51 protein-coding genes and 2 pseudogenes are annotated in these 55837 nt (G+C 72.6%); 28 read left to right on the forward strand and 25 right to left on the reverse strand.

The window, feature by feature from the left end; genetic code table 11:
• Positions 1-108: 108 nt before the first annotated feature.
• Positions 109-2289, reverse strand: coding sequence for a catalase (locus ACIOGZ_RS11580; protein WP_400985703.1), 2181 nt, complete (start codon positions 2287-2289; stop codon positions 109-111).
• Positions 2290-2544: 255 nt separating this feature from the next.
• Between ACIOGZ_RS11580 and ACIOGZ_RS11585 the strand changes: the two genes are divergently transcribed.
• The 8 genes from ACIOGZ_RS11585 (at position 2545) to ACIOGZ_RS11620 (ending at position 7427) form a co-directional block, all read left to right on the forward strand.
• On the forward strand, positions 2545-3063 hold the full coding sequence (locus ACIOGZ_RS11585; RefSeq protein WP_363586942.1) for a hemerythrin domain-containing protein: 519 nt from the start codon (positions 2545-2547) through the stop codon (positions 3061-3063).
• A gap of 55 nt (positions 3064-3118) precedes the next feature.
• The gene (locus ACIOGZ_RS11590; protein ID WP_363586941.1) at positions 3119-3448 is read left to right on the forward strand and encodes a helix-turn-helix domain-containing protein; all 330 of its coding nucleotides are present in this window, start codon (positions 3119-3121) and stop codon (positions 3446-3448) included.
• 335 nt (positions 3449-3783) lie between these two features.
• Complete coding sequence (locus ACIOGZ_RS11595; RefSeq protein ID WP_363586940.1) at positions 3784-4164, forward strand: STAS domain-containing protein; 381 nt, start codon at positions 3784-3786, stop codon at positions 4162-4164.
• Positions 4165-4204: 40 nt separating this feature from the next.
• The gene (locus ACIOGZ_RS11600; protein WP_363586939.1) at positions 4205-4441 is read left to right on the forward strand and encodes a DUF6296 family protein; all 237 of its coding nucleotides are present in this window, start codon (positions 4205-4207) and stop codon (positions 4439-4441) included.
• A 190-nt stretch (positions 4442-4631) separates the two neighbouring features.
• On the forward strand, positions 4632-5468 hold the full coding sequence (locus tag ACIOGZ_RS11605; RefSeq protein WP_363586938.1) for a helix-turn-helix transcriptional regulator: 837 nt from the start codon (positions 4632-4634) through the stop codon (positions 5466-5468).
• Between the two features lie 100 nt (positions 5469-5568).
• A complete protein-coding gene (locus ACIOGZ_RS11610; RefSeq protein ID WP_363586937.1) occupies positions 5569-6261 on the forward strand; it encodes an SDR family NAD(P)-dependent oxidoreductase in 693 nt (230 codons plus the stop codon).
• A 99-nt stretch (positions 6262-6360) separates the two neighbouring features.
• On the forward strand, positions 6361-6558 hold the full coding sequence (locus ACIOGZ_RS11615) for a hypothetical protein (RefSeq protein WP_363586936.1): 198 nt from the start codon (positions 6361-6363) through the stop codon (positions 6556-6558).
• Positions 6559-6647: 89 nt separating this feature from the next.
• The gene (locus tag ACIOGZ_RS11620) at positions 6648-7427 is read left to right on the forward strand and encodes an SDR family NAD(P)-dependent oxidoreductase (protein WP_363586935.1); all 780 of its coding nucleotides are present in this window, start codon (positions 6648-6650) and stop codon (positions 7425-7427) included.
• A 69-nt stretch (positions 7428-7496) separates the two neighbouring features.
• Here ACIOGZ_RS11620 and ACIOGZ_RS11625 read toward each other — a convergent pair whose 3' ends face one another.
• The 3 genes from ACIOGZ_RS11625 to ACIOGZ_RS11635 form a co-directional block, all read right to left on the reverse strand.
• Complete coding sequence (locus ACIOGZ_RS11625) at positions 7497-8873, reverse strand: hypothetical protein (protein ID WP_363586934.1); 1377 nt, start codon at positions 8871-8873, stop codon at positions 7497-7499.
• A 167-nt stretch (positions 8874-9040) separates the two neighbouring features.
• Positions 9041-9619, reverse strand: coding sequence for a TetR family transcriptional regulator (locus ACIOGZ_RS11630; RefSeq protein ID WP_363627673.1), 579 nt, complete (start codon positions 9617-9619; stop codon positions 9041-9043).
• Between the two features lie 173 nt (positions 9620-9792).
• On the reverse strand, positions 9793-11316 hold the full coding sequence (locus tag ACIOGZ_RS11635) for an FAD-dependent monooxygenase (RefSeq protein WP_400985707.1): 1524 nt from the start codon (positions 11314-11316) through the stop codon (positions 9793-9795).
• 68 nt (positions 11317-11384) lie between these two features.
• Between ACIOGZ_RS11635 and ACIOGZ_RS11640 the strand changes: the two genes are divergently transcribed.
• Entirely contained in the window at positions 11385-12014 is a 630-nt protein-coding gene (locus tag ACIOGZ_RS11640) for a TetR family transcriptional regulator (RefSeq protein WP_400985709.1), read from the forward strand.
• A gap of 136 nt (positions 12015-12150) precedes the next feature.
• Positions 12151-12936: an SMI1/KNR4 family protein gene (locus ACIOGZ_RS11645; protein WP_400985830.1), complete on the forward strand. Its 786-nt coding sequence runs from the start codon at positions 12151-12153 to the stop codon at positions 12934-12936.
• 58 nt (positions 12937-12994) lie between these two features.
• Here the strand turns inward: ACIOGZ_RS11645 and ACIOGZ_RS11650 are convergent, their stop codons facing one another.
• Positions 12995-13900, reverse strand: a complete 906-nt coding sequence (locus tag ACIOGZ_RS11650; protein WP_363586930.1) for a LysR family transcriptional regulator — start codon at positions 13898-13900, stop codon at positions 12995-12997.
• A gap of 138 nt (positions 13901-14038) precedes the next feature.
• Between ACIOGZ_RS11650 and ACIOGZ_RS11655 the strand changes: the two genes are divergently transcribed.
• Together ACIOGZ_RS11655 and ACIOGZ_RS11660 are read left to right on the forward strand one after the other, a co-directional pair.
• A complete protein-coding gene (locus tag ACIOGZ_RS11655; protein WP_363586946.1) occupies positions 14039-14851 on the forward strand; it encodes an EamA family transporter in 813 nt (270 codons plus the stop codon).
• 121 nt (positions 14852-14972) lie between these two features.
• Positions 14973-15623, forward strand: coding sequence for a dihydrofolate reductase family protein (locus ACIOGZ_RS11660; RefSeq protein WP_363627668.1), 651 nt, complete (start codon positions 14973-14975; stop codon positions 15621-15623).
• 57 nt (positions 15624-15680) lie between these two features.
• On the opposite strand, the gene ACIOGZ_RS11665 is transcribed toward ACIOGZ_RS11660, so the two are convergent.
• The 3 genes from ACIOGZ_RS11665 to ACIOGZ_RS11675 are packed head-to-tail and all read right to left on the reverse strand — an operon-like array spanning position 15681 to position 18860.
• Complete coding sequence (locus tag ACIOGZ_RS11665; protein ID WP_400806643.1) at positions 15681-17000, reverse strand: cytochrome P450; 1320 nt, start codon at positions 16998-17000, stop codon at positions 15681-15683.
• Entirely contained in the window at positions 16984-17997 is a 1014-nt protein-coding gene (locus ACIOGZ_RS11670; protein WP_400806641.1) for a terpene synthase family protein, read from the reverse strand. Before ACIOGZ_RS11670 ends, ACIOGZ_RS11665 begins: the two co-directional genes overlap by 17 nt.
• Positions 17994-18860 (reverse strand): methyltransferase domain-containing protein, encoded by an 867-nt coding sequence (locus tag ACIOGZ_RS11675; protein WP_363586926.1) that lies wholly within the window; start codon positions 18858-18860, stop codon positions 17994-17996. Before ACIOGZ_RS11675 ends, ACIOGZ_RS11670 begins: the two co-directional genes overlap by 4 nt.
• Positions 18861-19248: 388 nt before the next feature.
• On the opposite strand from ACIOGZ_RS11675, the gene ACIOGZ_RS11680 reads away from it, so the two are divergent.
• On the forward strand, positions 19249-20637 hold the full coding sequence (locus ACIOGZ_RS11680) for an NAD(P)/FAD-dependent oxidoreductase (RefSeq protein WP_363627665.1): 1389 nt from the start codon (positions 19249-19251) through the stop codon (positions 20635-20637).
• 428 nt (positions 20638-21065) lie between these two features.
• Here ACIOGZ_RS11680 and ACIOGZ_RS11685 read toward each other — a convergent pair whose 3' ends face one another.
• From ACIOGZ_RS11685 to ACIOGZ_RS11725, 9 genes are all read right to left on the reverse strand, one after another.
• The gene (locus ACIOGZ_RS11685; protein ID WP_400806636.1) at positions 21066-21728 is read right to left on the reverse strand and encodes a hypothetical protein; all 663 of its coding nucleotides are present in this window, start codon (positions 21726-21728) and stop codon (positions 21066-21068) included.
• Between the two features lie 767 nt (positions 21729-22495).
• Entirely contained in the window at positions 22496-23059 is a 564-nt protein-coding gene (locus ACIOGZ_RS11690) for a hypothetical protein (protein ID WP_363586923.1), read from the reverse strand.
• 230 nt (positions 23060-23289) lie between these two features.
• On the reverse strand, positions 23290-24030 hold the full coding sequence (locus tag ACIOGZ_RS11695) for an SDR family oxidoreductase (protein WP_363586922.1): 741 nt from the start codon (positions 24028-24030) through the stop codon (positions 23290-23292).
• Between the two features lie 114 nt (positions 24031-24144).
• On the reverse strand, positions 24145-25920 hold the full coding sequence (locus ACIOGZ_RS11700) for an amidohydrolase (protein ID WP_400985711.1): 1776 nt from the start codon (positions 25918-25920) through the stop codon (positions 24145-24147).
• Between the two features lie 125 nt (positions 25921-26045).
• Positions 26046-27491: an NADP-dependent phosphogluconate dehydrogenase gene (gene gndA / locus ACIOGZ_RS11705; protein ID WP_400806629.1), complete on the reverse strand. Its 1446-nt coding sequence runs from the start codon at positions 27489-27491 to the stop codon at positions 26046-26048.
• 70 nt (positions 27492-27561) lie between these two features.
• Positions 27562-27825 carry a hypothetical protein gene (locus tag ACIOGZ_RS11710; protein WP_363586919.1) on the reverse strand — a complete coding sequence of 88 codons (264 nt, stop codon included), beginning with the start codon at positions 27823-27825 and terminating at the stop codon, positions 27562-27564.
• A gap of 230 nt (positions 27826-28055) precedes the next feature.
• Positions 28056-29117, reverse strand: a complete 1062-nt coding sequence (locus ACIOGZ_RS11715) for a hypothetical protein (protein WP_400806626.1) — start codon at positions 29115-29117, stop codon at positions 28056-28058.
• A 52-nt stretch (positions 29118-29169) separates the two neighbouring features.
• A complete protein-coding gene (locus ACIOGZ_RS11720) occupies positions 29170-31047 on the reverse strand; it encodes a DNA/RNA non-specific endonuclease (RefSeq protein ID WP_400806623.1) in 1878 nt (625 codons plus the stop codon).
• Between the two features lie 59 nt (positions 31048-31106).
• Entirely contained in the window at positions 31107-32075 is a 969-nt protein-coding gene (locus ACIOGZ_RS11725) for a sensor domain-containing protein (RefSeq protein ID WP_400843928.1), read from the reverse strand.
• Between the two features lie 455 nt (positions 32076-32530).
• Between ACIOGZ_RS11725 and ACIOGZ_RS11730 the strand changes: the two genes are divergently transcribed.
• The 6 genes from ACIOGZ_RS11730 to ACIOGZ_RS11755 all read left to right on the forward strand — a co-directional run bounded on the left by ACIOGZ_RS11730 (position 32531) and on the right by ACIOGZ_RS11755 (position 40860).
• The gene (locus ACIOGZ_RS11730) at positions 32531-33277 is read left to right on the forward strand and encodes a tRNA-dependent cyclodipeptide synthase (RefSeq protein WP_400806621.1); all 747 of its coding nucleotides are present in this window, start codon (positions 32531-32533) and stop codon (positions 33275-33277) included.
• A 215-nt stretch (positions 33278-33492) separates the two neighbouring features.
• The gene (locus ACIOGZ_RS11735) at positions 33493-35550 is read left to right on the forward strand and encodes a glycoside hydrolase (RefSeq protein ID WP_363586915.1); all 2058 of its coding nucleotides are present in this window, start codon (positions 33493-33495) and stop codon (positions 35548-35550) included.
• A 267-nt stretch (positions 35551-35817) separates the two neighbouring features.
• Positions 35818-37119 (forward strand): nucleotide disphospho-sugar-binding domain-containing protein, encoded by a 1302-nt coding sequence (locus ACIOGZ_RS11740; RefSeq protein WP_363627657.1) that lies wholly within the window; start codon positions 35818-35820, stop codon positions 37117-37119.
• A gap of 337 nt (positions 37120-37456) precedes the next feature.
• The gene (locus ACIOGZ_RS11745) at positions 37457-39391 is read left to right on the forward strand and encodes a PIG-L family deacetylase (protein ID WP_363627656.1); all 1935 of its coding nucleotides are present in this window, start codon (positions 37457-37459) and stop codon (positions 39389-39391) included.
• Positions 39392-39617: 226 nt separating this feature from the next.
• Positions 39618-40256, forward strand: coding sequence for an ATP-dependent Clp protease proteolytic subunit (locus tag ACIOGZ_RS11750; protein ID WP_363623848.1), 639 nt, complete (start codon positions 39618-39620; stop codon positions 40254-40256).
• A gap of 1 nt (position 40257) precedes the next feature.
• Positions 40258-40860: an ATP-dependent Clp protease proteolytic subunit gene (locus tag ACIOGZ_RS11755; RefSeq protein WP_331745151.1), complete on the forward strand. Its 603-nt coding sequence runs from the start codon at positions 40258-40260 to the stop codon at positions 40858-40860.
• A 71-nt stretch (positions 40861-40931) separates the two neighbouring features.
• On the opposite strand, the gene ACIOGZ_RS11760 is transcribed toward ACIOGZ_RS11755, so the two are convergent.
• Both ACIOGZ_RS11760 and ACIOGZ_RS11765 read right to left on the reverse strand, forming a co-directional pair.
• The gene (locus ACIOGZ_RS11760; RefSeq protein ID WP_363586911.1) at positions 40932-41399 is read right to left on the reverse strand and encodes a helix-turn-helix transcriptional regulator; all 468 of its coding nucleotides are present in this window, start codon (positions 41397-41399) and stop codon (positions 40932-40934) included.
• A gap of 124 nt (positions 41400-41523) precedes the next feature.
• Positions 41524-44334, reverse strand: coding sequence for an SdrD B-like domain-containing protein (locus ACIOGZ_RS11765; RefSeq protein WP_363627655.1), 2811 nt, complete (start codon positions 44332-44334; stop codon positions 41524-41526).
• A gap of 409 nt (positions 44335-44743) precedes the next feature.
• On the opposite strand from ACIOGZ_RS11765, the gene ACIOGZ_RS11770 reads away from it, so the two are divergent.
• Complete coding sequence (locus ACIOGZ_RS11770) at positions 44744-45109, forward strand: hypothetical protein (RefSeq protein WP_363586909.1); 366 nt, start codon at positions 44744-44746, stop codon at positions 45107-45109.
• Between the two features lie 192 nt (positions 45110-45301).
• Here the strand turns inward: ACIOGZ_RS11770 and ACIOGZ_RS11775 are convergent, their stop codons facing one another.
• The gene (locus tag ACIOGZ_RS11775; protein ID WP_363586908.1) at positions 45302-46165 is read right to left on the reverse strand and encodes an NAD(P)H-binding protein; all 864 of its coding nucleotides are present in this window, start codon (positions 46163-46165) and stop codon (positions 45302-45304) included.
• A gap of 98 nt (positions 46166-46263) precedes the next feature.
• Here ACIOGZ_RS11775 and ACIOGZ_RS11780 point away from each other — a divergent pair, with 98 nt between their 5' ends.
• The gene (locus ACIOGZ_RS11780; RefSeq protein ID WP_363586907.1) at positions 46264-47022 is read left to right on the forward strand and encodes a TetR/AcrR family transcriptional regulator; all 759 of its coding nucleotides are present in this window, start codon (positions 46264-46266) and stop codon (positions 47020-47022) included.
• Positions 47023-47160: 138 nt separating this feature from the next.
• Here the strand turns inward: ACIOGZ_RS11780 and ACIOGZ_RS11785 are convergent, their stop codons facing one another.
• The 3 genes from ACIOGZ_RS11785 to ACIOGZ_RS11795 form a co-directional block, all read right to left on the reverse strand.
• Positions 47161-47478 carry a DUF4291 family protein gene (locus ACIOGZ_RS11785; protein WP_400985832.1) on the reverse strand — a complete coding sequence of 106 codons (318 nt, stop codon included), beginning with the start codon at positions 47476-47478 and terminating at the stop codon, positions 47161-47163.
• Positions 47479-47647: 169 nt separating this feature from the next.
• Positions 47648-48133 (reverse strand): hypothetical protein, encoded by a 486-nt coding sequence (locus ACIOGZ_RS11790; protein ID WP_363586906.1) that lies wholly within the window; start codon positions 48131-48133, stop codon positions 47648-47650.
• A 215-nt stretch (positions 48134-48348) separates the two neighbouring features.
• On the reverse strand, positions 48349-48723 hold the full coding sequence (locus ACIOGZ_RS11795) for a hypothetical protein (protein ID WP_363623839.1): 375 nt from the start codon (positions 48721-48723) through the stop codon (positions 48349-48351).
• A 21-nt stretch (positions 48724-48744) separates the two neighbouring features.
• Here ACIOGZ_RS11795 and ACIOGZ_RS11800 point away from each other — a divergent pair.
• The 3 genes and pseudogenes from ACIOGZ_RS11800 to ACIOGZ_RS11810 all read left to right on the forward strand — a co-directional run.
• A pseudogene (locus tag ACIOGZ_RS11800) lies at positions 48745-48915 on the forward strand (XRE family transcriptional regulator); the annotation flags it as partial.
• Positions 48916-49468: 553 nt separating this feature from the next.
• Positions 49469-50035 (forward strand): annotated as a pseudogene (locus ACIOGZ_RS11805) (GNAT family N-acetyltransferase).
• Positions 50036-50209: 174 nt separating this feature from the next.
• Complete coding sequence (locus ACIOGZ_RS11810) at positions 50210-51256, forward strand: glycosyltransferase (RefSeq protein ID WP_400985714.1); 1047 nt, start codon at positions 50210-50212, stop codon at positions 51254-51256.
• 174 nt (positions 51257-51430) lie between these two features.
• Here the strand turns inward: ACIOGZ_RS11810 and ACIOGZ_RS11815 are convergent, their stop codons facing one another.
• Complete coding sequence (locus tag ACIOGZ_RS11815; RefSeq protein WP_400985716.1) at positions 51431-52036, reverse strand: NIPSNAP family protein; 606 nt, start codon at positions 52034-52036, stop codon at positions 51431-51433.
• Positions 52033-52206 carry a hypothetical protein gene (locus ACIOGZ_RS11820; protein ID WP_363586896.1) on the reverse strand — a complete coding sequence of 58 codons (174 nt, stop codon included), beginning with the start codon at positions 52204-52206 and terminating at the stop codon, positions 52033-52035. The genes ACIOGZ_RS11815 and ACIOGZ_RS11820 overlap by 4 nt, the downstream gene beginning before the upstream one ends.
• Positions 52207-52261: 55 nt before the next feature.
• On the opposite strand from ACIOGZ_RS11820, the gene ACIOGZ_RS11825 reads away from it, so the two are divergent.
• From ACIOGZ_RS11825 to ACIOGZ_RS11840, 4 genes are all read left to right on the forward strand, one after another.
• The gene (locus tag ACIOGZ_RS11825; protein ID WP_400985717.1) at positions 52262-53236 is read left to right on the forward strand and encodes a helix-turn-helix transcriptional regulator; all 975 of its coding nucleotides are present in this window, start codon (positions 52262-52264) and stop codon (positions 53234-53236) included.
• Between the two features lie 231 nt (positions 53237-53467).
• Complete coding sequence (locus ACIOGZ_RS11830) at positions 53468-53935, forward strand: acyltransferase (RefSeq protein ID WP_363586894.1); 468 nt, start codon at positions 53468-53470, stop codon at positions 53933-53935.
• Complete coding sequence (locus ACIOGZ_RS11835) at positions 53908-54486, forward strand: hypothetical protein (protein ID WP_363586893.1); 579 nt, start codon at positions 53908-53910, stop codon at positions 54484-54486. Before ACIOGZ_RS11830 ends, ACIOGZ_RS11835 begins: the two co-directional genes overlap by 28 nt.
• A complete protein-coding gene (locus ACIOGZ_RS11840) occupies positions 54467-55693 on the forward strand; it encodes a cytochrome P450 (RefSeq protein ID WP_400985719.1) in 1227 nt (408 codons plus the stop codon). The genes ACIOGZ_RS11835 and ACIOGZ_RS11840 overlap by 20 nt, the downstream gene beginning before the upstream one ends.
• The last annotated feature ends 144 nt before the right edge of the window (positions 55694-55837 follow it).

The following is a 55837-nucleotide window of genomic DNA, read 5'->3' on the forward strand; positions in this document are numbered from 1 at the left end:
GCCGGGAAGGGCTCGGCCACCGCACCTGCGAGGAGGCCCCAGATGCGCATGGTGAAGAAGACGGTCGACGGCGCCGGGCCGCCGCACGTCCGTGGCGCCGCTGCGGCGTCAGCGCTCCGGGAAGCGGTGCTGCTCGACCAGCCGGGCGAAGCCGTCCCACAGGGCCGGATCCGCCGGCTCCCGCGGGTCGTGGAGCGTGACGCCGGCCAGGCCCCCGGGCGCGTCGCAACCGCCCGCCCGGGCCAGTTCGACGCCGGAGCCGAGCAGCGCCGCCGGCTTGCCGTGGCGCAGCGCCTCGGCGAGGAAGCGGACGGCGTCCGGATCGGCGGCCAGCGCGGGCCCGGCGCCGTCCGGAACCACCACCGCGTCGTACAGCACCGAGGCGGTGGTGGGCAGCGGGCGGTCCACCGGCAGAGGGTCACCGCCACGGGCGGCCACGTGACCGCCGTGCGCGGCCAGCGTCTCCACGACGGCGCCCTGCGCACCCAGCCGCTCGTGCGCGGCCCGTACCTGGCCTCCGTCGACCCCGGGCGCGGTCAGCACGGCGACCTTGCGGGTACGGATGCCGCTGCCGCGCAGATTCTCCAGGCTGAGCGCCGGGGAGACCCGGGAGCCCGCCGCCTCGCCGCCCTTCGCCGCCGCCCGGTCCTCGGGCGCCGGCTGCGGCTCGGGCACGCCGATGCGCCGGGCGACCTCCGCCGCCAGGTCGGGGTCCACGCGCACCAGGTTGCCGACCATCCGGCGCCGTACCTCCTCGTCGCCCACCTTGCCGAGCTCGAACGCGAACGCGGCGGTGATGTGCCGCTGCTCCCAGCCCGCCATGCTGCGCCAGAACAGCGCGGCCTGGCTGTAGTGGTCGGCGAAGCTGGGGCTGCGCCGCCGGATCGCCCTGCCGTTGACCCGTTCCTGGTAGTGCTGGAACACCCCTTCCGGCAGGTGGCCGCCGCCCATGGTGAACGGGCAGCCGCCGCCCACCGAGTTCGGTGCGTAACTCGTCCCCGGGTGGACGACCTGCTGGCCGTAGCCGTCGCGGTGGTTGGTCCGCACGTCGGCCAGCGGGCGGTTGACGGGCAGTTGGCCGAAGTTGGGGCCGCCCAGGCGGATCAGCTGGGTGTCCAGGTAGGAGAAGTTGCGGCCCTGGAGCAGCGGGTCGTTGGTGAAGTCGATCCCGGGCACGACGTTGGCGGTGTGGAAGGCCACCTGCTCGGTCTCGGCGAAGAAGTTCTGCGGGTTGCGGTCGAGGACCATCCGCCCCACCGGGCGCACCGGCACCAGTTCCTCCGGGATCAGCTTCGTGGGATCCAGCAGGTCGAAGGGGAAGGCGAACTCGTCCTTCGCCGTGACCAGTTGGACACCGAGCTCCCATTCGGGGAAGTCCCCCGCCGCGATCGCCTCCCACAGGTCCCGGCGGTGGAAGTCCGGATCCCGCCCGGCGGTGATCTGGGCCTCGTCCCACACCTGGGAGCAGACGCCGAGCCGCGGTCGCCAGTGGAACTTGACGAACGTGCCGCGCCCGTCCCGGTTCACCAGGCGGAAGGTGTGCACACCGAAGCCCTGCATCATCCGGTAGCTGCGCGGGATGGCCCGGTCGGACATCACCCACATCAGCATGTGGGTGGACTCGGGCTGGAGCGAGCAGAAGTCCCAGAAGGTGTCGTGCGCGGAGGCGCCGGTGGGGATCTCGTTCTGCGGTTCGGGCTTCACCGCGTGGACGAAGTCCGGGAACTTGACGGCGTCCTGGATGAAGAACACCGGCATGTTGTTGCCCACCAGGTCGTAATTCCCGTGCCGGGTGTAGAACTTGGTGGCGAAGCCGCGGACGTCCCGTACGGTGTCGGCGGAGCCGCGCGGGCCCTGCACGGTCGAGAAGCGCACGAACACCGGGGTGCGGCGCCCGGCCTCCTGGAGGAAGTCGGCGCAGGTGAACCCGGCGAGCGACTCGTACGGTTCGAAGAAGCCGTAGGCGCCGGCGCCGCGGGCGTGCACCACGCGTTCGGGGATGCGCTCGTGGTCGAAGTGGGTGAGCTTCTCGCGGAGGTGGAAGTCCTCCAGCAGGGTGGGGCCGCGGTCGCCGACGATGAGCGAGTTGTCGGTGTCGTCGACGCGCACACCCTGGTCGGTGGTGAGCGGGCCGTCCGGGTCGGGGGCGCGGAAGGCGTCGAGTGCGGCGTCCTTGGCGTCGGTGGTGTTCTTGGCGTCCGTGGCGTCCGTGGCGTCCGTGGCGTTCTTGGCGTCGGGTCCGGGGTCGGCGGGCGGCTCGGGCTGGGGGGTTTCGGGGTTGATGGGCATGTCGCGATCTCCGTCCTGGGAACGGCGCGGGGCGGCCGGGCCGGCGGCCCCCGGCTCGTGTCGGCGGGGCGGCTGCCCGGTGGGTGGCCCGGCAAACCGCGCGCGAGCGGCCGTCGGTGCCGCAGCAGGAGGTCAGCGGTGCTGGGCAGAGGCGCGCGGTGTTTCAGTGCGGTGTTTCAGTGCGGTGTTTGACGAAGGAGCCTCGGGGGACACGCCTGGGTCGGGAGGGGAAGCCTCTGAGTGAGGAGACGAGCAATGTCGAACGATGCCATCGTCCTGTTGAGGGAGGACCACAAGGAAGTCCGCCGCCTGTTCCGCCAGTACCGGGAACTCGCCGCCGGGGACGGGGACGGAGACGGTGGGGGCGACGCGCGGCACGAGACGGTCGAGCGGATCGTGGAGGCGCTCACCGTCCACACCTACCTGGAGGACGAACTGGTCTACCCCAGGATCCGTCAGGAGGTTCCCGGCCTCGCCGAGGACATGGACCGCGCCCGGCAGGAACACCACGTCGCCGACCTGCTCTGTGAGGAGCTGAGCCGGATGAGCCCCGGCGACGAGGGCTACGACGCCAAGACCGCCGTCCTGATCGACGCGGTCGACCGGCACATCGAGCAGGAGGAAGGCTCCTGGTTCCCGATGGTCCGGGCCGCATTCGGCCGCAAGGAACTCCAGGAGATCGGCGAGCGGATGCAGGCCATGCGCGAGACCGCGCCGCGCCGCCCGTCCAGTGGCGGCGTGCTCCACCGCATCGCCAACGCGATCGAGGGCTGACGACGGTGCGACGCCGCGACCACGAAAAGCGGGAAGGAGCACGCGAATTCCTCTCATGTCTCAGCCAACGCGACCGTCCTATCCTGAGGGCGTGGAAGAACAGCCGGCAATCGGGCGCCAGTGGACGTTCCTGACCAATCACGCGCGCGTCCTGGTGCAGATCGCCCGGGACCCGGGCATCAGGGTGCGCGACATAGCGACCAGCTGCCTGCTGACCGAACGAGCGGTCCAGCGGATCATCGCCGACCTCGAAGCGGCGGGCTATCTCAGCCACCACCGCGTCGGACGCTCCAACGTCTACCGCGTCCTCGACGGCAAGCAGCTGCGCCACCCCGCCGACAGCGGCCCGACGCTGGCGGAACTGCTGGCCGTCCTGCTGCGCTGACCGCTCCGCCCGCCCACCCGCTCCTCGGCCGGCACGGCGTGCTCGGTCTCTCGTAGGAACCCGAGGGCACGCCGAGGGCACGCCGAGGGCACGCCGAGGGCACGCCGAGGGCATGCCGATGACACGCATGGCCGAACCCGATTGCACGCATTGCCATTGACGAATTTCCGTTCACGTATCGGTTGACGTGAGAAGGGATTCGGCAGACGCTGGAGATGTCGTCCCACGGCTCACAGGCAGGAGAAGAGACCATGCGCGGTAAGCCGCCCGTGGCGCGTTCCGCTGCCCCGACCCCGACTCCTCCACCCCCCGCGCCGCCCCCGGTCAATGGGAGCGTGCCCACAGACCTGCACGTCGCCGAGGGCCTGCTGGTCCGGCTCGCCGTCGAAGGGGACCGGGTCCGTGCGACGGTCCGCGGCGAGATCGACCTCGACGTCGCCGGCGGCCTGGACGAGACCCTCGGACGCGCGTTGCAGGCCAGCGGCACCGGGCTCGACGTCGACCTGTCCGGCGTCCCCTTCTGCGACAGCTCCGGCCTCAACCTCCTGCTGGGCCTGCGCAGCACCGCGCACCGTACCGACCGCACCCTCGCGATCACCGCGGCCAGCACCCAGGTCGAGCGCCTGCTCGCGATCACCGAGACGACCGGCCTCTTCACCCCCGCCGCCACCGAACGCCCCGCCGGCCCCCCGCACACCGAGAACGCAGACCCCTGACCGCACGCGGGCCACCCCGCACCACCGCAAGCCGAGAACCATGGACCCCGTCCGCCGCTACGCCATCGCCCTGCCCGGCGCGCCCGGCGCCCACGCCGCAGCGCACACCGTCATCGTGCACCTCACCGACCAACTGGGCCCCGCGCGCGAACCCGTCTACGAGGACGCCACCGGCCTGTTCCGCGTCCAGATCCGGGGCACCATCGCGGAAGTCCTCGCCGCGCCGGCCGAGTACGGAACCATCCACCCCTGCCTGGAAGCCGTTCCCATGCCCTGACCGCACTCCGGGCCGCTGGTGGACCCGCTGGCACCCCGGCAGGCGTGGGGGCGTCCGTCGCGCCTGAAACCGTCCTGCCGCAGGCCGTTCCACCCATGGTCGCTGCCGCGGGCCGGGGCCGGGAGGACACGTTCTTCCAGGGAAAAACATGTCCTCCCAGCTCGCGCGGCGCCCTGGCACAGTGGCCGGTGTGAGCACGGACAACGACAAGCGCCGGGAGTTCGCCACGTTCCTGCGTGCCCGGCGCGCGGAGGTCTCCCCCCGACAGGCCGGACTTCCCGTGTACGAACGGTCGCGCAAGGTGGCCGGGCTGCGCCGGGAGGAGGTGGCCGGGCGGGCCGGGATCAGCGTGGACTACTACACCCGCCTCGAACAGGGCCGGCTGCCCGCACCGTCCGGCAGTGTCCTGGACGCGCTGGCCCGCGCCCTGCTGCTGGACGACGACCAGCGTGACTACCTGCGCCAGCTGGCCGACCTGGCCCCGGCCCGCCGACAGCGGCGTTCACAGCACCAGGTCGTGCCCGCCGCGGTGCTGGCCGTACTGGCCGATCTGCGGACCACGCCCGCCGTGGTCCTGGGCCGGTTCATGGACATCCTGGCCTGGAACGACCTCGCGGCCGAGCTGCTGCTCGACTTCGCCGCGGTCCCCGAGGAACACCGCAACTACCTGTGGCTGACGTTCCTCGACCCGCGGACGCGCGAGCGCGTGCCGGACTGGGACCTGTCGGCGGGCGAGTGCGTCGCCTACCTGCGGATGGACGCCGGCCGCTACCCCAGCGACCCCAGGCTCGCCGAACTGGTCGCCGAGCTGAGCGCCGGGGACTCCGACTTCCAGCACTGGTGGACCACGTACCGGGTCTCCGGCAGGAGCTTCGGGAGCAAGCGCATCCTGCACCCGGTCGTCGGCGAGGTCCGGCTGGACTGGCAGGTCCTCACCGTCGCCCAGGAACGCGACCAGTTCCTCGCGGTCATGCCCGCCGCCGACGAGGAGAGCAGGCAACGGCTCACAGCCCTGAGCACACCGTAGGAACGCGCACGGCGCGACCGTGCGGTCCCACCCACCCGGAAAGGAGGTGAAGGCGCGAGGAGCCCCGGATCACGAGGGCCCGACGCCTTCACAGCACGCCATGACGACCACACTCATCACCGGAGCCACCCGCGGGATCGGCCTGGAGGCCGCCCGCCAACTGGCCGGGGCCGGACACACCGTCTACCTCGGTGCGCGCGACCTGGAACGGGGCCGGGAAACCGCCGAGCGGATCGGCGCCCGCGCGGTGCAGCTCGACGTCACCAGCGAGGAGTCCGTCCAGGCCGCCGCGCGGCTGATCCGCGAGGAGGCGGGCGGGCTCGACGTCCTGGTCAACAACGCCGGAATTCCCGGCAGGTGGAACCCGCCTGCCGAGATCACCGCCGACGACATGGAGACCGTCTACGCCACCAACGTCTTCGGCCTCGTCCGCGTCACCCACGCCTTCCTGCCGCTGCTGGAGGCCGCCGACCACCCCGTCATCGTGAACGTCAGCAGCAGCGGCGGCTCCCTCGCCCGGTGCAGTGACCCCGCCGGCCTTGAGGCGACCTTCCCGATGGTGGCCTACTGCTCGTCCAAGAGCGCGGTCAACATGATCACCGTCCAGTACGCCAACGCCTTCCCGGACATGCGGATCAACGCCGTCCACCCGGGGGCCGCCGCCACCGATTTCAACCCCCGCGGCACCGTGTCGGCCGAGCAGTGCGCCAAGATCATCGTCCGGATGGCCACCATCGCCCCCGACGGCCCCACCGGAGGGTTCTTCGAGGAGGAGGGCCCCGTCCCGTGGTGACCGTGGTGACCGCGGGGTCACACGGTTGACCGGTGGGGTCTCGCCCCGGCCACGGCGTGCCGCACCCCGTGGCCGGGGCACGATCACCACCCTGGAGCGGTGAACGACTCCACCGGGATGCCGGCCCCGGCCGGACACGGGTACCGGGCGAGCTGGTTCGAGCTCTTCTTCGACCTGGTGTCCGCAGTCCTCCCCGCAGGACCGCTGCTCCCCGCCTGGGCCACGATCGCGGTCACGGCGACCGTCCTCATCGCGATCACCGCAGTAGCCACCCGGTACGGGCCCCCGACCCACTGACGATCGATCAGCCACGGACAGCACCCTCGTGACGCCGCGAGACCCGCACTCCGGCCGCCTCGGCCGACTACCGACAGGGAACGACGCCCATGAGCAACCTCGCACTCGTCACCGGCGCCACCTCCGGAATCGGCAGGGCATTCGCCGAGCGGCTGGCCGGCGACGGCTACGACCTGGTGCTGGTCGGCCGGCGCCGGGAGCGGCTGGAGGAGTTCGCCGCCGCCCACACCGGGGTCGAGGTGCGATCCGTGGCCGCCGACCTCTCCACCGGCGAGGGCATCGACACCGTGGCGCGGATCTGCGCGGCCGAACCGCTGACACTGCTGGTCAACAACGCGGGAGTCGCCCACTACATGCCGCTCGCCGACCTGCCTGCGGATCTGGCCCGCGAACTGGTCGACGTCAAGGTTCTCGCCCCCACCCTGCTCACCCGTGCCGCCGTCGCGGGCATGCAGGAACGCGGCCGGGGCGCGATCATCAACGTGGCCGGCATGATCGCCTTCAGCGGACCCGCCCCGCAGTCCCAGCTGCCCCGCCGCGCCGTCTACGCCGGTGCCCTGGCCCACCTGGTCGCGATGAGCCAGACCCTGTCCGCCGAGCTCGAAGGCACCGGCGTCCAGGTCGAGGTCGTCTGTCCGGGGGTGGTGGCCACCGAGTTCCACGAGCGCCAGGGCCTCGATCTCAGCGCCGTACCCAGGATGAGTGCCGAGGACGTCGTCACCGCGGCCCTGCGCGGCCTGCAACTCGGCGAGGTCGTCTGCGCGCCCGGTGTCGAGGACGCGAGCCTGCTCGATGCCGTCTTCCGGGCCGAGCTGGCGGCGTTCGGCGCGCAGAGCCCCGAACTCGCCACCCGCTACCGGGCCGGCTGACCCGTACCCGCCCCTCGGTGGCCGGGCGTCGGCTACCGAGGGGCGGTGCTTCCTTTCGTGGCGCGGGCGTCAGTCGGCCTGCGGCGGATCTATCCGGACCACCAGCCGGCTCGGGCCGTTGCCGGAGGCGGTTGCCCGCTCGGCGGGGTGGGTGACGGGGCGGTCGGCGGGGTGCAGGGTGACGTTCTCCGGGTAGAGCCGGCCGAGCAGGGCCAGGACGACGAGGTCGCCCTGGCCGGTGGCGTCCAGGACGGCGTCACCCGCCTGCGTCCACACCAGCCCCGATGCGCGCAGGGCCGTCCACACGTCCGCGGCGGCGGGCGGGTCGGCGACCGGTGCGTCGGCGGGCACGTCGCCCGTGGCGCCGTCCGGCCGGTGGGCGAAGCGGTGGCCGCGCAGGGCCTGGCCGAGGTCGACGCGGGCGGTGGCGCCGTCGTGGGTGAGCTCGATGGCGGCGGTGCGGGCCCCGCCGGCGACCGGCCCGGCGACGACGCGGCCGGTGATGCGGCCGGTGAGCGGACCCGGTGCGGCGGTGGCGGGCGGCAGGTGCTCGACGAGGGTGCGCGGCGCGGCGTAGTAGTCCCGCAACTCGGCGACGTGCGTGACGGTTTCGTCGGCGGCCGGGTCGGGACGCCAGGTCAGCAGGTACCGGGGGGCGGTCAGGGGCGGCTGGTCGAGGACGGCCGGCAGGACGGTGCCGCCGCTCGCCTCGAAGCCGTAGCCGGCCGGGCCGGAGGGGTTGGGGGCGCCGAGGGTGCCGGACGAGCCGGAGCTGCCGGAGGTGCCGGTGACGGCGTGGCGGGCGAAGGCCACGATGCTGGCGTGCCGGATCCGGCGGACCAGGAGTTCGGTGAGGAACGCGTCCCGGGCCGGTTCGATGTGCCGCAGCCCGGTCGGAGTGATCAGCAGCGGGACGTCCTGCCAGTTGGTGAAGGGCAGCAGGGCGTCGCGCAGCAGGACGACCTGGTGCAGCCACTCGTTGTAGAGCTGCATCGTGACGGGTCCGCCACGGCGGCCGAGGAGCAGGTCGGTCGCGGGAGGGGTGAGCAGGTGGCCGTAGCAGTGGCTGCGGACGACCAGCGGGCCGGCGGGCAGCGCGATCCGGTCGGCGAGCAGGCGCTCCAGGGCCGCGGCGGCCCAGGAGGCGAGCTCATGGCCGATCTCCTCGGCCTGCGCGCCCAGTTCGCGAGCGGCCGGGGCGCTGCCCGGTCCGACGGCCAGCGGCAGGGAGGTCTCCCGGCTCCCGAGGGCGAGGGTCGCGCGGATCTGGGCCTCCAGCACCTCGCCGTCGGCGGCGGTGAGGGCGTTGTCATCGATGACGCCCTGGAGCAGCGGCTCCGTGGCCGTGAAGAACTCACGGGCGGTCAGGGCGGTGCCGGCCGCGGGGAAGGTGTTCCAGCGGCTGCCGCCGAGGGCGGGCGTACTCGGGGTGGGTGCGATGGGCACGGGTCCTCCGAAGTGTCGATGGAGCGTTGCGATCGAGCAGAGGTGGAGCGTTTCGATGGAGCAGGAGTGGAGCGTTTCGATGGAGCAGGGATGGAGCGGCGGATTCCGCGGGTGCGGGGCCCGGCCCTTATCTGGATCGTGCGATACAGATTGCGGACATGAAAAAATCAGTCGAGGGCGGTCAGCGCGACCTCCACGACGGGTGCGAGGGCTTCGGGGTCCGGTGTGATCTTCGAGGAGACCAGCAGCCCGTTGAGGAAGGTGACGAAGAAGGCGGCGAGGCTCTGCGGGTCGTGCCGCGCCGCGATCTCACCCCGTTCCGCCGCGACCCGCAGCACCTCGGCGAGCGCGTCCCGGCTGACATCCTGCATGTCCCGTACGGTGCGCCGGATCGACGCGTCCCCCGGTAGGCGCTCGCAGGCGGCATTGACCGCCAGGCAGCCCCGGCCGCCGTGCTCGGCGGCGATGTGGACCCGCTCCATCAGCATCGTGCGGATCGCCGAGCGGGCGTCCGCCCCTTCCTCCAGGCTGCGCAGGGCATCCGCCGCGAGGGTGGCGCGGTAGTGGTCCAGCGCGGCCCGGTACAGGCCGGCCTTGTCGCCGAACGCCGCGTACAGGGACCCCTGCCCGATCCCCAGGTGCTGGGTCAGGTCGCGCACCGAGGTCGCCTCGTAGCCGCGCGTCCAGAACAGCTCCATGGCGCGGCTCACCGCCGCCTCGGTGTCGAACTCCCGGGTCCTTGCCATGGTTTCACCGTAGCCTATCTGGATCGGATGCTCCAGATAGAGCGAGCCGCGCTCCTCCCGGGGCGAGGGCTCCGCAGAACCGGCGGACGCCCCGTGCGGCAGGTGACGACAGCGCGACGGGCGGTCCGTCGGCGCGCCGTGGATCGTGGCGCACCGACGAACCGCCCGGGGCCTCAGCCGAACCAGCGGGCGAGGGCCGTGTCGAGCGGGGTGCCGTCGGTGTCGGTCCAGGCGAGGTAGCCGTCGGGGCGGACCAGGAGGGCGCCGGCGCCGTCCACGTCCTCGTCGGTCTTCGCCATGACGTGCTCGACCCGGTCGGACCGGTCGCCGACCGACCGCCGCCTGCCGTCGAGGGAGAGCAGCAGGCCCCGGCCGGAGCGCATCAGCCGGCTCGCCCGGGTCGGGCCGTCCTCGGTGGTCAGGTCCAGGTCGATCAGCCGGGGGCCGACGCCGGGGTACCGGAGGTCCAGGCCGGACATCATGCCCGAGACGTACCGGTTGGTGTCGGGCAGGCCCAGCAGCTCGGTCACGAGCTCGCGGACCGTGCCGAGTTCCTCGTCCCGGCCGGGATTCATGATCACGGCCTGGGCCCGGGTGTGGCGCAGCACGCGCGCGGCGACGGGGTGCCGCTCCTCGTGGTAGCTGTCGAGCAGGCCGGCGGGCGCCCAGCCGCGGATCGTGCCGGCGAGCTTCCAGCCCAGGTTGACCGCGTCCTGGAGGCCCAGGTTCACGCCCTGGCCGCCGATCGGCATGTGGATGTGCGCCGCGTCCCCGGCGAAGAACACCCGGCCCTCGCGGTAGCGCTCGACCTGGCGGACGGCGTCGCCGAACCGGGAGGCGGCGCGCAGTTCACCCAGTTCGGTGTCGGGGCCGTACACGGCGTGCAGCGCCTCGCGGACCTCGTCGGCCGAGACCGGCGTCTCGCGGTCCGGGCCCTGTCCGGAGAGCCTGCCGAACAGTATCCGGTACAGGTCCGGGCCGATGGGGTGCAGGATCGAGTGGAAGCCGCCGGCCACGCGGGTGTACTGGCTGAAGTGCTTGCGCTCGGTGGGGACCGTCTCGGACCGGGAGGCGAGGGTGATGTCGGCCGCCACGGCGGACATCCGGCGCTCCCGGCCGGGGAACGGGACGCCCAGCAGCCGGCGGACCGTGCTGTGCCCGCCGTCGCACGCGACGAGGTAGCGGCCGCGGATCTCACCGTCGCCGCCTCGGACCTCACCGTCGCCCCGGACCTCACCGCCGTCGGGGGCGTCACCGCCGCCCGGGGTGCCGTCGGCGTGCCACGTGACCGTGATCCCCTCCGCGTCCTGCGCGACCGCCGTCACCTCGTGGCCGCGGAGCACGGGCACGCCCTGCTCGCCGAGGAGCCGTTCGAGGTGGGCCTCGAGCCGGATCTGCGGAACGTTGACCGGGTGGGGGTACCGGGTGCGCCAGGGCCGGCAGTCCAGCTCGACCGGCAGGGTGGCGAAGTGCCCGCCGGTGGTGTTGTCGGACGGCTCCCGCGCGAGCAGCGGCTCCAGCAGCCCGCGCAGGTCGAGCACCTCGGCGGTGCGCGGCTGGAGTCCGCCCGCCCGGGACTGGGTGCTGTGGGTGCGCTGCTTCTCGACGACGACGGCCGGCACCCCGGCCAGCGTCAGCTCGTACGCCAGCATCAGCCCGGTCGGGCCCGCCCCCACCACGATGACCTCGGTTCGCACGATGACCTCCCGAAAGAAGAAACTGGGTGCAATTCTGCACTCAGTCTACCACAAGGTAGACTGAGTGCATGAATCAGCAGATGGGCCTGCGGGAACGTAAGAAGGAACGCACCCGGGAGACGATCGCGGCGACGGCGATCCGCCTCTTCCTCGACCGGGGCTTCGACCAGGTCTCGATCACCGAGATCGCGGAGGCGGCGGAGGTCTCCCGGCGGACCCTCTTCGCGTACTTCCCGACGAAAGAAGACCTCGTACTCCAGCGGTTCGCCGACCACGAGAGCGAAGCGGCCCGGACGGTGCGCGCCCGCCCGGCCGGCCAGCCGCCGCTGGAGGCGCTGCGCGCGGCCATGCTCGACGCCCTGGCGCGCCGCGACCCGAACACCGGCCTGTGCGACGACCCCGAGGTGATGGCCTTCCTCCGCATGATCGTCGAGACCGAGAGCCTGGCGGCACGGATCATCCGCTACGCGGCACGCGGCAGCGACGAACTGGCCGAGGCACTGCTGGAGGCCGGCGTCGACCCGCTCGACGCCCGTCTCGTGGCCACCCAGGTGATCGTGGTGCAGCGGGAACTGGCGGTCATGAACCAGGAACGCCTGGCCGACGGCACGTCCGCCGACGACCACTACCCGGAGGCCGTCCGCGCCGCCGAGCGGGCCTTCGCCCTGCTGCGCGACGGACTGGGGCAGCACGGGTAGGGCCCGGGTGCATCGGCCTCCCGGAGCACTCCGAACTGTCGGGGGCGGGCGTCATAATCGCCACTGGCGTGATCACCGGACCTGCTGGAGGCCCTCGTTGTCCTCGTCGTCGTCCTTGCCGCCCTCGTCGCCCTCGCTGTCCTCGCTGCACGACTTCGCGACCTGGGAGCCCCTGCTGCGGCTCCTGCGGGCTGACCACGCGCAGGCGCTCGCCGCGCCGGGCGGCGAGGTGGCGGGGCTGATCGGCCGGCAGGGGTGGAGCGTGCCGGTGAGGATGCGGTTCCCGGAGGCCGGGCGCGCCATGCTGGTGTCCGACAACCAGGAGGCGCACGACGCGATCGACCGCGTCCGGGCCGCGCTCACCGAGGCCGGGATCGGCGATGTCGCCTTCGCCGCGGAGATCCCGCCGAGCGGGAAGGCGGTGCTCCATCTGTTCGACCACGGCCCGGCCGTCGACCCGGGCATCGGCAACGCCCACCCGGGCGCGCTCACTCTGGTCGAGGGCGCGGTGCCCGAGCCGTGGCGGCGCCTGCCCGAGCCGGTGCCCGGGGCGAGGCCGGCCCCGTCCGTGGACCTGGAGGTCCTGACCCTCGGAGGGTGGCGCGGCGAACCGGTCAGTCTGAACCCTCTCGTCGGGCTGCCCCGGCTCCGCACCCTCTACGCCGGCCCCGGGGCGCTCACCGACCCCCGGGAGGTCGCCCGGCTGACCGGACTGGAGTTCCTGGAGCTGACCCCGGAGGACTGGCGCTGCCTCCTCGACGCCGGCGCCGTCCCGCGCGGCCTGTCGGCCGCCGCCATCGAGGCCCCGAGCGATCACGACCTGCGCCCGATCATGGCCCTCGCGAACGAACTCCTGACCCTCTGGGAGCGCCCCCTGATCACGGAGACCGTCGTCGAAGGCGACCTCGGCCCGCTGCCGTAGCCCTGTCACGGATCTCGTGTGCCCGGGAGAGCGAGGCGGCCCTGCTGGGGTGCCGCTGTCACTTTCGCGGGGGCGGCGGGGAGTCGGGCTTCTCGCGGTAGAGGTCGATGGCGAGGGCGACTGCGGCGTGGGTCGCGGGGTGGGGGTCCTGGCGGCGCCAGATGAGGTGGACGGGGACGGGGGCGGCGTTGCGCAGGGGGCGGTAGACGATGCCGTCGCGGCGGTACTGGGCGGCGGTGGCCTGGGGGGTGACGCCGATGCAGCGGCTGGTGGCGATGGCGGCGAGCCAGTCGTCGATGTCGTGGGTGTAGATGACGGCGGGCCGCTGCTCCTCGGGCCACAGGTTCAGGGCGGTGGTGCCGGTTCGGCGGTCGATGGCGAGGGTGCGGGCGGGGATCTCGTCGAGGCGGATGCTGCGCCGGCGGGCCCACGGGTCGTCGGAGGCGAGTGCGACGATGCGGTGTTCGTGGCCGACCAGGGCGTGTGACCAGGGCTTCAGGTCGAGCGGGGCGCGGACGACGGCGAGGTCGCACATGCCTTCGGCCAGCCCGCCGGTGGGGGAGTTGTGGCGGACGAGGCGCAGCTCGACCTCGGGGTGGCGCTCGTGCCAGCGGCGCTGGAAGTCGGTGGTGTGGCGGCCGAAGGCGGACCAGGCGTGGCCGAGGTGGAGCCGGGCGTGGCCGGCGGTCGCTTCCTCGACCAGGTCGTCGGCGCCGGCGAGCAGGACGCGGGCGCGGGCGAGGACCCGCACGCCGGCCGGCGTGGGCGCGATCGTGCGGCTGGTGCGGTGCAGCAGCCGCACCCCGAGGAACTGTTCCAGGGCGTGCAGGTTGCGGGAGACGGCGGCCTGGGAGATGCCCAGCTCGGGGCCGGCGTCGGTGAAGCTGCCGGTGTCGATGATGGCGACCAGGCAGCGCAGGTGCTTCAGTTCCAGATCGGCGGGACTTCGTCGTCGCTCATCCATACGCCCAGCGTATCAATGGGCCGGTGAATGCATTTTGCGTATGACTACGTCGGCTCCACTGTGGAGGGCATGGTGCTGAAGAGTTCTCACGACGCCGCTACCGCCCGGGGTGACGGGCGCCTGGCCGGGGTGGCGCTGATGCTGGGCTCCGGCCTGTCCAACCAGGCCGGAGCGTCGATGGCGGCGCTCGCCTTCCCGGTGATCGGCCCCGCGGGTGTGGTGGCCGTCCGTCAGTGGGTGGCCGCCGGGGTGCTGTGGGCGGTCGGCAGGCCGCGGCCGCGGTCGTTCACGGCGGCGCAGTGGCGTCCGGTCCTCGGGCTCGCGGTGGTGTTCGCCGTGATGAACCTGTCCCTCTACACGGCCATCGACCGCATCGGGCTCGGGCTGGCCGTCACCCTGGAGTTCCTCGGTCCGCTCGCGGTGGCCCTGATCGGCTCGCGCCGGCGCCTCGACGCCCTGTGCGCGGTGGCCGCCGCGGCCGCGGTGGTCGTCCTGGCCCGGCCCTCGCCGTCCACCGACTACCCGGGCATCGCCCTGGCCCTGCTCGCGGCGGTGTGCTGGGCCGGCTACATCCTGCTCAACCGTGTCGTCGGCCGCCGCCTGCCCGGGCTGGAGGGCTCGGCCGCCGCCGCCGCGCTCTCGGGGGTGCTCTACCTTCCCGTCGGGATCGTGGTGCTGTGGCTCCGTCCCCCGACCGCCGCCGCCCTGGCCTGCGCGCTGGCCGCCGGCGTGCTGTCCTCGGCCGTGCCCTTCCTGGCCGATCTGCTGGCGCTGCGGCGGGTGCCCACGCAGTTCTTCGGCGTGTTCATGAGCGTCAACCCGGTCTTCGCCGCGCTGATCGGCCTCGTCGTGCTCGGCCAGCACCTCGGCGCGGCGGCCTGGCTCGCCATGCTGGTGATCGTCGGAGCGAACGCGGTCGCCGTCACCACCGCCCCCACCAACCCCGAGTGATGAGCAGGACCCCGAGAAGAAGTTTCGGGCCGATGTCGATTCGGCCGCGTCCGCTGCGACGTCATGATGTGCGGCGCCTCGCCGCACGGTGACGCGACGACGAGACCTGACGAGGGAACACGTGGACCAACTGCTCAGAGTCATGAACTTCAACGTCTCCAGCGACGGCGTCGGTGCCGGTGCCGGTGAGCACCAGAGCTTCGAGCGGCCGTTCGGCCATGACCATCCCGAGAAGCTGTTCGCCTGGGCCGGGGCCACGGCGAGCTGGCCCATGCGGACGGCTCCCGGGGGGAGCCGGGGCCTCGACGACTACTTCACGCGGGACTTCGCGCGCAACATCGGTGCCGAGATCATGGGCCGCAACAAGTTCGGGCCCCAGCGCGGGCCCTGGCAGGACGACGAGTGGCGCGGCTGGTGGGGTGACGAACCCCCGTTCCACACCCCGGTGTTCGTCATGACCCACCACGAGCGTCCGTCGTTCACGCTCTCCGACACCACGTTCCACTTCGTCGACGGCGAGCCGGCCACGGTCCTGGCCCGGGCGCGGGAGGCCGCGGAGGGCAAGGACGTCCGGCTCGGTGGCGGGGTCGGCACCATCCGGCAGTTCCTCGCCGCCGACCTCGTCGACACCCTGCACGTGGCGGTGTCGCCGGTGGAACTCGGCCCCGGGCTACGGCTCTGGGAGTCCCCCGACGAGCTGCTGGACCGGTTCCACCTGGAGGTGGTGCCCAGCCCGAGCGGGGTGGCGCACCACCTGTTCTGGCGGAGGTGACGTGAGGGCCCGCGCGGGGAGGTCGACGGCCGGGTGACCAGCCGCTCAGGGGCGGGTTCAGGAGTGAGCGGTCACGGTCGCGGTGAGGGGCGCGGGGCCGAGGGTGGCCGCCGCCATCGGGCGGGGGCGGCTGCCCGGGACCGGGTCCACGTGCCAGGCGGCCGTGACCGCCGCCGTCAGGAGGGTGAGCTCCGCCAGGGCGAAGTCGCCGCCGGGGCAGCCGTGCACACCGGCGGCGAAGGGCAGGTAGGCGCCGCGCGGGGGAGCGGGGTGCCGTTGCGGGTCCCAGCGGTCGGGGTCGAACGCGCCCGGGTTGCGGTACCAGCGCGGGTCCCGGTGCAGGGCGTAGGGGCTGTAGAAGATCTGGGCCCCGGGCGGGAGTCGGTGGCCACCCAGTTCCACCGCACTGCCCGTACGGCGGGGGAACAGCCAGATCGGCGGGTAGAGCCGGAGGGTCTCCTGGACGACGCGGTGGGTGAGCACGAGCGCGGGGAGGTCCGCCGGCTCGACGGGGCGGTCGCCGACGACCCGGCGGACCTCCCCGCGGACCCGGCGGCGGAGCTCGGGGTGGCGGGCGAGGAGGATGAACAGCCAGGCGGCGGCCGCGCCGCTGGTGTGGGAGCCGCCGACCAGCAGGGAGGTCACGTCGTCGTGGACCTGCCGCCGGTCGGCGCCGACCGACAGGTGCGTCAGGGCGGCGTTGTGCGGGTCCGCGTCGATGAGGGCGTCGACGACGCCGTGGAGGTCGTTCAGGGCGGTGTGGTAGCTGCGCCGCTCCGGGCCGGGCAGCCGGTCGAGGAACGCGGCGGCGGGCCCGTAGGCCCTGCGGCCCAGTCCGGCCACGACGACCGGCAGGGCGTGGTGGACGACGGAGGCGGCGCCGGCGGGGAGCGGACGGCCGAAGAGGGTCGCGGCGACCACGTTCAGGGTCAGTTCGGCCATCTCGGCGTTGAGGTCGATCCGTTGGCCGTGGTGCCACGAGTCGGCCCGGGCGGTGGCGAGTTCGGCCATGGTGTCGAGGTATCCGGGCAGGCGGGCGGCGCTCAGCAGGGGTTGGACGACGCGGCGGCGGTCCCGGTGGTGGGTGCCGTCGGCCACGGCGATGCCGGTTCCGAACAGGGGGCGGGACTTGGTGAAGATCTCGCCGCGGTCGAAGCGTCCCCCGGGTCCGGTCAGCAGGGCCATGACGAGGTCGGGGTGGTTGAGGAGGTAGGCGGGCCGGGGGCCGATGCGGAACTCGACCACGTCCCCGTAGCGGCGTTGGGCGTCGAGGAAGGCCAGGGGCGCTCTGGCCAGCCGGATCGCGTGCCCGAGGAGCGGGACGGCGCCCGGCACCCGGGCCGGGCGGCGGCCGGTGGGGTCAGGGGGTGTCGGCATGGTGGTCCTCTCCCGTGGGCGCAGGCGCGGTTGTTGTCGTTCCGGTGCGGTACCGGGGCGTGCTCAGGCCCCATTCCAGGTGGCCCCGGGCCCAGTCGAGGAGCGCCTCGGCGCAGTGGTCGGCCTGCCGCCGGAGGGCGGGTGGCGTGGCGAGCGCGCGGGCGAGGCCGGTGAGTTCGCGGCGGGCCCGGGCGTGGGCGCGCAGGCGGTCCTCGAAGGCGTCCGTCACGAGGAGGGTGGCGGCGTGCCGGTCCATGCCGCCGTGGTGGGCGGTGACGAGCACCAGGTTGTGGGGGTCGCCCTGGGCGGCCTCCTTGTCCACGGTCATCAGGTCGTTGGTCCAGCACACCAGGTCCGCCGCCGCGACGAGGAGTTCCTGGAAGGGGCGGGAGTAGTACAGGGACGGGGGCAGGAAGCAGCCGTCCGTTCGCTCGACGAGGTCGAACGAGGGCATGATCGCTCCGAAGGCCCGGCGCCAGGCGGGAAACCCGTCCGGGTACGGGACGTGGCCGGCCTGCCGGTGGGCGGCCTGCCAGACGCAGCCGGACAGGTAGTCGGCCACGTGACGACGGAACCTCAGGACCCAGGCGTCGGGCATGGCGTCCGAGGCCCGCTCGACGATCTCCGCGAGGGCCCGCCCCATGGGCGAGGTGGGAACCGACCCGTACGAGACGATGCCGAGCGGCTCGTGCAGGTGTTCCTCCAGGCGATCGGCGTCACGCCCCAGGTCGCCCTCGTCGATCCGGTCGTCGAGGAGGAACAGCCAGGCCATCCACATCGCCACCAGGGCGCTGTCCGACCGGTCGGCCCGCGGATGGCACCACGCCGCCAACAGCCCGGGACGGATCCGCGCGAGGTTGCGCAGCTCCGCCGACGTCTCGCAGAGGCCGGCGGCCTCCACCCACCGCAGGGTCTGCGCGTCGGCGGTCCCGGCGTGGTCGCCGTGGCGGGCCGGGACGTCCCGGATCGCGGAGCCCTTGAGCACGTCGATCGTCATGCAGCCCCCGCCTTCGGTTGTCGCGCCATTTGTCGTTCCGGCTGGCGTCGCGCCGGGCGAACGCCCCACATGGCGATCATCGCGTGCGCCGTGTCGACGAACCCGGGGCGGCGCAGGTGGGCCAGCGCCTCGGCGCCTTCCGCCTCCCCGAGGGCGCCGGAGCGTGCCATCGCGGGCAGGAGATCGGCGATCGAGAGCGCCCAGGCCCGCCCCGCCGCGTTGGTCGCCGTCAGCGTCGGGCAGTGGACCCGCATCCCCACCTCGCCGAGTCCCAGCCCCCGCAGCGGGGCGGGGAACGACCGGGCCCAGGCCGCCACGTCGCTGCCGAGCGTCGTGGCCAGGGTGGTGGTGACGGCGGCCCCGAGGCGCCGCACGACCGGATCGGGGGAGGAGGCGGAGGGGAAGAACGAGGGGTCCTCGATGTACAGGCGGCCGCCCGGCTTCAGCCAGGACGCCATGCGCCCCGGCAACGAGGCACGATCGGGCAGGTGGCACAGGACACTGCGGGCGACGATGAGGTCGAAGGTGTCGGGCGGGAACCCTTCGGTGCGCACGTCGTGTCGCAGCACCCGCAGGGCCGGGTGGCGCGGGCCCGCGAGGAAGCGGAGGTCCGTGTCGGTGGCCGTCACCTCGCCCTCGGGGTGACGGCGGGCGAGCCACAGGGCCAAGGTCCCGGCCCCCGCCCCGATTTCCAGACAACGGGCCCCGGCCGGTAATTCCCAACGCGCCAGATCGCCGGTCGTCGCGGGATCGCACAAATCGGCCAGGGCGTTCAGACGTTCCATTTGCGCGGGGTGGGCGAAGGCGAGGACTTCGTCCCCGTACGCCGGGAGTTCGCGTTCCGTCGGCGGTTCCTTCCGCATGCGGTACCTCCTTTTCCTCGCCGATTGGATCAGTGCCGTTGTACCGCCCCCTGGCGACACGCCAGTCCGTTCGGTGCGGCGCACCGGATTTCGTGCTTCGCTTCTCGCGGCTTCTTGTGGCTTCTCGCGGTTTCTCGCGGTTTCTGGCGTGGGAGGCCGTGAACACGGCGACGGTGACGGCGGCGCACCGCCGCCGCCCTCGATTCGCATCGATCTCAACACCGGTGTCCACGGGTGTCAACGGGGCGTCAAGGTGCTGGCAGGAGCGCCATGGTGGTCGTGCCGCAGGAGGTCCGGTGGGGTTGACGGACAACTCCGCGTCGTCCCAGAGTGTTTCTGCCCACGCGAAAAGAAACCCGGGGAACCGGGATGTCCGAGGAGGCGCCACATGGCCGAAAAGGACCGTGAGGACCGCGTGATCGTGGTCGGATCCGGAATCGCGGGAGCGGCCGCCGCTTTTCGGCTGCGCCAGGCCGGTTGCGACGTCACTCTGTTCGAAAAGGAGGACCACGTCGGAGGCCGGATGTCCACCCGCGAAGTGCCGGTCGGAGACGTCCGATATCGCGTCGACCGCGGCGCGAGCTGGCTTTCCCGCAATTACGCGCCCATGATCCGACTGTTGGAGGACGCGGGGCTCGCCACGCGCATGCTCCCGTGTTCGGACGAGCTGGGCGTGCTGCGCGAGGGCCGGGTGCACCGGCTCTCACTCGTCCAGGCCTCGGGACTCCTGCGGACCGGACTGCTCGGGTGGCGCGCCAAGTTCAAGGCGCTGAACCTGCTGCGCGACCTGGCGGCCGCCCGCCGCCGGCTGCGCTGGGAGGACATGTCCGGCGCCGCCGGGATCGACGGGGAGAGCGCTCGGGAGCACGCCCTGCGCAGGCTCGACCGGGAGCTCCTGGACTACCTGATCGAGCCCCTGTGCAGCACCCAGTTCCTCGTACCCGCCGAGGAGGTCGCCGCCGTCGGCGCCTTCTGCATCATGTGGGGCACGTTCGGGGCCGCGAGCTTCACCTTCGACGGCGGCGTCGGGAGCCTCCCCGGACACCTCCTCGACACCCCCGTGATGCGCGCCCCGGGCACCCGTGTCGAACTGGGCGCCCACGTGACCGAGGTCCGCCGGGACGGGAACGGGGGCGGCGCCGTGGTGGTGTGGGAGCGGGACGGCGAGGTCCGGACGGAGCGGGCCCGCGCCTGCGTCGTGGCCGTGCCCGCCCCGGTCGCGGCCCGGATCGTCACCACCCTCGACGACGACCAGCGCCGCTACCTCGACGGGGTCCGGTACACCAGCGACGTCCACGTCACCTTCGGGCTGCGTCGGCCTCCCGCCGAGACGGCCCTGGGCGTCGCCGTGCCGCGCCGGGAGCACCCGGACCTGTGCGTCGCGCTGTACGAGCACAACCTCGGCCCCGGCCGGGCCCCCGCCGGCCGGGGCCTGGTCACCCTGGTCTTCCGGCACCACTGGAACGCCGCCCGGATGGCCCTCGACGACGACACGGTGATCGCCGACGCCCGCGCGGCCGTGGGCGAGGTGATGCCGGGTCTGGCCGCCCACATCGACGACCACCGGGAGATGGCCGTCGTCCAGCGCTGGGAGAACGCGGTCCTCGCCCGCCCGGCCGGCGGGTACCGGGACCTCGCCGCCTTCACCGCGAGCCTGGATCCGGCCTCCCCCGTCCAACTGGCCGGGGACCACTTCGCCTACAGCACCACCAACGCCGCGCTCGCCACCGGCGAACGCGCCGCGCGCCGGGTCCTGGACCTGCCCCTCGCGACCTGAGGCGACCAACGCCCTTTCCCCGGCGGGCGGCATCCCCGCGTACCGTCAGCGCCCACCTGTACCGCGTCTTCCCCAAGCCGGGCATCACGACGTGGGTTGCCCTCAGGGACGCCCTGAACAGGCTGGAGGAGCATGCCCCTGCCGCGTCCGAGACGGCACGGGCGACGGGCTGGCAGCGTCCGCTCCGGCGCGAGGGGGTGGCGACGGCCGGTCCGCGATGAGGACGGGGCGGCGGAGAGCGCCCGCCCCGGAGGCACGGATGGAGCGACATCCGGCCGGCTCTCTCACACGTATGACAGTCACGTGACCGCATCGGCGAGACACATGACTGTCATACGCGAGGCCGTTGGACACACGTACGCGTCCCTGGGCGCCGAGCGAGGAGAAGCCCGGGATCGGGGGCCTCCCGTACTCAACGGCAGTTGAGGTCAAGGCCGTTGAGCGTCCTCCTGCGCCGCGAGCGCGTGCCGGCCGGACTCGGCGAGGGTGTACAGCACGGACCGCTGCTGCTTGTGGCGCTGGATGTTCCCCTTGGCCACGAGCGACTCCAGGGTGTTGCGCACGACCTGCGGGGTGGGGGCGCGGTCCGGGTGCTTCGCCAGCAGTTCCTCCCGCAGCTCCTTCGCCAGGCGCGGTTCGTCGTGACCGCTGAGCAGGGACAACAGGAGCTCTCCGAGCAGGGGTTGCCGCGACGTCCCGGCCGCGGCGGCCTGTGCCGGCTTCCCCGTCCGCACCGTCCGCGCCGTCCGCGCCGTGGCCCCGCTCTTCCCCGTCTTCCCGGTCTTTCCCGTCCGTGCCGAGCGCGGCGAGCGCGGCGCGGGTGTGCGGGCGGGGGCCGAAGCGGACGCCCGGCGTCGCTTCGCCCCGGTGAGCACGGGCTCGTCCTGTGCCTGCTCGGGCAGGGGCGCGGGCTCCGACAGGCCCTCGTACCGTTCGGCGAGGCGGAGGATGTCGACCAGGAGGGCTTCCTCCTGCTTCAGCATCCTGGCCTCCTCGGCCAGTTCCTGCTGACGCCGACGGTTCTCTTCCAGATCCGATGCGGCCTGATCGACGAGCCGCGTACGGAGCGTGCTGGCTGGTTGGCTGGTCACAACCGTTCACTCCCTAGTAATGGATGACGTTGCGCATGGTACCCACGCCGGAGCTTCCGTGGAGGAGGGTGCCGGCAGTGTGCGGCATTCCCCCGGGGCCGTGCAGTACCATTCCCGACCATCCCCGACGGGCGGGCAGGGAGCGCCGACACGGCGGGGCGGCGCCGACAGGGCATCGCACGGTCGGCGACATGGTCGGGGACATTGTTCGGTGACGTTACGTCATTCGACTGTTTCCGCCGTGGGCACCGATGGACGACCCTGGTCCCTTCCGCTCCCGCACACACCTGTGCCGGGTACCCACCGACGCCCCGCGGAGGGACTGTTCCGTGACCCGAACCCCCGTCGTCCTCATCCACGGTGCCTGACTGCACGCGTTGTGCGGACGGCGCGGCACACCCGCGCCGGAGGGTGGACACCGGGAACGCACGGCGGGCGCCCTGCTGCTCATCTCCGGCCAGGAGGACCGCATGGTGCCCGACAGTGTCACCCGCTCGGTGTACAAGCTGTACGACGACTCGACGGCGACGAGCGACCTCAACACTTCCCCGACCGTGCGCACTCGCTGACCGTCGACAGCGGCTGGCGCTCCGTCGCCGACCACGTGCTGCTGCGGCTCGCGCTCCAGGACATCCACGGGCCCGACGCGTAGGCGCGGACGGCCGCCGGCCGGTACGCCGGTCAACCGTCACGGCACCGGCCCGCGCCCCTGCCGCCGTTCGGGCGGCGGGGGCACGGGCCGGTCGCGTGACCGTCCGGGGTGGGGGTCAGCTCGGGAAGGGCCAGGTCGGGCACCACGGCCAGGTGACCTGGCCCGGGTAGGGCGGGCCCCACGGCGGGCACTTGGGCAGGGTCGGCGTCGACGGGGCGCTGGTCCACAGGATCTTGCCGTTCAGCTGGACGGCGATCGCGCCCTCGTTGTAGACGGCCAGTTCGGCGCCGGGGTTGCCGCCGGTGTTGCTGGCCCACAGCGGGGCGTTGGCGGCGGAGTACACGACGAGGTTGCCGTCGCCCTGCATGACCAGGACGTTGCCGTTGGGGACGGCGCCCTTGGCGACCCAGATCGGGGTGGTGTCGCGGTACAGGACGACGTTGCCGTCGCCCTGCATGGCCAGCATGATGTGGCCGTTCGGCGAGTACCAGGCCTGGTCGCGGTTCAGCAGGCTGTTCATCGGGATGTGGGTGGGCTCGGACGGCGCGGCGGTCACGGCGGTCGGAGCCGCGGCGGGGGCGGCGGCCTGGGCGGCGTCGGCGGTACCCGTGGTGAGGGCGCCGAACCCGATCGTGGCGAGGGCGGCCAGGGCGGCGACCCGGGAGCGGAGTCTGGACATGGGTGGGCTTGAAGTCCTTCCGGGGACAGCGGAGTTGACGAGCCAGCGGGGGATTCCTGCGGCGCCCGCCCCGCTGCGTCCGGCGCCGCACCGAACGTTAGGTCCGCGCCGCGCCGCCGATCGGCAGATCCACCGGCAGCTTCCCGCCTGCGACCCCCCGCCTGCCACCCCCCGCCGGCCCGCCCGCGTCGGTTGGCCCCGGTTCCCTGGAGAAGGTCCGCGCGGGGCGCTCAGAACGTCCCGCCGTCCAGTTGGAGGGTGCGGCCGGTCATGTAGGCGGCGTCGTCGGAGGCGAGGAAGGCGTAGCCCGCCGCCACCTCCTCGGGCCGGGCCAGCCGCCGCAGTGCGGTCAGCGTGCCGAGCAGCCGCGCCAGGTCCTGCGTGCCGGCCAGGTCGGGGTGCACGTAGTGCGGCGCGCTCTCGGCGGCCATGTCCGTGTCGGTCCCGCCCGGGGCGATGGCGTTGACGGTGATACCCCTCGTGCCCAGCTCGGCGGAGAGGTTCAGGACCATCGACTCCACGGCGGCCTTGCTGGCCGCGTACAAGGTGTGGTGGAAGACGGCCTTGCCGGCGCTCACCGAGGAGGTCAGCACGATCCGGCCGCCCTCGCGCAGATGCGGCGCGGCGTGCTGCACGGTGAACAGCTGCCCGCGCGTGTTCACCGCGAAGACCCGGTCGAAGTCGGCCGGCGTGATGGTCTCCAGTGCGCCGAAGTACTCGATGCCCGCGCAGGAGGCGACCACGTCCAACTGCCCGAACTCGGCCACCGTCCGCTCGATCAGCGCCGCGATCTGCTCCGGCTCCGCGACGTCGGCCCGGACGGCGATCGCCCGGCCGCCCGCGGCGGCGAGTTCGGCCACCAGTGCGTCCGCGGCCTCCTGGTTGCCCCGGTAGCCGATCGCCACGGCCGCGCCCTCGCCCGCCAACCGCCGGGCGACGGCCGCGCCGATCCCGCGGCTCCCACCGGTCACGACGGCCGCCTTGCCTGCGAACCGTCCCTGCTGCGTGGTTGACACCATTGCTCTACGCCCTCGTCTCGTGTCGGAATGCGTGTGTCGGAAGCTCCCCGGCCCGGCTCCGGACGCTCAGCAGCAGCCCCACTGCGGGGTGGGCGCGGTGGCCGGGGTCGCGGAGGCCCGGGCGGCGGGTGCCGGCGGGTGGACGGTCGTTCCGGCCTTGATCGTCTCGACGACCTCGATGTCGCGGATCGCCTCCGGGTCGACCGTCAGCGGATTGGCACTGAGGATCACCAGGTCCGCGAGCTTGCCGACCTCGATGCTGCCCTTGCGGTCCTGCTCGCCGTACTGGTGGGCGGCGTCGAGGGTGATCGCGCGGACCGCCTCCAGGGCCGACACCCGCTGCTCCGGTCCGAGGACGACCCCGTCGGTTCGGGTGCGCCGGGTCACCTGGCTGGACAGCACGGCGATCGAGTCGGGCAGCGCCACCGGCGCGTCGTGGTGCGAGGTGTAGCGCAGGCCGCGGTCGAGCGCCCAGCGGGCGGGGGAGATGGCGGCCGCCCGCTCCTCGCCGAGGACGGTCCCGCGGTACCAGTCGCCCCAGTAGTAGGTGTGCATGGAGAAGAAGGACGGCACGATCCCCAGCCGGGCGAACGCCTCGACCTGGTCCTCGCGGGCGGTCTGCGCGTGGATGGCCACGGTCGGGCGCCGGCCCGGCCCGGCCGCCTCGACCGCCCGGAGGAACTGGTCGATCGCCGCGTCGCCGTTGACGTGCGCCAGGACCTGCCAGCCCCGCTCGACCGCCGTGCTGACCTGCTTGGCCACCACCGCGTCGTCCCGCTCCGCCGGGTACCCGCAGTAGTCCTCGGGCTGACCGGCCGGCGGCGTCAGGTACGGCGCGGTGAGCCACGCCGTGCGGCCCTGCGGCGAGCCGTCCAGCACCAGCTTCACCCCGGCCGCGCGGACGCCGTCCACGTACTCGTCGCTCACCCCGATCGGGTCGTCCAGTGCGGAGGAGGTCGCCTCGCCGGCCTTCACGTACGCGACCACGTCGACCGCGAACGGCACGGCGGCGGCCGTGTCCCGCAGCGCCTTGAGGTTGGCGAGGGTGGTGCCGCCCTCCTGGACGGTGGTGAAGCCGAAGCTCGCCGCCGTGGCGGCGCCGGTGATGAACAGCATCAGCTGTGCCCGTTCCGGCAGCCCCGCGAGCGCCAGGTCCGAAGCCGGGGTGAACGCCTTCTCCTCCAGGACCCCGTCGGGCTCGCCGTGCGCGGGCGGGACGGCGAGTTCGCGCCGCCGGATCACCCCGCCCTCGGGGTCGGGCGTGGCGGCCGAGTAGCCGAGCCGTTCCAGGCCGAGGCTGTTCACCGCGCCGAGGTGGAAGGACTGGTGGATGGCGAGCACCGGGCGGTCCGTGGACACCTCGTCGAGGTCGTCGCGGGTGGGGTGGCGGCCCTCGGCGAGCATCGCGTCGTCGTACCCGAACCCGACGATCCACTCGGAGTCCGCGCCCACCGTGCTCCCGGCCCAGTCGCGCAGCTTGTCCTTCAGCGAGTCGAGCCCGGTGACGTCGCCGTCCGGCGCGGCCAGCAGGTTGGCGATGGTGGCCTGGAGGCCGATGCCGCCGAGGTGCCCGTGCGCGTCGACGAAGCCGGGCAGCAGGGCGCGGCCCTCGAGGTCCCGTACGACGGTGTGCGGGCCGCGCCACTGGTCCAGCGCCTCCTGCCGGGGGCCGACGAAGACGATCGTGCCGTCCTTGACGGCCACGGCCACGGCCACGGCCACGGCCACGGCCTCGGCCTCGGGGCGCCGGGCGTCACTTTCGCTGCTCGCGGTGCTTCCGGTGCTCTCGGCGACGGTGACGATCTCGCCGCCGTGGAGGATGAGGTCGGCCTGCTGGGCCATGCGGGTCTCCTGGAGGTAGGGGTTTGCGCCACGCTCCTACCCATGGTGACCGCGGAATCACCTTCTGTGGCGCCGGTCTGTCCGTATGTCGCTCCCGCACGGTGGTTGCGGGTGTCTCAGGTGTCTCAGCGCTGTTCCTCCGGGCGTCTCTCCAGCTCCCAACGGGTGTGGAAGGTCCCCTCCCGGTCGACACGGTGGTAGGTGTGCGCGCCGAAGAAGTCCCGCTGTCCCTGCACGAGTGCGGCCGGGAGGCGCTCCGCCCGCAGGCCGTCGTAGTAGGCGAGCGCGGTCGCGAAGCCGGGGGCGGGCACCCCCAGTTGGGCCGCCGTCGAGACGACCCGCCGCCAGGCCGACTGCGCGGAGCCGAGCGCCTCCCGGAAGTGCGCGTCGGTCAGCAGCGTGGGACGCTCCCGGTCGGCCTCGTACGCGGCCCTGATCCGGTCCAGGAACCGGGCCCTGATGATGCAGCCGCCGCGCCAGATCGCGGCCATCTCACCGGGGTCGATCTGCCAGGAGTACTCCGCGCTGCCGGCCTGGATCTGGTTGAAGCCCTGGGCGTAGGCCACCATCTTGGAGGCGTACAGCGCCTGCTCGACGTCCTCCGCGAACCGGTCCGCCGCCGCGCTGTCGAGCCAGGTCTCGGTGGGGCCGGGCAGCCCCCGGCCGGCCTGCCGGAGCGGCACGCTGCCGGACAGCGCCCGGGCGAAGACCGCCTCGGCGATCCCGCTGACGGGCACGCCGAGCTCCAGCGCGCTCTGCACCGTCCAGCGGCCGGTGCCCTTCTGCTCGGCCTGGTCCAGCACGATGTCGACGAAGGGCTTCCCGGTCGCCGCATCGGTGTGGGCGAGGATCTCGGCGGTGATCTCGATCAGGTAGGACTCCAGGCGCCCGCCGTTCCAGGTCCGGAAGACCTCGGCGATCGCGTCGGGTTGCAGTCCGGCGCCGTGCCGCAGCAGGTCGTACGCCTCGGCGATGAGCTGCATGTCGGCGTACTCGATGCCGTTGTGGACCATCTTGACGAAGTGGCCGGCGCCGTCCGGTCCGACGTGGGTGCAGCAGGGCTTGCCGTCGACCTTGGCCGCGATGTCCTCCAGCAGCGGTCCCAGGACCCGGTAGGCCTCCGGGGTGCCGCCGGGCATGATGCTCGGCCCCTCCAGGGCGCCCTGCTCGCCGCCGGAGATGCCGCTGCCCACGAAGTGCAGGCCGCGTTGGCGCAGGGCCGCCTCCCGCCTCCTGGTGTCGAGGAAGTGCGCGTTCCCGCCGTCCACCACCACGTCGCCCTCGTCGAGCAGCGGCACCAGCTCGTCGATGACCGCGTCGGTCGGCGCCCCGGCCTTGACCATGATCACGATCAGGCGGGGGCGTTCCAGGGCCGCGACGAACTTCTCCGTGGTCTCGGCGGCCACGAACTCGCCCTCGTGCCCGAACTCCTCCAGCAGCGCCGTGGTCCGCGCCAGCGTGCGGTTGTGCACGGCCACCCGATAGCCGTGGCGGGCGAAGTTCCTGGCCAGGTTGCGGCCCATCACGGCCAATCCGGTGACGCCGATCCGGGCCGGTGCCTGCTCGGTCATGGCGGGAATCTCCAAGGGGGTCTCGGGGGCACGGTGGTACAGCGACTCGGGGCTGTCGGGGCTGTCGGGACTACTCGGCGGAGAGCGCGAGGATCTCGTCCTCGGGAAGCTCGACGTACTCCTCGCCCTCCACCCGGATCTCCGAACCGGAGAGCCTGTTGAAGAGGATCTTCTCGCCGACCTTGACGTCCACCGGGTGCGGCTTGCCGCTCCCCAGCTGTCGGCCGGGCCCCACCGCCACCACCTCGCCCGTCCACGTCTCCGGGTCCTGCGGGGTCGGAACCCCGATCGGCTTGACGATCAGATGATCGTGCTTCGGGTGGAAGTCGGGCATGGCATGGTCCTCTCACGTAGCCGCCTGCGGCGCAGCCGGGGCCGCCCCCACGCCTCGATTCTGCCGATCCGCGTCCGCGACCGCCCCACCAGCCGCTCGACGTCCACGCACCGGCGCGGCCGTTCCCGCTGCCCGTCGCCTGCGGCGGGCGCTGCCGAGTTTCCGGGCGCGGCATACTCCGTTCGGGTCGCGGGGCGTCGGCCCGGGCGCAGCGCGGCGGCTCCGGCCGGCTACTGCAGCAGTGCGGCGTGCGGGTGGTCCGGGGCCGCCGGGCACGCGTAGATCTGCTGGTTGTACCCGTCGCCGACGGTGATCATGGTCGGTGCCGCCGGATCGGGGTGGACGGCGTCCCGGTTCGCGGCGGCCCGGTCCTCGTACGGGATCCAGCTGTGGACGTCTGCGCGGTGCTCCTTCGTGGCGATGGTCAGCATCGGGTCCATCCGGCAGCCGCAGGCGCGGCAGTACTGCGGAGCGGGATCGGTGAAGCTCCAGGGAGCCCAGCCGCCGGCCTTCCAACCGGGGGCGACGGACAACTCCCGGTCGTAGTAGCCGTCCTCCGCCCCGTCGTAGGCGCTGTCCGGCTCCGCGCCGGTCTTCCGCCGCGCGCTCCACGCCCGGACCTGCGCGCGCAGGTCCGGGTCGAGCTCCACCGCCAGCGGGTACTCGGTGACCTGCTCGGGGGAGACCAGGCACGGCTGCGGCAGGTAGTCCTCGTACTGGATCGCGGGCGGCTGCGGAGGCGCGGTGAGGACCTCGCCGACCGCGGTGGCGGACCGCCAGAACAGCTCGGTCCTCGGCATGTTCCCCCAGGGGCGGTCGAAGGGGTGGTCGAAGGGGTGGTCGAAGGGGCACCACAGCACCTGGAGCAGGTCCGCGCCTTCGGGCGGACGCAGGTCGGGCACCTCGCGGACGTACAGCTGGGCCACGGCCAGCATCGCGACCGGCCACGGCGGGCACTGGCGGCCGGCGCCGGCCCGAGCCAGCACGGCGCGCTCCTGCGGGGTGTAGGCGCGGGCGCCCGGTGGCCGGGACCGGGCGGCCGCCCGGATCTCGCGCAACAGCCGGACATCCGCCGGGGAGGTCGCCGGCAGCACGGCCGGCACCCGGTGCGTGCCCTCGCAGTGCGGCCACGGCTCGGCGGCGGGCCACAGCAGCGGACCTCCGACCGAGCTCTCCCGCGGGGACGGCGATCCGGGCCGCGGGTGCAGCCGGGTCGCCGTCCGGGCCAGCGGGGCCAGCCGTGGGAAGGCCGCCACGATGTCATCCGGCCTCGGCGGGGTGGTGCGGGTCATTCCGGCCTCCCAGCCGTACCGGTCTCGGTTCCCCTGTCCCGGTCTCCCGGTCTCAGTTCCCCAGACTGGGCCCGCCGTCCCCGGGGACGTTCAGGAGGGTCTGCTCGTTGAAGACGGGCCATGACGCGCCATCGGGCAGCTGAACCGTGGCGCTCATGCTCGCGCCCCACGGGATCGTGCTGCCGTCGTCCCGGTAGAGGGGCGTCACCACGTAGTACACGGCGGCGTCCCCGTCCGCGGACAGCGCGTTCACCTCCTTCTGGACCCTGGCCTCGAACATCCTCATGCTGATCCCCTTGATGTTCATCCCGAGCTGGTAGCACGGGACGAGGTTGATCCAGTCCTCCTTGTGACTGCCCCTTCCCCCGAGGACGTTGGCGATCAGGTGGCAGCGGGCGAGGCCGCCGCCGGGGGATTGCGCGTTCGCGTCCTCCCAGCCCGTGATGTCGCCGCCGGCCTCGTCCCCCTTGACCAGGGGGTTCGTCAGGCAGGCCTCCGCCTTGCCGGCCCTGGTGGCCGGCGCGGGGGCCCGGGAGCCGGAGGGGCTCGGGCCCGCGGTCCGGTTGCGACTGGGCACGGGCTGCTCGGTGTTGAGGATCCATCCGCTGCCGCTCGGCCTGCCCCGGGGTTGGGTCAGGCAGGCGGCCTTGCCGGAAGGAGAGGGCGACGGGCTCCCGGGGCCGGTCTCCGGGGGCTCCGGCGCCGGCTGGACGGTCTTGATCTCGTCGATGACGAGTTTCACGCCGGCCTTGTACGCGACGAGCCGGCCCCGGCGGTCCATGGCGGTTCTGAAGACCTCCAGGGCGGGGGCCGCGGCAGCCCCCGGCATCTGCACCTGGAGGGCCGTGTAGTTCCCGTCGGGCTTGCGGACCAGCCCGTCGTAGGCGATGGACGGGCTGCCGAGCTGCGCCGCCTGTGCGGCGGGAAGCTGCCCGACGGCCTCGGGCAGCAGGTACGCCGTGCCCGGGCGCATGTCGACGGTGGTGCCGGCCTGTTTCGCGTAGGCCTTCAGGGCGGAGGTTCGCGGCTGCTGGTACGGGCTGTCGGCGGTGCCGGCGGCGTCGGCCGTGTCGACGGTGTCGACCCCCCGCCTCCGGCTCTGGGACTGGCTCTGACTCTGACCCTGGTTCTGGCTCCGGTTCTGGCTCTGGGACGGGGCGTGAGCGCGGTGCTGTGGAGGGGCGGCCGCGTCACCGCCCTGGTCCATCGCCGCCGCCGGGTCCGGTGGATTGTCGGCGAGGCTCTGGGTGGCCTGGGCCATCTGCTGGAGCAACTGCTGGGCCCGGGGCTGGAGCTGCTGCTCCTTGGCCTGGAGCTCCTTGGCCTTCGCCTCCTGGGCCTTGGCGGCGGCGCTGAGCTGGGACTGCCTGGAACTGAGCTTGGACTCCTCCTGCCCGAGCTGGGACTGCTCGTTCTCCAGGCTGCCCTTCTCGGCCTGGAGCTGCGCCTGTTCGGTCCTCAGTTCGCTCGCCTCGGCGTCGTACGCGCTGGACGCGGCGGCCTGCGCGGGCAGTTCGAAGGTGTGCGGCTTGTTGTTGTGGGCATCGATCCTGGAGGCCAGGGCCGCCGCGCGCGTCCCGAAGCTGCCGGCCTTCTGCTTCGCGGCGGCGGCCTTGCTCTCGAACGCCGCGGTGTCGTTGCGCAGGGCTGCGGCATCCTTGGTGATCTGTTCCGCCTCGGCGACCACGGCCTTCTCCTGCTGCGCGATCTCCGCCTCCTGCCGGTTGAAGTCCTCGACCTCCCGGATGAGCTGCGCCGAGGCGGCCGCGACGTCCCCGGACGGGACCAGGAGGGCGACGCCGCCCGACTGGGCCAGGACGGCCGCAGCGCCGGTGGCCGCGAACGCGGGCGCTCCCGCGCCGACGACCGGCACCAGCACGGCCGCCAGCGCCAGGAGAACGAATCGCCGTACGGTCGTCCGTACGGTCATCCGCACAGTCGTCCGTACGGTTCGCCGGCCGCGAGCGGCCGGGCCGTACGGGGACGCGGTCATCCGCTCACCTTCTCGGTGAGCTCGTCGGCGAGCTTCGCGGTGGTCGGCTGGCCGTCGCCCGCCTGGCAGACGGCGACCTGGACCAGACTCGTGCCCTTCACCCGCGCCTGGTGGTGGCAGGCCCACTGCGCGCCGCCGTCCTGTGCGCCGTCCTGCGCCGCCGTCCACGCCACGGCGACCTCGGTGGGAGGGTGGGCCGTGTAGGCCCACTTCGCGGTACGACCTGCCTGGTCGGTGACCGTCGAGGACGGGCACTTGGTGAGACCGTCGGTGAGCGCCTGGAAGGCCGCGCCGGTCTTCTCGCTGTCCGGGAACACGCCGATGACCTGGTTCACGGTGTAGGCACCCGTGGCCCCCGCGTCCTGGTAGGTCGCCGACAGGAACGCGGTCCACGCCTGTCCGTAGACCGACTGGGTCGTCGGTCCCGCCGCGACGGCGCATTCCGACGGCGACACGGCGAGCGGGGCGTGCGGACGGTTCGACTGCGGGCCGGCGACCAGCGTCGTCCCGGCCAGCCGACTGACGCTGTCAGGGCTCACGAGGTCCGCTTGGACCGTACCCGCGGCCACGTGCGGCGGCAGGCTCGTCGGCTGCTGCGGCCAGAGCCACCACCCGACGCCGGCCAGGACGAGGCAGGGCACGACCGCGGCCACGATCAGCTGCCAGTGGCGCGGTACCCGAGCGAGCCGGGGCCTGCCCGGGCCTGCCGTCGGCGCGTGCTGCGGAACCGGCGACTGCGACTGCGACTGCGGCGACGGCGACGGCGACGGCGACGGCGCCGCGCCGGATGCCGAAGGCGGCCCAGCAGGACGGGCCCCAGCGCCTGCCGGGCCACCACCGCCCGGGCCCGTCGGCGGCGAAATGATGTAGTCGGCGTCTTCGGCCACGCTGATCTCCCCCACGACACGCCGCCATCCGGGCGACTCAGGTTGCGTTCTGTAAACGAAGCCGGTACATACCGTCACTCATCCGACGCGGCGGGGCAAGACCTTCCGGTCGGATTTGAGGACCGTCTGAGCATTTCGCCGAAACCGCGAACTGACACCCAGAGCCCCGAAGTTGGATCAACCCGTGTCGTGCCGCGCAGAGCCGAAGGATCGGAGCTCCCAGGGGCTGCCGGTGGGTGGTGCGCTGTCGGCGGCGGCCGTGGACATCATTCGTCGGGCAGGGCGAGTGCCAGTTTGCCGAATCCTCGACGGCCTCGGACAAGCCGCGCGCTGACGGGCCGCCGGCTCCCCCGCGACGGTCGTCCCCGTTGTCATCGGCTGTCTGTCAAGGTCAGGGCCTCTGTCACGCCCATGCCCCACTGCCCCTGTTTCGTAGGTGAGTTGAAGCAATTTGACGATCAGTCAGACGAAATCTAACGTCGACCCCGTACCGATCGTCGCTCACTCGTTCGATGGCCCGGAGGGGTTTTCGCATGCCTCCTTACGAACAGACTCCTGTCGGCATATCAGGAATTTCCGAGAATCAACCGAAAACCTTCTACAAGGCGAGTGTTGACTCAGTCTCCCCTCCGGCCCGGCGGACCGGACTGGCGGATCAGGGGCAGTGCTTCCTCGGCGTCAGTCTGGAGAACGGCAATTTCGCTCCGGGCAAGATCGCCGCGATGCTCCGCTGGATAGCCAGGCGGTTCCCCCGCTGCACGGTGCTGGTCGGGGACAGCATCCACCGGATCACCCTGGCGTCCACCCGGGGCCTGCCGGAGGACGAGGCGCTCTCCCGGGCGCTGGCCCTGGGCGACCGCTTCATCGCCGACACCCGGGCCCTGTTCGCGGCCGAACGCGAGCAGACCGAATTCACGTTCCTGCGCTGCTCCGAAGTACAGCGGTGGGATTCCTACGCAAAGCACCATCGAAGCCTCACCGACTACCACCGGGCCGACCGGAACTTCCGGGAGTCCGTGGACGCGTTCGGGCGGAGCTTCCACACCAGGAATTCCGGCCAACTTGCCGAGGCCGACCTGGAGAGGCGGGTCGAAATGTCCGCACAGTACTTTCTGGAGGAGTCCGCAATATTCGCGTGTCTTGTCCAGGAAGGCCTTTCTGTCATGGTCTACCCCGGTTCGTTCGGCACCCTTTCGGAGGTCACCGACGGGAGGCACCCGGACGCCCCGGAGGAACTGCGTCGGCTGACCGTCGTCTCGCTCGATCTGCGGAGGCGTTGACGGCCGTCCCTCGCCCCACCGAGCGCTCTGCCGGACCGCAGGACCGGCAGGTTCAAGCTCGGGTGCCGCGTCAGCATGACCGGTGGTCAATGGTCGGTTCTTAAGGACTTCTTAGGAGTCCTCCGTATCACTGTGTCATGCACACCGGTACTCATACGTCATCCCTTGCGGGCCCCGCCCGCCGACACGTTCCGCGCGCCGTTCTCGTCCTCGCCATGGCCACCGCGCTGGTGTCCGCAACCGTGGCGAGCGCCACCGGCAGCTCCGCCTCGCCGATGCGGGTGCGGGTCCATGACGGGCGCGTCGACGTGCCGGTGCGCGGCGGCACCGCCACCATCGACGCGGCCACGCTGCGGGCCGAGGCCCGGACCGAGGACGGGCGGGTGGTCCTGCTGTCCGCTCCGGCCGCCCAGGGGCTGGGCAGGGCGAGCGCCCCGGTCAGGACGGCGAGCGGCGCCGCCTGGTCGTATCCGGAGAAGGGCCTGCGGGCCGAAGTCCGCGCCGATCACGGCCGGTTGCTGGTCACCCTCACCGGGACCGCCCTCACCGGGAGCGGCGGCGACACCTCGGTGCGGTGGCCGGTGACCGCCACCGATCCGGCCGCCGCCGAGGTCCAGCTCCCGCGCGGCGAGGGGCTGTCCGTTCCCGTCGACGACCCGTTCTGGAACTCCTCCGACGGGGCGCTGGTCGGCGAGGAGCAGGAGCTGAGCTCGCAGCTGTCCATGCCGATGTGGGGCTACACGCTCCGCTCCGGCCGGGCCGGCGTCAGCTACATCGTCCCCACCGACATCGGCACGTCGCTGACGTTCGCCTCCCAGGACGGGCGGCTGCGGGCCACGGCCGAGCACGGATTCTCCGCCGGGAACGGCACCGGCGCGTACACCGTGGCCTTCTCCCTCACCGACGGCTCCCCGGTGGCCCCGGCCGTGGACTACCGCAACTGGCTTTCGGAGCACGGGCAGTTGGGCAGCCTGAGCGAGAAGATCAAGCAGAACCCGCAGACCGCGAAGCTGCTCGGGGCCTTCCACGCCTACGCCTGGGGCGGCGCCCGCCGGCCCGCCTACCTCGACCGGCTCAAGGAACTGGGCGTCTCCCGGCTCTGGCTCGGCTACGACTCCGACGACTCGCCGATGACGGGCGAGGACGTCAAGGCCGCCGAGGCCGCCGGCTACCTGGTCGGGCCGTACGACTCCTTCGCCAACGGCCAGCAGAAGACGGACGACTCGTCCCCCAACTCCGTCTGGCCGGACGACGTCTACCCCCGGTTCTGCGTCCTCAGGGCCGACGGAACACCGCAACCCGGCTTCCACAAGAAGGGCTGCTACCTCAGCTCGCAGGCGTTCGAGCAGGCCGAGCCGCAGCAGCACTACCTCGCGGACCGCACCCGCTCGCTGGTCGCCAACGGGGCCGACAGCTACTTCCTCGACGTGGACGCGGCGGGCGAGCTCTTCCAGGACTTCGACCCCGGCCACGCGATGACCATGGACGAGGACCGCGCCAACCGGCTCGCCCGGATGCGGCGCCTGACGGACGGCTCGTACGACGCGTCCACGGGCCGGCCCGCCCCGCTGGTCCTGGGCTCGGAGTCCGCCGGCTCCTGGGCCAACCAGGTGCTGGCCTTCGACCACGGCTCGGGCACCCCGGTGGACGGGCGGCTGTGGGCGATGGAGTCCGGGCACTTCGACAACGGGCCGCAGGACCCCAAGGACGACGGCGCCTGGGGCGGCTACGCCCCGGAACAGGCCGCCGCCACCTTCTTCAAGCCGGTGCGCACCACGGACTTCAAGCCCGAGCACCAGGCCCGGGTGGCCGCCGCCCTGAAGGCGATGTACGACCCGCGGTACCGGGTGCCGCTGTACGAGACGGCGCTGCACGGTTCGCTGGTCAACGTCGAACGCTGGGAACTGCCCTTCAGCAAGCTGCCGGAGCAGAAGACCACGCGTGCGCTGCTGGCGATGCTCGACAACACCCCGCTCAACTTCGTGCTCAGCGACAAGGACCCGCACGACGGGCAGAACCTTCGGGAACTGGCCGCCCTGCAGCAGTACTTCGCGCCGCTGCACCAGGCGGCCGGCGCCCAGCAGCTGACCTCCTTCCGTTGGCTGACCGGCGACCACCTGGTGCAGCGGACCGTCTTCGGCGACGGCACGCTGACCGTCACCGCCAACTTCGGCACCACCGTCCACGACGGCCTGCCGGGCGGCTGCGTGGACGCCACCGTGCGCGGACGCCCTGGCACCCAGCGGCTCTGCCCGGCTGACGTGGTCTCCTGACGACCGTGGCTGACGAGCTGAGGAGCTGACCAGCTGAGGACCTGACTGCCTGACTGCCTGACTGCCTGACTGCCTGACTGCCTGACGAGCCGGCGGGACGGGTACCCCCGCCCGTCCCGCCTGGCCCCGCCGCCCCGCCGTCCCGCCGCCGGTGTCGGTGCCGGGCGGACGCGGCGTGGTGGGTTAGCCTGCGCTGTGGGCCGGGTGCGCGGGGGCGACCACGGGGTGCGTACGGACCGGCCGACGAACGACTATGGGGGGTTTCACATGTCCAGGATCATCACTGCCGCCATGCCCGCGCACGGGCACACCGCGCCGATGCTGGCGATCACCGCCGACCTGGTGGCGCGCGGGCACGAGGTGGTCTTCCTCGGCGGGGCGCGGTTCGCCGGGGCCGCCGAGGAGACCGGGGCGCGCTTCGTCGCCCTGCCGCCGGAGGCGGATTTCGACGACCGCCGGATCAACGACTCCTTCCCGGGGCGGGCCGAACTGCCGCCCGGGCCCCAGCGGTTGGCCTTCGACGCCCGGAACATCTTCATCGACCCGGTGCCCGTGCAGTACCGGGCGCTGCGCGCATTGCTGGCGGAGTTCCCGGCCACGGTCGTGCTCGGTGACTGCTTCTTCCACGGCGCGGTGGCTCTGGCGCTGGCCCATCCGCGCGGCGAGCGGCCGGCCGTGGTGGGCATCGGGGTGTCCCCGCCGATGCTGCAGAGTGTCGACACCGCGCCCTTCGGGCTTGCGCTGGCGCCCCAGGCGGGACCGGAGGGGCTGGCCCGCAACCGGGAGTTGAACGCCGAGGCGGCGCTGCGCGGTGAGCCGCTGCGGCAGTACGCGGCCGAGGTCTTCGCCGGGGTCGGGGCCGAACTGCCGCCGGGGCCACGGGTGAACGCCGCCGTCACCGGGCCCGACCACTACCTGCAGCTGACCGTCCCGGGGTTCGAGTACCCGCGCAGCGACGCGCCGGCCTCGCTGCGCTACATCGGCGCGCTGGCGCCGCAGAACCGGAGCGAGGTGGAACTGCCGCAGTGGTGGCCGGAGTTGGCCTCCGACCGCCCGGTCGTGGTGGTCACCCAGGGCACCCTGGCCAATGACGACCTGACCGAGCTGCTGGTCCCCGCGGTGCGGGCGCTGGCCGACCGCCCCGACCTGCTGGTGGTCGCGGCCACGGTCCGCCCGGACGGGCCCGAGCTGCTGGCGCAGGCGCTCGGCGGCCTGCCGGACAACGTGCGGGCCGCCGGCTACCTGCCGTTCGACCGGCTCCTGCCGCACGCCGACGTGTTGATCAGCAACGGCGGCTACGGCGGTGTCCACACCGCGCTGGCCTTCGGGGTGCCGCTGGTGGTCGCGGGCGGCAGCGAGGACAAGCCCGAGGTGGCCGCCCGGGTGGCCTGGCGCGGTGTGGGCATCGACCTGCGCACCGGGCGCCCGGGCGAGCCGGAGCTGCGCGAGGCCGTCGACCTGGTCCTGGCCGACCCGGCCTACCGCGCCAACGCCGCCGACCTGGCCGCCGAACTCGCGGCCCACCAGCCGCTGACGGCGATCGCCGAACTGGTGGACTCGCTCGGCTGACCGCCGCGGGGCGCCGCCGGGTGCTCGGGAGGATCGACCGGCGGGATTTGCCGACACACCGTCACCTCGCGCGACCGGCCTCCTGCCCCACCCGGCCGCACGGGTTGGACTCGGCTTGTCGTCTTATCGCTCGCTGGGCCGATTCCATCTCCGAAAGGAACGGGATCGTCCGGAAAGAGGCCCGATGGGCGGGGAGCGGTTGAAGTAATTTGATGATGCGTCAATTGACTTCCCCCGATGGCAATTTGCGCGATGCGGTCCAGGGTATTGCCTTCCCGATATGCGCTAGCCTCGTCCTGGCGTGATCACATGCCGATCTCGAATTGGGGGGAATCACATGGCAATCGGACGACGGCAACTCCTCACCTCCGTCGCGCTCACCGCCCTCGCCGCGCCCGTCCTGGCCAAGGGGACCGCGACCCGCGCGGCCGCGGCCGTGGGGGCGGCCCCGGCCGCCCCCTCCGGGCCGCTGTTCATGCAGGTCGTCGCGCACGAGGACGACGACATCCTGTTCATGAACCCGGACCTGTCCAACGCGCTCGCCATCGGCACCCCGTCCGTCACGGTGTTCGTCACCGCGGGCAACGCGACCGGCGACCCGTGCGCCACGTCCTGCTGGGACACGGCCGGCGAGCCGCTGCGCACCTGGAACCGGCAGATGGGCGCCATCAACGCCTACTCCCGGATGACCGGGGTCGGCGACACCGACCCGGCGACCGACGAGGTCGGGCACTGGACGGCCGAGGCGTGGACGGTCGCGGGCAAGCAGGTCGAACGGTACGTCCTCAAGGGCCGCCCGGTGCACCTGATCTTCCTCAACCTGCACGACGCCGGGCTCGGCGCAGTCCTGGCCGGCGGCACCGACACCACGGTCGTCCCGGTCGGCAGCCCGCTGTCCGGGCCGTCGACCTACACGGCGGCGGACGTCGTCGAGGTGCTGCGGCAGCTGATGGTGACGTACCAGCCGACCGTGCTCCGGGCCCAGGACGAACTCCCGGACAGCCGCTACTCGGGCGACCACTCGGACCACGTCTCCGCCGCGAAGTTCGCCGGCCAGGCGGCCCTGCTGTACGGCGGCCCGCTGATCCAGGTGAACTACCGGGACTACAACATCAGCGACTCCCCGGTGAACCTCGACCCGGCGACGACCGGCGCCAAGGGCGTGTTCGTCTCCGAGTACGCCAGCCACGACCACTCGGGGAACTACTCCGACGCCTGGTTCTCCCGGATGTACTACCGCTGGTCGCGGGGCACCTCCTGGGCCGGGCTGAACCAGGACGGCCGGCCTCAGGTCTTCGTCGTCCGGGCCGGCGCCCTCTACACCTACTGGCGCCAGGCGGACGGCAGTTGGGGCGGTCCGGTGCGGATGGCCGACCCGGGCGGGCGACTGGCGCCGGGCATCGCGGTCGGGACCAACGCCGACGGCCGGCTGGAGGTCTTCGCCCGCCGCCTGACCGATCACCACATCATCTCCCTGCCCCAGGGTGCGCCCAACGGCTGGTGGTGGAACAGCTGGGCCGACCACGGCAACCCCAACACCGGACTCGGCAACGAGGACCAGGTCGGCGTGCCCGTGGTGGCCGGCAACCAGGACGGGCGGCTGGAACTGTTCGTCAAGAACGGCGGGGGCGGCCTCAGCAGCATCTGGCAGACCACCCCGGGCGGGGCGTGGACGGGCACGTGGACGGACCTGGGCGGCACCGACCTCCAGGACCCGGTCACCGCGATCCGCAACGGCGTCGGGGCGATCGAGGTGTTCGCCAGCACCCGCACCGGAATCCTCGGCTGGTGGCAGGGCGCCCCGAACGGTGCCTTCGGCGGCCCGGGCCCGATCCCGGGCGCCCGGCCGGCCAGCCCGCCCAAGGCCGCGCTCGACCAGGACGGCCGCATCGAACTCGCCTACCGCGAGGCCGGCACCGGCGCGATGCTGGTCAGCTACCAGACCCGGCCTGGCGGCGAGTGGAGCCAGTCCCCGGCCCCCCTCGGCGGAGACGGGGGAGTGGGCGAGCCGGCGGCGGCCACCGTCGGCGGACGGGTCGTCCTGTTCGAGCGCAACCGCGGCGGCGGCGTGAGCACCACCGCCCAGACCGCCCCGAACTCCGGCTACGGCACCTGGCAGGACCTCGGCGGCACCGTCCTCGACTACCCGGCCGCACTCGTCGACGGCGGCGGCGTCCTCCACGTGTTCGCGATCGGTTCGGACGGCCGCGTCTACTACCGCACGGGCACGACGCCCACCACCTTCGGCGGCTGGCAGGGCCTGCCGCTCTGACCGGTCCCGCCCGGCGGCCGGTCGGGGGGCTCTCCCGGCCGGCCGCCGGGCCGTGCGCAGCCGGGCCCGGGCCGTCGCCTCTGCCCGTGGCGAATCTGCGGCGGGCAGAGAAAACGCATCCGGAGGTCTCCCGGGGTCAAGAGTGGAGTCGAGGGCAAGCCCGCCTCAACACCTCGACTCGACACTTCGACACTTCGACACCTCGGCATCTCGACAAGGAGACCGGATGACTCCCCTCACCACGCTCGCGCCCCGCGCGGAGGAGGGCGGCACGCCGCCCAGCCGCTTCGACGACCACCTCGCGGCGCAGTTGCTCGCCCAGCGGATCGTCCTCCTCGGCACCCAGGTCGACGACGTGTCGGCCAACCGGGTGTGCGCGCAGCTGCTCCTGCTGTCGGCGGAGGACCCGCGCACCGACATCAGCCTGTACGTCAACAGCCCCGGCGGGTCGGTCACCGCGGGGCTCGCCATCTACGACACCATGCGGCTCATCCCGAACGACGTCTCGACGCTGGTGATGGGGTTCGCCGCCAGCATGGGCCAGTTCCTGGTCACCGTGGGGGCGCCCGGCAAGCGGTTCGCGCTGCCGAACGCGCGGATCATGATGCACCAGCCATCGGCGGGCATCGGCGGCACCGCCGCGGACATCGAGATCCAGGCGGAGAACCTCCAGTTCACCAAGAAGGCCATCGAGCGGATCACCGCCGAGCACACCGGTCAGAGCGAGGAGACGATCGCGCGGGACGGCGACCGGGACCGCTGGTTCACGGCCGAGCAGGCCAGGGAGTACGGGATCGTGGACCGGGTGGTGGAGTCGGTCGCCGACATCCGCCCGGCCGCGTCGCGCCGACGGATGGGGCTGTGACATGGGGTCGTACACGGTTCCCTACGTCATCGAGCGGACCGCGCAGGGCGAGCGCTCCTACGACGTCTTCAGCCGGCTGCTGAACGAGCGGATCATCTTCCTCGGCACCGAGATCGACGACGGGGTCGCCAACGTGGTCATCGCGCAGCTCCTGCACCTGGAGTCGGAGAGCCCGGAACGCGAGATCTCGATCTACCTCAACTCGCCCGGTGGATCGTTCACTTCGCTGATGGCGATCTACGACACGATGACGTTCGTGCAGGCGCCGATCTCCACGTTCTGCGTCGGTCAGGCGGCGTCGACGGCGGCGGTGCTGCTGGCCGGCGGAGACCCCGGGCGGCGGTTCGTGCTCCAGCACGCGCGGGTGCTGCTCGGCCAGCCGGCCAGCGGCGGCCGGCAGGGGACGGTGTCCGACCTCAGCCTCGCGGCGAAGGAGATGGTCCGCACCCGCTCGCAGGTGGAGGAGGTGTTGTCCCGGCACACGCACCACGACGTGGCGACGTTGCGCGCGGACATGGACCGGGACAAGGTGTTCACCGCCGAGGAGGCCGTCGCCTACGGGCTCGCCGACGAGGTGCTGAGCCGACGGCTCGCGTTCGGCTGACTCCGCGCGGGCGTGGCCGGTACGGCGGGGCGCGCCACCGTCGTACCGGCCGTCGGTCGGGGCAGGTCCGATCAGGCGGCGAGGCAGAGCCCGTCGTACTGCGCCGTGGGCGACGTGCGGCTCCGGTCCAACCGGCTTCGGCCCACCGCGCCCCGGCCCATCTGGCTCCGGGTGTGCCGGGTCAGCTCGTCCTGCGCGAGCGAGAGCAGGTCGGCGAGGCCGAACCCGAGGGCCCGGGCGGCGGCCGCGAGGACCTCGGAGGAGGCCTCCTTGCGCCCGCGCTCCAGCTCCGACAGGTACGGGATCGAGATCCGGGCCGCCTCCGCCACGTCCTTCAACGTCCTTTCCTGGGCGAGCCGTTCGCGGCGCAACGCGTCGCCGACGAGGTCGCGCCACAGGGGTTCCCTCGGCGCGGGCGCGGGCGCCGGTGACGCTCCCGCCGGCCGCTGCGGGGCGCGGGTCGCCCCGCCGGAACCGGGCGACGAGGTGTGCGGGCGCAGGGGGATGACGCGGGCTTCGTTCGGCGCATGAGTGCTCACCCCTCCAGCCTAGGGATCCGGGGCACCAGGGGAAGGGAGTGGCGTTCTGCCCTGGGTGAAGCCGTACGGGCCGCCCGGCCGGGCCCGTGGCCGTCGAACTCGCCACGGGCCCGGCCTGGTTCCACTACGCGTGCCGCGCCCCGCGCCGGCGCGCGACCACGACCAGCACGCCGCCCGCACCCAGCAGCGCCGCCGCACCGGTCACGCCGAGCGGCAGCACGCTGCCGGCCCCGGTGGTCGGCAGCGCGCCGCCGGGCCGCTCCTCGGGCCGGGACGGCCAGGCGCTCGGCGACGGCGGCGACGGCGGCGACAAGGACGCCACCGCCGCCACCGAGGACGACGTCGGGCTCGGCGGCGGGGTCGGCGGCGGGGTCGAGACCGCATCCGGCGACGACGGGGCCGCGCCCGAACCGGCCGACGGGAGCAGCCGGTTGACGACCGTCACCGTGATCCCGTCGTCCAGGGTCTCGCAGGTGAGCACCAGCGGCCCGAAGACCGCGACGGCCGGCGCCGCGTAGCCGTCGGGCGGGCTCACCTCCACCCAGTAGTACGTCCCCGGCCCGACGACGATCCGGCAGATGCCGTCCGCCCCGGTGGTGCAGGGATCGCCGACCGGCGAGTCCTGGTGCCCGCCGGCGGTCTGCGGCCAGCCGGGCCCGCCGTTCCAGCGCCACAGCTGGAATGTCGCCCCGGCCAGCGGCCTGCCGTCCTGGTCGTGCTTGACCAGCGTCAGCGCGCCCTCCTGCGGCCGGAAGCCGAAGTCGAAGGTGTGGTCGTCCTGGCCCGGCCCGCCGGTGGTCAGTTCCCGCTCGGCGTACGTTCCGCCCGGCGGGACGACGCCCTTGGAGTTGATGAACGGGTTGTCGCCGACGTCGTGCCGGGTGGGCACCCACTGGTACAGCGGGCCACCCTCGGCGAAGTCGGCGGGATTGTCCAGCCGGATCGTGTACTTGGTGTGCGGCTTGAGCCCGCCGTCCACGTTCGAGTCGTCGAAGTAGTACTCGCCGCGCGCCGTCGTCCGCGCCGTGCCGACGAGCTTCCCCGGCCCGTCGTACAGGTGGACGGTGGCGCCCTCTACCGGGCGCTGGCCCGGCTTCTGGATGCCCTTGTGCTCGGCGTCGTACCAGACCCGGTTACCGATCTGCAGCGGCGCCTGGTCGCAGAGCACCTCCAGGTCCCCCATCGAGGCGCCCTTGCCGAACGGCGCGGGCACGTTCGCCGGGTTGAGCCGCAGGCCGAACGCCGGGTCCTGCCTGCCGTCGCGCTGGACGAACGACGTGCCGTAGCCGAAGGCCGTGCTGTTGGGGTCGAACCCGGAGGTCCCGATGGTGTTCTCGACCTTGGACAGCGCCATCCCGGCGTAGGCCGCGTTGTGGTGGACGCCCATCCGGCTGGTGTCGAAGAAGCGGGCGCCCCGGGGCGAGAGCCCGCAGCCGGTGTTGGCGTCCAGCACGTAGGTGCCGCCGCTCAGGCAGGCCTTGTTCAGGTCACCGCCCGACAGCACCTCGCCCACCGCCGCGCCCGACCCCGACTGGCCCGTCGCCCGGTCGGCCATGCGGTCGCGGAAGGCCAGCAGCATCGAGCCGTCCGTCTCGAATCCGACCTCGCCCAGCTCCGGCTCCGGCTGCGCGCGGAAACCGGCGCAGGTCTGGCCGTTCTGCGTGGTCGGGTAGGTGTTCGTCCACGGGAACCAGCCCGCGCCGTCGCACGGGCCCGATCCGACGGTCGACTGGCGCGGGTAGTCCAGCGGCTGGTCCAGCACGGCCGCGCGGAACCGGCCGGTGGCCAGGTCGAAGGGCAGCACGACCGCCCGCAGGTCCGAGGCCTTGCCCGTCGACTCGCCCGAGCAGACCCCGCCGAGGTAGCCGACGCCGTCCTGGAGGCCCAGGCCGAACGGCCGCCAGTCCCCGGCCGAGGCGCAGCCCGGGTCCGGGACCGGGTAGACGCCCCTCGGCTGCGCGGCCGTCGGCGCGGTCGCGTCGTAGCGGTACAGCGTGCGGGTGTTGAGGTTGACGACGAACAGGTCCCTGCCGTCGTTCGTCACCTTGAGGCCGCCGAGGCTCTCCTTGCCCGGCGCGACGAGGAACGCGTCGTCCGTCCCCGGTCCGTGCGCCGTGCTGCCGGCGTCCGGGACGGTGGTGAACAGCGTGGTCCGCCCCTGCGCCGGGTCGGTCACGTAGATGCCGCCGGCGCCGCCGGGGCCGTAGTCCGTGGTGCGCTTGGCCGCCGCCGAGGAGAAGATCCGCCGGTCGGCCTTGTTCCACGCGATGCCGTAGAGCGTGCCCGTCTGCGCGTCGGTGGCGAGGTTCGTGACGTTGACGTCCACGCCGTCCTGGCCGCGCGCGCGGTACGGGAACGACACCAGCGTGCGCTGCGCGCCGCCTCCCCAGGTGGTGTTCTGGCAGGTCGTCACCAGCGGCGCGTTCTGCTGGCAGTAGTCCCCCGGGTACCACAGCCCGGTGGTGTACGAGACGTTCTTGCCGTCGGAGAGGTCGACGAACTCCTCGTTGGAGCTCAGCTGGTTCGGCGCGCCGTCCAGCCCCTGCCGCGAGGCGAACGCCGGGAACAGCACGCCCGGCTTCGGATTCACCACCTGCACCCGGTACGTGCCGCCGTGCTCCCGGCTCCGCGGCGGCGCCAGCGTCACCGTCCCGTCGGCCCCGGTGGTGCCCTCGACGTGGGCCCGCGCCTCGCCGGTGAGCGTCACCTTCACGCCCGCCAGCCCCGGCTCCAGCGCGGGCGTCCACACCCCGGAGGAGTCCACGGCCCGGATCACCCGGACCGTCACCGTCCCGTCCTCCGTCTGCGAGAACGCCGCCGGCGCCGTCAGCGCCCCGCCGCCGCACAGCGCGGCGGCGAGCACCGCGGCCCGCGCGACGCCCTTCCTTCTCCTTCTCGTCCCCACCTGATCCCCACTCTCATGGTCGGCGGACATCTGCCCGATCCGGACAGGACCCCCAGGAGAGCGACAACCGGTCGTCCACGTCCTGGTTTCGGGGCGCATTCACTGGTGTGTGTGACAGGTGAAGGGCCGGAAATCGCATCAAGTTCGGATACGACCGCACAAGTTCGCATACCGCAGGAGAAATCCCGATGCCCGGAGCGTCCGGACCCCCGCGGCGGAGCGGATCCGCAACTCCCCGCAGTCCCGCCCGACGGCGTCGACCACAACGCCCTTTACCACAACGCCGCCCCTGCCACGCCGCCGTTCCGGTGCCCGGACGCCGTCCTGCCCGGGGGGCCTTTAGGCCTGAAAGCCGCTATCCGAAGCCGGTGATCAAACCGTAGGAATGGCTCCACGGCCTGATCGGCCACCCACCCGTGATCAGAAGGAGCTTTCGCCCATGATCCGTCTTCGCACCTGTATGGCCATCGCCGGCGCCGCGGCGACGTTCGCCCTGACCGCCGCGCCCGCCCAGGCCGCCCCGGGCGACGTCACGACCTCGTGCGGAAGCGTTCTCACCCCGGCCGGCTACGTCGACGTGAGCTGGGGCTACAGCAGCAGTTGCGGCACGCAGAGCTTCAGCCCGAACATCAAGCAGATGAAGCAGCTCACCGGACTGCCCGTCGGCACCGTGGTCCAGGCCTGCTCCACCACCTACCCGCCGGCGGGCTGGGTCCAGACCGGCTCGTACTACACCAGCAGCTGCGTCGCCTGGTCGAACCCGAGCCTCAACAACAACGCCTGGCAGCTGAAGCGCGTCTCCTGACCGGGCGACTCCGCTGGGCCGGCACACCCGGGGCGCTCCCTCAGGAGCGGGGTGCCCTGCCGTCCGGGCCGCCGTCCGGGAGGCGGTCCCGGACGGCGGCGTAGGCGGGGCGCGGACGGCGGCCCGAAGCCCGACCGCCGCCGAGCGGCCAGGACCGGGCACCGGCATCCGGCACCCGGCGCCCTCGGTGGATCAGCTTTCGGACAGCTGCTCGCGCAGCACCGTGCGCAGGGTGACGGGATCGCGGCCGAGCAGGTCGGCCAGGGTGGGGTCGGTGGCGGCGAACTCACCGGCGCGGCTGGCGGCGAAGATGCCGAGCAACCGGTCGGCGGTTTCCGCGGGGACGCCTTGGCCCGTCAGCTGCGTGCGGAACTGGTCGTCGGGGGCGGTGGTCCGCGTGACGGTGCGGCCGGTGAGCTCGGTGGTGATGGCGGCGATGTCGTCGAAGGTGAGCGCCTGTCGGCCCGTGAGCGGCGGCGTGGGGCCGTCGAAGCGGCCTTCGTCGGCCAGGATGGCGGCGGCTGCGTCCGCGAGGTCGGCGTGCGCGGTCCAGGCGACCGGCCCGTCCGCGGGGAGCGCGAGCCGGCCGGACTGTGCCGCGTTGCCGAGGAAGTGCGCCGCGCTGGTGGCGTGGAAGCCGTTGCGCAGCGAGGTGAACGGCACGCCGCAGGTGCGCAGGGCCTCCTCGGTGGCGGCGTGGTCGCGGCAGGCCTGGAAGCGCGACGTCGCGCCGGCCCCCATCTGGCTGGTGTAGAGGATGCGACGGGCGCCCGCCGTGACGGCCGCTTCGATCGCGGTGCGGTGCTGCCTGACGCACTCCTCGCCCATCTTGTCGACGGAGACGACGAGGACCTGCGAGGCGTCCTCGAAGGCGTGCGCGAGGCCGGCGGCGTCGGTGAAGTTGCCCTGGCGTACCCGTACCCCTTGGTCGGCGAAGTTCTGCGCCTTCTGCGGGTCGCGGACGCTGACGCCGATGCGTGCCGCCGGTACGCGCGTCAGCAGCCTCTCGACGATCTGACGCCCCAGCTGTCCGGTGGCTCCGGTCACGATGATCATGATGTGCTCCCGTGTCGCGACGAGATGGTTCCAGTGGAAACACTTTCAAGGTATCGCCGATAATAACGATGGAACCAGTGGTGCGGTATCGTTGATTCATGCCATCGCCTTCACGCGACAGGGGCGGCGCCACCGCCACCGCGTCCACCATTGAGTCCGCCCCCGCCTCCCCGGGCCGGGAGCAGACCAGGCAGCGGGTCATCGAGGCCGCCATCGGACTGCTGACGCGCGGGGGCCGCGACGCGGTCACCACCCGCGCGGTCGCCGATGCGGCGGGCCTGCAGCCGCCGGCCATCTACCGGCTGTTCGGCGACAAGGACGGGCTGCTCGACGCCGTGGCCGAGCACGGCTTCGCCGCGTTCCTCGCCACCAAGCACGTCGACCCCGACCCCCGGGACCCGATCGAGGACCTGAGAGCCGGCTGGGACGTCGCGGTCGAGTTCGGTCTGGCCAACCCCGCGCTGTACACGCTGATGTACACCGAACCCACCGGGACCACCTCGGCCGCCTTCAAGGCCGGCATGGAGATCCTGATGGGCCGCATCCGACGCCTCGCCGTCGGCGGCTGGCTCCGCGTCGACGAGGAACTCGCGGCCCAGATCATCCACGCCACGGCGCGCGGCGCCGTGCTCACCTGGCTGTCCCTGCCCCGGGACCGGCGCGACCCGGCCCTGTTGACCACCCTTCGGGAGTGCATGGTCGCCGCCGTCACCAACCGGCAGCCGGCCGTGAACGAGCCGGGCCCGGCCGGCGCAGCCCGCGCCCTGCGCGCCGCACTGCCCGAACAGACGACGCTCAGCGGCGCCGAGCAGCATCTGCTGGGGGAGTGGCTGAACCGCCTCGCCGCCGACGGCTGACCACCGGCGGCTGGACCGGGCAACGCTACCCCGGCCCCGGTGTCAACTGATGGTGCACCACGTCTCGGACCGTCGCGAGCTGCCCTGGTGGACGGCGACGGAACGAGCAGCCCGTGGCCCCGAGCGCTCGGGACCGGCTCAGCCGCGCAGGTGGTTCAGCAGCGCGTCGCCCGCCGGATAGGGGCGCTCGGCGGGAAGGAGCTGCCGGGCGGCATCCAGAGCCCCGTCCCTCACCTGGGCCTGGACCGTGTGCGCGAGTGCGGTGACGTTGTCGATCGAGACGATCCACTGCTCCGCGTAGCGCTCGGCGGCCTCGCCGGCGAGGCCGCTGGTGCGGCGCTCGGCGGTCGCTGCGGCACCTGCGGTGAGCGCGTGGTGGAGGTGTTCCCGGGTTCCTCCGCTTCCCGGCGGTGCCGGCCGGCGGGTGCCGAACGGCCCGGGCCGTTCGGCACCCAGTGGCGGGGCACCGTCTTTTCATGCGTTTCATGCGGCGGCGGCGTGCGGCGAGCGGTGCGGCGGTACAGGCGCCGGATCACCCGATACAGGCGCCGGGGGGCGGGGGCCGGACAGATCCTGGACTATCTGGCGGCGCTTGCGCGACCCTGGCGGTGCCCGACGGCCGGGATCAGTTCTTCCACACGCCCCAGTAGACGTCGGCGTTGTCGCCGGAGCCGCTCTCACGGGTGGTGCGGAAGACGCTGCTGGTGCCGTTCTCGTCGTAGCTGTTGGAACCGGTGTAGGGGTTGGCCCAGTGCAGCTGGACGGTGTTGTTGTTGCGCCAGCCTTCCTCGCAGCCGTACGTGCTGAACGTCGCCCAGCCCTCGGTGCCGGTCAGGAACCCGTTGCTCTCCGACTGGAAGGTGGCGTCGCCGGTGTTCCCCAGGGTCTGCGGCGGCTCCTGGCCCTGCGTCCAGATGCCGTGGGCCAGAGCGTAGCCGGTCCGGTAGAGCGAGCAGCCGGTCCCGTTGTGCAGGTGGACCGTGGTGCTCCGGGCCGCCTGGGTGGTGGCCTGGGCGGTGGCCGGGGCGGCCTGGGCGGTGCCGGTGGCGATGGTGCCGAGCCCGATGGCGCTTACCGCGGCCAGCGCCGCGAAGCGTGCGGAGGTACGCATGGTTCCCTCGATTCCGTGTGCCTTCGGTGGGTGGCGCGGGCGGTGTCCCGCGCCGTGGTGAACGATGCGCCGCGCCGACAGACAAACGATGGACGGTGCGTCCCGCGCCGTTCACCGCACCGTTCGCAACGCCCGTCCATCGTTTGTCAGTTGGCGTGGCGTACGAGCACCCGGGCGGCCGCCCGTCCTGACGAAGGCCCCGGAGACGTCCTCCCTCACAGTGGAGTGAGGATGTCCTGGTCCGCCCCGTCGAGGACGAAGCCGTTGTCCAACCGGACCCGGACCGTCACCCGGTTCCCCCGTTCCCGGTGCGCGGTCCACTGCGGCTCCAGCGCGGCGATCTCCGCCTCCAGGCGCTCGCGGCTCGCCACCGGCATGGTGTGCCCGTAGTCCTCGAACAGCGCTTTGAGCCGCTGGTACTCGCGAACCTCATGGCTCTCCGGGAGTTCCCCGTCCACCCGCTCGACGGTGCCCTCCATCCCGGATCCCAGTGAGAGGAACCCGACGACGGCCCCGGGCTCCCCGGCGACCGCCTCACCGATCCCGAGATCCTCGGCCAACCTGACGCGCCGGCCTTCCTTCAGGGTCATCCGTCCTCTGCCTCTCCATCGATCGAGGCCGCCGGCGCCGCCGGCCCGCGGCCACGGCCATTATCCGCGGTCGCGTCACGGTGCACCCTCTCCCGCCTGGAGGGCGGCACCCGCAAGCCCACCCTGGAACTGCTGCTGCCGCTCACCGAGGTCCACGCCGTGCCCCTCGACGACCTCGTGGGCGCGCCTCGCATCCGAGCCCGCACCACCTGACCCGCGCCCCGGCCGGGACGGCCCTCATGTGGCCGGTTCAGGAGAAGTCGCGGAGCCGGGCCAGGGGTTGAGGCGGCGCGGGGTGGTGCCGGCCGATCGCGTCGAGTCGCCGGAGGCTTGTACGGTCTTCGGTGTCACGCCGAGGAGGTCATCGCGGCGGCGCAATTCCTGGGGGATGCATGAGGCTTCGACGGCCTGGTCGGTCGGATCGCTCGAACGGCACGCCGATCGTGGTGGCGTGTCTGCTGGCGCTGGATGTCGTCCTGTTCGCGGCCGTCCTTCAGGCCGCGCTTGGGCATGGACTTTGTCCGGCCCTCGGCGGACGTCAATGCGGCGCCCGTACTGCTGTCCCTCGGTTGGTCGTCGCGTTCACGGCGACATTGGTCACCGGCGGTCTGTGCCTCTGGCGGCGGCGCCCGGCGTCCGCAACCCTCCAGCTCGCCCTGGCCCTCCTGTTCGGCCTATCGGCCGTCAGTACCCACTGAGGGATATTCGGTGTTCTGCCTGCCCAAGAGGGCACAAGATGGTGCGCATGACTTTGGCCACCCCCGTTCTGCACACCGCTCGCCTGCGACTGCGCCCCTTCACCGACGCCGAAGCGGACTCCCTCCTCGCGCTGCACAGCAGCACCCATGTGATGCGCTATCGGGACTCCCCGCCGTGAACCGAACAGGCCCGCGCCGAGCGCTTCATCGCGATGTGCCGGAAGATGGCGGACGAAGGCACCGGGGCGCGGGTGGCCATCGACCGTGCTTCTGACGGGGCCTTCGTCGGCTGGTGCGGTCTGACCGGATGGAACCCGGACTACCGCAGCGCGTCGTTGGGCTACTGCCTCGACGATGCGGTGTGGGGCCACGGCTTCGCGGCGGAGACCGCAACCGCCGTGCTGCAGTGGGCATTCGACGCACTGGACCTGAATCGGGTGCAGGCCGTGACCGATACGCGCAAGGTGGCATCTGCCCAGGTCCTGGAGAAGATCGGATTCGTGCGTGAAGGGACGTTGCGGGAAGACTGCGTCGTGAACGGCGAGGTGTCCGACTCGTGGGTGTCCGGGTTGATCAGGCGAGAGTGGCGGCCCTCGACCGCGTCGGGCCGGTGACACGCGGGGGCATTGCTGCCACCCTGAGCGTATGAGTACGGGCCAGGCCCAGCCGCTGTGCACGGACGTTGCTCCACGGCCCCGGGAAGGCGATGCCGCCTCCCCGGCCCAACCGCCCACGCCCGTAACCCCCGTGGTCTGGTCCTACCGATCGTTGTTTCTCAGGGAGGCACGATGACCGGCCGAGTGATCTACGCGTCGTTCGAGTTCCAGTTCCCGCTGGGCGGCATTCGGGTGCTGAACCAGCAGGTCTCGCTGCTGCGGGCCGTCGGCGTCGAGGCGTTCCGCTGGACGCCCACGCCGGGATTCCGTTACACGTGGTTCGACGACGACGTGCCGACACTGTCCGGCATGACCTTGGACCTCGGACCCGAGGACGTGCTGGTGCTGCACGAGGTCAGCGTGGTGCCGGGCCACGACCCGGCGCCCGGCGGCCACAAGGTGATCTACTCGCAGGGGCACTACGTCAACTTCCTGACCTGCCCCGAACCCGGCCCGTATCCGGGATGGTCGGACCGGCCGGCTCTGTGGACGATCTCGAAGGCGGGCGTCGACATGTTCCGCCGCGCCCTGCCCGAGTTCGAACCGCACCTGGTGCCGAACGTCATTGACACCGAGTTGTTCCGACCGGCGTCGACCGAGCGGGTTCGGCGCATCGCGTGGATGTCCCGCAAGCGCCCGATCGAGACCACTCTGCTCCGCCGTCTGCTGCACGCCGACCCGCGGTTCGAGGGCGTGGAGCTGTCCGACATCCACGCGGTCCCCCACGAGGAGGTCGCTCGCGTCCTGTCCGACACGTCGGTGTTCATCGCGTTGGGAGCGCCCGAGGGCGAGGGCTTCGGATTGCCGCCGGCCGAGGCGATGGCCAGCGGCTGCCTGGTGACGGGTTACGCCGCCGGCGGCGGAGCGGAACTGTTCGACTCGCCGTCCGCGTGGCGGATCCCGGAGCTCGAAACGGATCGGTTGGCGGACAAGGCCCTTGAGCTGCTCGACCTGCCCGGCCAGGACGAGGTGCGGCGGGCGGGCCGTCAGTGGGTCGCCGACCGGTACACCACCCGGGCCGCCGTCGAGGCACTGATCGAGGGCATCCGCAAAGCGCGTGCCCTCCCTGGCGGGGCGGCGAAGGCCACCCATCCGGCCGCCTGGATGGAGGAGTTGTTGAGGCGCTTCCCGGTGCCGCCGGAGACGCACGCCCGGGTGGAACCACCGGCCGCTTCGTAGTCCTCCAGCCGGACTGCTCCGTTCCCGCCGGCCACCGGCCCGAAAGCGGGGAGCGACGGCCCGCACCAGCGCGGTGCAGGCCGTCGCCACCTCGCACGACCCCGTGCTCGGCGGGTGACGCAGCAGGTCAGGCCGGACGTCGGCCTGCCCACCCACGGCCCGCTGCGACAGGCTTCAGCGGGAGTGTTGCCGCACGGGCGAGAGGTGCAGTTGCTGCGGGGCGGAGTGCAGGTGTGTCGAGAGGTCCGGCAGGGGGGCGGTGTCGCCCGTGGTGAACCACACCAGGACGTCCTCGCCGGCCCGTACGGGCAGGGCGGGGAAGTCGTTCTCCGCGTGTTCGGTGCGGTGAACCGCCAACGGCGGGGTCCGGACGGCCAGTTCCGGGCGCAGACGCCGCTCGAAGTGGTCGGCGAAGGCGGCGGGGTCCAGGGGGTGGCAGATGGTCGCGACGACCGGTCCGGCGTCGGCCGGGGTGGTGAAGCCCGGGCCGCGCAGCAGCAGGACGTCGTCCGAGTCCACCATCGTCGCGTTGGCGGCGTCCCGGTGCTCCTTCCAGACCGGCCCGTAGTAGAAGGCGTGCAGTGCTCGTGCCCGCGACGCCATGTCCGGGAAGCTGCGCAGCCAGACGAAGCGGTCCGGGTCGTCCAGGTCCCGGAACCGGCCGCCGACGGTGATGCCCACTGCCTGCTGTCCGGTCACGAACTCCCGCTCGAAGAGGTCGATCAGAGTGTCGCGGGCACCTCGGTGCAGGGTGTACTGGCGCAGTTCGACGATGCTCACGAGGCGTCCTGCAACTGGACACGGCTGAGTTCCGTGACCCGGTCGAGCGCCCGGCTGTGTCCGCCGTTCACGGAGAACTCCTGCGCCCGGCTGTCACCGCCGGCCGGAACCCCGGTGAGTCTGCGGACGGCCATGCCCCGGGAACCGTGGAGGAAGTCGGAATCGATCATGGCCGCAGGCTAGAACCGGTCCACTGACACCTCCTGTCAGTGGATACTGACAGCTGTGCGCGCCAGCCGACTGATCTCGCTGCTCCTGCTCCTCCAGAACCGGGGAAGGATGACGGCCCAGCAGCTCGCCGACGAGCTGGAGGTGTCGGTCCGCACGGTCTACCGGGACCTCGAAGCGCTCGGCGCCGCCGGGATCCCGCTGTTCGGCGAGGCCGGTCACGGCGGCGGCTACCGGCTGCTCGACGGGTACCGCACCCGGCTGACGGGCCTGACCGCCGATGAGTCGCAGGCCCTGTTCCTGGCCGGGCTGCCCGGCCCGGCGGCCGAGTTGGGCCTGGGCGAGGTCCTGGCGGCCGCCCAGCTCAAGCTGCGGGCCGCCCTACCGGCGGAGCTCCGCGAGCGGGCCGGGCTGATCCAGGAGCGCTTCCACCTCGATGCGCCCGGCTGGTACGGGGACGTGGACGAGACGCCGCACCTGGCGGCCGTCGCGGCCGCGCTCTGGGACCGGCGCAGGGTGTGGGTCCGCTACCGGCGGTGGAAGGCGCCCACCGAGGTGGAACGGCGACTGGAGCCGTACGGACTGGTCCTCAAGGCCGGCCGCTGGTATCTGGTCGCTGCCGCGGGCGGTGCCAACCCGCGTACGTACCGGGTCGACCAGATCCTCGAACTGCTAGAACTGGAAGAGGAGTTCGAGATACCCGCGAGCTTCGACCTGGTTGCACACTGGCGGGACCGGCTCGCCGACTTCCATGCCCGACTGCACACCGCGGAGGCGACGGTGCGACTGTCGCCGCGCGGTGTCGCCCGGGGCCGCGAGCAGCTCGGCCGCGCGTTCGACCGGGCGGTCGCGGATTCGGGGGTGACCGAGGCGGACGGCTGGACCAGGGCGTCCGTGCCCATCGAGTCCCTTGGCCACGCCCACGACGAGTTCCTGAGACTGGGCACCGACGTGGAGGTCCTCGAACCACCGGAGCTGCGTGCCCGGCTGGCCGCGACCGCCCGCGCACTCGCCGACCGATACGGGGCCTGACGTGGGTGAATTCCCGTCCCTGTCCTCCGTCTCTGACGGGACGTGTGCCGGGTCGCCTGTCCGCCGGCCCGGGCCGGCCTGCCTGCCCGATCCGCTGGGCCGATCCGCTGGGCCGCACGGTGCGATGCGGTGCATCGAGGAAATCCGCTTGACCGTTCCGGCGGGGCCATTTGATAGTGGCCCAAACAGTCTGCGCACATGCTCGGATTCCACACGGGAAGCCCTGGTGGCGTGGATGTCGTCATCGACAGGGAAGCGGTGATGCAGACGCCGGAACCGTCCGCTCGTCCGAGCCGCCTGCCGTCGCTGACCGGTATGCGGTTCATCGCGGCGTTCGCCGTGCTGGTATCCCACCTGGCCGGTCAGATCGTCGGATCGATACACCCCGGTCTGCCGTACCTGATCACGACCCTCGGACCGGTCGGGGTGGCGTTCTTCTTCGTGCTCAGCGGCTTCATCCTCACCTGGGTCGCCGACCCGAACGACACCGCCGGACTGTTCTGGCGCCGACGCCTGGTGAAGATCCTTCCGAATCACCTGACGACCTTCACGGCCACCGTGGCGTTGATGGCCGCTGCGGGCGTTCCGATCATGGTGATCAACACGATCCCGCCGCTGCTGCTGATCGAGCCCTGGATTCCCGACTTCGACGCCCTCGGCGGGCTGACCGGATGCTCGAATTCGTCTTCGGCATCCTGATGGCGCGCATCGTGATCTCGGGGAAGTGGATCCGTCTGGGCATGACGCCGGCGTTCCTGCTGACCATCGCCTGCGTGGTGGTCCAGTCCCACCTGCCCGGCGTGTTCCGCCTCTGCGCCGGACCGACCGCGGCCGCACTCGCCCTGCTGATCGCGGCCGCCGCCTCCGCCGACGTACGCACCGCACGCACCCCCTTCAGCGGCCGGACCATGGTGTGGCTCGGCGAGATCTCGTTCGCCCTCTACCTCGTGCACTACCTCGTGATCCAGTACGGCCCGATCGACGGCGTGCACGCCACGGGCGGGACGGCGGGCGGCGCCGCGTCGACGCGGCTGGTGCACATCCTGCTCACCGTCGCGATCAGCCTCGTCCTCGCGGCGGCCCTCTACACACTGGTCGAACGCCCGGCGGTCCGACGCTTCAGCCGGCCGCGCGGCCGCCGCGCCGGACCCACCCCGGTCCGTGAGGACGGCCGGCCCCGTACGCGTCGGCGCGATGAGCTCTCCCTCCGTCATCCTGGAGCCGTCACCCATGACGAAACCCAGCCCTGACCCGGCATCAGAACTCCCCGGACTCCCCGAATTCCCGGTCACCCGGCCGGACTCCCGCCCCCTCGACCCCGACGAGACCTACGCCCGGCTGCGCGCCCACGCGCCGGTGTCACCGGTGCGCTGCCCGGCCGGGATGGACGCATGGCTGGTCAGCCGCTACGAGGACATCCGGAGCGTGCTCACGGATCCCCGGCTGAGCTCCCGCGGCGCGGGATCGATGCACATGCTGCCCTCCTACGACCGGCGCGACCCGGCCCCGGGCTCGATGATCCAGCTGGACGGGGAAGAGCACGCACGGCTGCGACGGCTGCTGATCGGCGAGTTCACCGTGCGACGGATGGAGGCGCTGCGTCCGTCCGTCCAGCGGATCACCGACCGGCACGTCGATGCGATGCTCGCCGGGTCGAGCGCCGACCTGGTACGGGACTTCGCGCTGCCGATCCCGTCGCTGGTGATCTGCGAGCTGCTCGGCGTGCCCTACGACGACCACGAGTCCTTCCAACACGACAGCGAGGTGCTGATCGGCTTCGGGGCCGACGCGGCCACCCGCGACGCGGCCACCCGACGGCTGGAGGGCTACCTCGGCGAGCTGATCGTTCGGCGCCGGGCCGAGCCGCGGGACGACCTGCTGAGCCGGCTGATCGTCCGCGGCGGGGCGACCGAACACCCCCCGACCATAGGGGAGTTGGCCACGCTCGGCGTACTGCTGCTGGTCGCCGGGCACGAGTCGACGGCCAACATGATCGCGCTCAGCGCCCTGGTGCTGATGGCGGACCGGGAGCGGGTGGCCGCGCTGCGGGCCGCCCCGGACACCATCGGCACGGCCGTGGAGGAACTGCTGCGCTACCTGTCCGTGATCCAGTTCGGGCTGCTGCGGTACGCCACGGAGGGCGTCACCGTCGGCGGTACCGCGGTGGCGGCGGGAAGCTGGCTGGTCGCCGCGATCCCGTCCGGAAACCGGGACGAGGACGTGTTCCCGGCCCCGGACACCGTCGACCTGCGCCGACCGCCCCGCACACACCTGGCGTTCGGGTTCGGTCCGCACCAGTGCATCGGCCAGCAGCTGGCCCGGATCGAGTTGCAGGTCGCGCTGACCACACTGCTGCGCCGCGTGCCGGGGCTACGGCTGGCCGAGCCGTTGGCGCAGTCCGCGTTCAAGCACAACGACATCGTCTTCGGCCTGCGGAGCATGCCGGTCCTCTGGTGACGTCCGGGGCTTCGAGGGCTCGCGGCGCCCGCCGGCGGCCACGGCAGCGGCGGGCCCGCGTTCTCCCGCGTTTCCCTCTGGCCGGATCCAGCCCCTCCGCCCTCCGTGCGCGCGGACCGGCACTCACGTGCCCGGCAGCCCCGG

The organism is Kitasatospora sp. NPDC088160 (genome assembly GCF_044741445.1).
Taxonomy (GTDB): domain Bacteria; phylum Actinomycetota; class Actinomycetes; order Streptomycetales; family Streptomycetaceae; genus Kitasatospora.

Coding starts and splice junctions, on each gene's coding strand:
- ACIOGZ_RS11580 (WP_400985703.1), bottom strand. CDS start 2,289: ATGCCCATCAACCCCGAAACCCCCCAGCCCGAGCCGCCCGCCGACCCC.
- ACIOGZ_RS11585 (WP_363586942.1), top strand. CDS start 2,545: ATGTCGAACGATGCCATCGTCCTGTTGAGGGAGGACCACAAGGAAGTC.
- ACIOGZ_RS11590 (WP_363586941.1), top strand. CDS start 3,119: ATGTCTCAGCCAACGCGACCGTCCTATCCTGAGGGCGTGGAAGAACAG.
- ACIOGZ_RS11600 (WP_363586939.1), top strand. CDS start 4,205: ATGGACCCCGTCCGCCGCTACGCCATCGCCCTGCCCGGCGCGCCCGGC.
- ACIOGZ_RS11610 (WP_363586937.1), top strand. CDS start 5,569: ATGACGACCACACTCATCACCGGAGCCACCCGCGGGATCGGCCTGGAG.
- ACIOGZ_RS11620 (WP_363586935.1), top strand. CDS start 6,648: ATGAGCAACCTCGCACTCGTCACCGGCGCCACCTCCGGAATCGGCAGG.
- ACIOGZ_RS11630 (WP_363627673.1), bottom strand. CDS start 9,619: ATGGCAAGGACCCGGGAGTTCGACACCGAGGCGGCGGTGAGCCGCGCC.
- ACIOGZ_RS11640 (WP_400985709.1), top strand. CDS start 11,385: ATGAATCAGCAGATGGGCCTGCGGGAACGTAAGAAGGAACGCACCCGG.
- ACIOGZ_RS11650 (WP_363586930.1), bottom strand. CDS start 13,900: ATGGATGAGCGACGACGAAGTCCCGCCGATCTGGAACTGAAGCACCTG.
- ACIOGZ_RS11655 (WP_363586946.1), top strand. CDS start 14,039: ATGCTGGGCTCCGGCCTGTCCAACCAGGCCGGAGCGTCGATGGCGGCG.
- ACIOGZ_RS11665 (WP_400806643.1), bottom strand. CDS start 17,000: ATGCCGACACCCCCTGACCCCACCGGCCGCCGCCCGGCCCGGGTGCCG.
- ACIOGZ_RS11670 (WP_400806641.1), bottom strand. CDS start 17,997: ATGACGATCGACGTGCTCAAGGGCTCCGCGATCCGGGACGTCCCGGCC.
- ACIOGZ_RS11675 (WP_363586926.1), bottom strand. CDS start 18,860: ATGCGGAAGGAACCGCCGACGGAACGCGAACTCCCGGCGTACGGGGAC.
- ACIOGZ_RS11680 (WP_363627665.1), top strand. CDS start 19,249: ATGGCCGAAAAGGACCGTGAGGACCGCGTGATCGTGGTCGGATCCGGA.
- ACIOGZ_RS11690 (WP_363586923.1), bottom strand. CDS start 23,059: ATGTCCAGACTCCGCTCCCGGGTCGCCGCCCTGGCCGCCCTCGCCACG.
- ACIOGZ_RS11700 (WP_400985711.1), bottom strand. CDS start 25,920: ATGGCCCAGCAGGCCGACCTCATCCTCCACGGCGGCGAGATCGTCACC.
- gndA (WP_400806629.1), bottom strand. CDS start 27,491: ATGACCGAGCAGGCACCGGCCCGGATCGGCGTCACCGGATTGGCCGTG.
- ACIOGZ_RS11710 (WP_363586919.1), bottom strand. CDS start 27,825: ATGCCCGACTTCCACCCGAAGCACGATCATCTGATCGTCAAGCCGATC.
- ACIOGZ_RS11715 (WP_400806626.1), bottom strand. CDS start 29,117: ATGACCCGCACCACCCCGCCGAGGCCGGATGACATCGTGGCGGCCTTC.
- ACIOGZ_RS11720 (WP_400806623.1), bottom strand. CDS start 31,047: ATGACCGTACGGACGACCGTACGGCGATTCGTTCTCCTGGCGCTGGCG.
- ACIOGZ_RS11730 (WP_400806621.1), top strand. CDS start 32,531: ATGCCTCCTTACGAACAGACTCCTGTCGGCATATCAGGAATTTCCGAG.
- ACIOGZ_RS11735 (WP_363586915.1), top strand. CDS start 33,493: ATGGCCACCGCGCTGGTGTCCGCAACCGTGGCGAGCGCCACCGGCAGC.
- ACIOGZ_RS11740 (WP_363627657.1), top strand. CDS start 35,818: ATGTCCAGGATCATCACTGCCGCCATGCCCGCGCACGGGCACACCGCG.
- ACIOGZ_RS11745 (WP_363627656.1), top strand. CDS start 37,457: ATGGCAATCGGACGACGGCAACTCCTCACCTCCGTCGCGCTCACCGCC.
- ACIOGZ_RS11750 (WP_363623848.1), top strand. CDS start 39,618: ATGACTCCCCTCACCACGCTCGCGCCCCGCGCGGAGGAGGGCGGCACG.
- ACIOGZ_RS11755 (WP_331745151.1), top strand. CDS start 40,258: ATGGGGTCGTACACGGTTCCCTACGTCATCGAGCGGACCGCGCAGGGC.
- ACIOGZ_RS11765 (WP_363627655.1), bottom strand. CDS start 44,334: ATGTCCGCCGACCATGAGAGTGGGGATCAGGTGGGGACGAGAAGGAGA.
- ACIOGZ_RS11770 (WP_363586909.1), top strand. CDS start 44,744: ATGATCCGTCTTCGCACCTGTATGGCCATCGCCGGCGCCGCGGCGACG.
- ACIOGZ_RS11775 (WP_363586908.1), bottom strand. CDS start 46,165: ATGATCATCGTGACCGGAGCCACCGGACAGCTGGGGCGTCAGATCGTC.
- ACIOGZ_RS11780 (WP_363586907.1), top strand. CDS start 46,264: ATGCCATCGCCTTCACGCGACAGGGGCGGCGCCACCGCCACCGCGTCC.
- ACIOGZ_RS11790 (WP_363586906.1), bottom strand. CDS start 48,133: ATGCGTACCTCCGCACGCTTCGCGGCGCTGGCCGCGGTAAGCGCCATC.
- ACIOGZ_RS11795 (WP_363623839.1), bottom strand. CDS start 48,723: ATGACCCTGAAGGAAGGCCGGCGCGTCAGGTTGGCCGAGGATCTCGGG.
- ACIOGZ_RS11810 (WP_400985714.1), top strand. CDS start 50,210: ATGACCGGCCGAGTGATCTACGCGTCGTTCGAGTTCCAGTTCCCGCTG.
- ACIOGZ_RS11820 (WP_363586896.1), bottom strand. CDS start 52,206: ATGATCGATTCCGACTTCCTCCACGGTTCCCGGGGCATGGCCGTCCGC.
- ACIOGZ_RS11835 (WP_363586893.1), top strand. CDS start 53,908: ATGCTCGAATTCGTCTTCGGCATCCTGATGGCGCGCATCGTGATCTCG.
- ACIOGZ_RS11840 (WP_400985719.1), top strand. CDS start 54,467: ATGACGAAACCCAGCCCTGACCCGGCATCAGAACTCCCCGGACTCCCC.